Annotated in this window: 47 protein-coding genes and 1 pseudogene (2 of these 48 only partly in view); 30 read left to right on the plus strand and 18 right to left on the minus strand. The window is 73.6% G+C overall.

All coding sequences use genetic code 11. From position 1 onward, the window contains the following. The 8 genes from JJJ15_RS13560 to JJJ15_RS11645 form a co-directional block, all read left to right on the plus strand. Positions 1-2,134, plus strand: the final stretch of a protein-coding gene (locus tag JJJ15_RS13560) for an FtsK/SpoIIIE domain-containing protein (protein WP_200510843.1). Its footprint begins 2,555 nt before the window's first position; the window shows 2,134 of its 4,689 coding nt (coding positions 2,556-4,689); its start codon lies off the left edge, out of view; the stop codon is at positions 2,132-2,134. 78 nt (positions 2,135-2,212) lie between these two features. Beyond that, a complete protein-coding gene (gene sucC / locus JJJ15_RS11615) occupies positions 2,213-3,415 on the plus strand; it encodes an ADP-forming succinate--CoA ligase subunit beta (protein ID WP_200510844.1) in 1,203 nt (400 codons plus the stop codon). A 4-nt stretch (positions 3,416-3,419) separates the two neighbouring features. Beyond that, the gene (gene sucD / locus JJJ15_RS11620) at positions 3,420-4,388 is read left to right on the plus strand and encodes a succinate--CoA ligase subunit alpha (RefSeq protein WP_200510845.1); all 969 of its coding nucleotides are present in this window, start codon (positions 3,420-3,422) and stop codon (positions 4,386-4,388) included. Continuing rightward, positions 4,385-5,887 carry a DUF6350 family protein gene (locus JJJ15_RS11625; protein WP_200510846.1) on the plus strand — a complete coding sequence of 501 codons (1,503 nt, stop codon included), beginning with the start codon at positions 4,385-4,387 and terminating at the stop codon, positions 5,885-5,887. The genes sucD and JJJ15_RS11625 overlap by 4 nt, the downstream gene beginning before the upstream one ends. A gap of 350 nt (positions 5,888-6,237) precedes the next feature. Beyond that, the gene (gene purH / locus JJJ15_RS11630) at positions 6,238-8,010 is read left to right on the plus strand and encodes a bifunctional phosphoribosylaminoimidazolecarboxamide formyltransferase/IMP cyclohydrolase (RefSeq protein ID WP_200510847.1); all 1,773 of its coding nucleotides are present in this window, start codon (positions 6,238-6,240) and stop codon (positions 8,008-8,010) included. A gap of 212 nt (positions 8,011-8,222) precedes the next feature. Continuing rightward, positions 8,223-9,029, plus strand: a complete 807-nt coding sequence (locus tag JJJ15_RS11635) for a hypothetical protein (RefSeq protein ID WP_200510848.1) — start codon at positions 8,223-8,225, stop codon at positions 9,027-9,029. Positions 9,030-9,233: 204 nt separating this feature from the next. Next, positions 9,234-10,238 (plus strand): MauE/DoxX family redox-associated membrane protein, encoded by a 1,005-nt coding sequence (locus tag JJJ15_RS11640; RefSeq protein WP_200510849.1) that lies wholly within the window; start codon positions 9,234-9,236, stop codon positions 10,236-10,238. A 148-nt stretch (positions 10,239-10,386) separates the two neighbouring features. Then, a complete protein-coding gene (locus tag JJJ15_RS11645; protein WP_246742058.1) occupies positions 10,387-10,692 on the plus strand; it encodes a DUF3017 domain-containing protein in 306 nt (101 codons plus the stop codon). A gap of 37 nt (positions 10,693-10,729) precedes the next feature. On the opposite strand, the gene JJJ15_RS11650 is transcribed toward JJJ15_RS11645, so the two are convergent. After that, complete coding sequence (locus tag JJJ15_RS11650; protein WP_200510851.1) at positions 10,730-11,707, minus strand: alpha/beta hydrolase; 978 nt, start codon at positions 11,705-11,707, stop codon at positions 10,730-10,732. Between the two features lie 332 nt (positions 11,708-12,039). Between JJJ15_RS11650 and JJJ15_RS11655 the strand changes: the two are divergent. After that, a pseudogene (locus JJJ15_RS11655) lies at positions 12,040-13,359 on the plus strand (dicarboxylate/amino acid:cation symporter). A 623-nt stretch (positions 13,360-13,982) separates the two neighbouring features. On the opposite strand, the gene cydC reads toward JJJ15_RS11655, so the two are convergent. Together cydC and JJJ15_RS11665 are read right to left on the minus strand one after the other, a co-directional pair. After that, entirely contained in the window at positions 13,983-15,815 is a 1,833-nt protein-coding gene (cydC, locus tag JJJ15_RS11660; protein WP_200510852.1) for a thiol reductant ABC exporter subunit CydC, read from the minus strand. Position 15,816: 1 nt separating this feature from the next. After that, positions 15,817-17,856, minus strand: a complete 2,040-nt coding sequence (locus JJJ15_RS11665) for an ABC transporter ATP-binding protein (RefSeq protein WP_200510853.1) — start codon at positions 17,854-17,856, stop codon at positions 15,817-15,819. A 233-nt stretch (positions 17,857-18,089) separates the two neighbouring features. On the opposite strand from JJJ15_RS11665, the gene JJJ15_RS11670 reads away from it, so the two are divergent. The 3 genes from JJJ15_RS11670 (at position 18,090) to JJJ15_RS11680 (ending at position 19,994) form a co-directional block, all read left to right on the plus strand. Next, positions 18,090-19,076, plus strand: a complete 987-nt coding sequence (locus tag JJJ15_RS11670; protein WP_200510854.1) for a malate dehydrogenase — start codon at positions 18,090-18,092, stop codon at positions 19,074-19,076. Positions 19,077-19,196: 120 nt separating this feature from the next. Next, positions 19,197-19,487 (plus strand): hypothetical protein, encoded by a 291-nt coding sequence (locus tag JJJ15_RS11675; RefSeq protein ID WP_246742059.1) that lies wholly within the window; start codon positions 19,197-19,199, stop codon positions 19,485-19,487. 141 nt (positions 19,488-19,628) lie between these two features. Further along, on the plus strand, positions 19,629-19,994 hold the full coding sequence (locus JJJ15_RS11680) for a GntR family transcriptional regulator (RefSeq protein ID WP_200510855.1): 366 nt from the start codon (positions 19,629-19,631) through the stop codon (positions 19,992-19,994). 69 nt (positions 19,995-20,063) lie between these two features. Here the strand turns inward: JJJ15_RS11680 and JJJ15_RS11685 are convergent, their stop codons facing one another. Continuing rightward, the gene (locus tag JJJ15_RS11685) at positions 20,064-21,533 is read right to left on the minus strand and encodes a DivIVA domain-containing protein (RefSeq protein ID WP_200510856.1); all 1,470 of its coding nucleotides are present in this window, start codon (positions 21,531-21,533) and stop codon (positions 20,064-20,066) included. Between the two features lie 252 nt (positions 21,534-21,785). Between JJJ15_RS11685 and JJJ15_RS11690 the strand changes: the two genes are divergently transcribed. The 3 genes from JJJ15_RS11690 (at position 21,786) to JJJ15_RS11700 (ending at position 25,493) form a co-directional block, all read left to right on the plus strand. Beyond that, positions 21,786-23,441 carry a hypothetical protein gene (locus JJJ15_RS11690; protein WP_200510857.1) on the plus strand — a complete coding sequence of 552 codons (1,656 nt, stop codon included), beginning with the start codon at positions 21,786-21,788 and terminating at the stop codon, positions 23,439-23,441. Then, entirely contained in the window at positions 23,438-24,445 is a 1,008-nt protein-coding gene (locus tag JJJ15_RS11695) for a twin-arginine translocation signal domain-containing protein (protein ID WP_200510858.1), read from the plus strand. Before JJJ15_RS11690 ends, JJJ15_RS11695 begins: the two co-directional genes overlap by 4 nt. 112 nt (positions 24,446-24,557) lie before the next feature. Continuing rightward, on the plus strand, positions 24,558-25,493 hold the full coding sequence (locus JJJ15_RS11700) for a tetratricopeptide repeat protein (RefSeq protein WP_200510859.1): 936 nt from the start codon (positions 24,558-24,560) through the stop codon (positions 25,491-25,493). Positions 25,494-25,722: 229 nt separating this feature from the next. Here JJJ15_RS11700 and JJJ15_RS11705 read toward each other — a convergent pair whose 3' ends face one another. After that, positions 25,723-28,089: a glycogen/starch/alpha-glucan phosphorylase gene (locus tag JJJ15_RS11705; protein ID WP_200510860.1), complete on the minus strand. Its 2,367-nt coding sequence runs from the start codon at positions 28,087-28,089 to the stop codon at positions 25,723-25,725. Positions 28,090-28,332: 243 nt separating this feature from the next. Here JJJ15_RS11705 and JJJ15_RS11710 point away from each other — a divergent pair, with 243 nt between their 5' ends. From JJJ15_RS11710 to JJJ15_RS11730, 5 genes are all read left to right on the plus strand, one after another. Then, the gene (locus JJJ15_RS11710) at positions 28,333-28,893 is read left to right on the plus strand and encodes a hypothetical protein (protein WP_200510861.1); all 561 of its coding nucleotides are present in this window, start codon (positions 28,333-28,335) and stop codon (positions 28,891-28,893) included. A 17-nt stretch (positions 28,894-28,910) separates the two neighbouring features. After that, positions 28,911-30,089 (plus strand): flavodoxin-dependent (E)-4-hydroxy-3-methylbut-2-enyl-diphosphate synthase, encoded by a 1,179-nt coding sequence (gene ispG / locus JJJ15_RS11715; protein WP_106108802.1) that lies wholly within the window; start codon positions 28,911-28,913, stop codon positions 30,087-30,089. Between the two features lie 62 nt (positions 30,090-30,151). After that, entirely contained in the window at positions 30,152-31,108 is a 957-nt protein-coding gene (locus tag JJJ15_RS11720; protein WP_246742060.1) for a GNAT family N-acetyltransferase, read from the plus strand. Positions 31,109-31,355: 247 nt separating this feature from the next. Then, positions 31,356-31,664: a hypothetical protein gene (locus JJJ15_RS11725; RefSeq protein ID WP_106108803.1), complete on the plus strand. Its 309-nt coding sequence runs from the start codon at positions 31,356-31,358 to the stop codon at positions 31,662-31,664. Next, a complete protein-coding gene (locus JJJ15_RS11730) occupies positions 31,661-33,031 on the plus strand; it encodes a tripartite tricarboxylate transporter permease (protein WP_200510862.1) in 1,371 nt (456 codons plus the stop codon). Before JJJ15_RS11725 ends, JJJ15_RS11730 begins: the two co-directional genes overlap by 4 nt. 98 nt (positions 33,032-33,129) lie before the next feature. Here JJJ15_RS11730 and fni read toward each other — a convergent pair whose 3' ends face one another. From fni to mvk, 4 genes are read right to left on the minus strand one after another with little or no spacing between them, the layout of a single operon-like run. Then, a complete protein-coding gene (fni, locus tag JJJ15_RS11735) occupies positions 33,130-34,209 on the minus strand; it encodes a type 2 isopentenyl-diphosphate Delta-isomerase (RefSeq protein WP_200510863.1) in 1,080 nt (359 codons plus the stop codon). Next, positions 34,206-35,288 (minus strand): phosphomevalonate kinase, encoded by a 1,083-nt coding sequence (locus JJJ15_RS11740; protein ID WP_200510864.1) that lies wholly within the window; start codon positions 35,286-35,288, stop codon positions 34,206-34,208. The genes fni and JJJ15_RS11740 overlap by 4 nt, the downstream gene beginning before the upstream one ends. Continuing rightward, complete coding sequence (mvaD, locus tag JJJ15_RS11745; RefSeq protein WP_106108807.1) at positions 35,285-36,268, minus strand: diphosphomevalonate decarboxylase; 984 nt, start codon at positions 36,266-36,268, stop codon at positions 35,285-35,287. The genes JJJ15_RS11740 and mvaD overlap by 4 nt, the downstream gene beginning before the upstream one ends. Next, positions 36,265-37,224, minus strand: a complete 960-nt coding sequence (gene mvk, locus JJJ15_RS11750) for a mevalonate kinase (protein WP_200510865.1) — start codon at positions 37,222-37,224, stop codon at positions 36,265-36,267. Before mvk ends, mvaD begins: the two co-directional genes overlap by 4 nt. 448 nt (positions 37,225-37,672) lie before the next feature. Here mvk and JJJ15_RS11755 point away from each other — a divergent pair, with 448 nt between their 5' ends. After that, positions 37,673-37,930: a GlsB/YeaQ/YmgE family stress response membrane protein gene (locus JJJ15_RS11755; protein WP_106108809.1), complete on the plus strand. Its 258-nt coding sequence runs from the start codon at positions 37,673-37,675 to the stop codon at positions 37,928-37,930. A gap of 84 nt (positions 37,931-38,014) precedes the next feature. On the opposite strand, the gene JJJ15_RS11760 is transcribed toward JJJ15_RS11755, so the two are convergent. From JJJ15_RS11760 to JJJ15_RS11775, 4 genes are all read right to left on the minus strand, one after another. Then, complete coding sequence (locus JJJ15_RS11760) at positions 38,015-38,239, minus strand: hypothetical protein (protein ID WP_200510866.1); 225 nt, start codon at positions 38,237-38,239, stop codon at positions 38,015-38,017. Positions 38,240-38,270: 31 nt separating this feature from the next. Then, positions 38,271-38,666 (minus strand): hypothetical protein, encoded by a 396-nt coding sequence (locus tag JJJ15_RS11765; RefSeq protein WP_200510867.1) that lies wholly within the window; start codon positions 38,664-38,666, stop codon positions 38,271-38,273. A 149-nt stretch (positions 38,667-38,815) separates the two neighbouring features. Further along, positions 38,816-39,541 carry a response regulator transcription factor gene (locus JJJ15_RS11770; protein WP_281433025.1) on the minus strand — a complete coding sequence of 242 codons (726 nt, stop codon included), beginning with the start codon at positions 39,539-39,541 and terminating at the stop codon, positions 38,816-38,818. Continuing rightward, positions 39,538-40,488 carry a histidine kinase gene (locus tag JJJ15_RS11775; RefSeq protein WP_246742061.1) on the minus strand — a complete coding sequence of 317 codons (951 nt, stop codon included), beginning with the start codon at positions 40,486-40,488 and terminating at the stop codon, positions 39,538-39,540. The genes JJJ15_RS11770 and JJJ15_RS11775 overlap by 4 nt, the downstream gene beginning before the upstream one ends. Positions 40,489-40,620: 132 nt before the next feature. Between JJJ15_RS11775 and JJJ15_RS11780 the strand changes: the two genes are divergently transcribed. Genes JJJ15_RS11780 through JJJ15_RS11790 form a run of 3 tightly spaced genes read left to right on the plus strand, consistent with a single transcriptional unit; the run spans position 40,621 to position 42,835 of the window. Then, entirely contained in the window at positions 40,621-41,361 is a 741-nt protein-coding gene (locus JJJ15_RS11780; protein ID WP_200510868.1) for an ATP-binding cassette domain-containing protein, read from the plus strand. Next, a complete protein-coding gene (locus JJJ15_RS11785; protein WP_200510869.1) occupies positions 41,358-42,143 on the plus strand; it encodes an ABC transporter in 786 nt (261 codons plus the stop codon). The genes JJJ15_RS11780 and JJJ15_RS11785 overlap by 4 nt, the downstream gene beginning before the upstream one ends. Beyond that, positions 42,140-42,835, plus strand: coding sequence for a hypothetical protein (locus JJJ15_RS11790; protein ID WP_200510870.1), 696 nt, complete (start codon positions 42,140-42,142; stop codon positions 42,833-42,835). Before JJJ15_RS11785 ends, JJJ15_RS11790 begins: the two co-directional genes overlap by 4 nt. 38 nt (positions 42,836-42,873) lie before the next feature. Here the strand turns inward: JJJ15_RS11790 and JJJ15_RS11795 are convergent, their stop codons facing one another. The 3 genes from JJJ15_RS11795 to JJJ15_RS11805 form a co-directional block, all read right to left on the minus strand. Further along, positions 42,874-43,533, minus strand: coding sequence for a hypothetical protein (locus JJJ15_RS11795; protein WP_200510871.1), 660 nt, complete (start codon positions 43,531-43,533; stop codon positions 42,874-42,876). A gap of 121 nt (positions 43,534-43,654) precedes the next feature. Then, positions 43,655-43,909: a toxin-antitoxin system, antitoxin component gene (locus tag JJJ15_RS11800; RefSeq protein ID WP_200510872.1), complete on the minus strand. Its 255-nt coding sequence runs from the start codon at positions 43,907-43,909 to the stop codon at positions 43,655-43,657. 207 nt (positions 43,910-44,116) lie between these two features. Continuing rightward, positions 44,117-44,908 carry a hypothetical protein gene (locus JJJ15_RS11805; protein ID WP_200510873.1) on the minus strand — a complete coding sequence of 264 codons (792 nt, stop codon included), beginning with the start codon at positions 44,906-44,908 and terminating at the stop codon, positions 44,117-44,119. A gap of 312 nt (positions 44,909-45,220) precedes the next feature. Between JJJ15_RS11805 and JJJ15_RS11810 the strand changes: the two genes are divergently transcribed. Continuing rightward, the gene (locus tag JJJ15_RS11810) at positions 45,221-47,059 is read left to right on the plus strand and encodes a proline--tRNA ligase (RefSeq protein WP_200510874.1); all 1,839 of its coding nucleotides are present in this window, start codon (positions 45,221-45,223) and stop codon (positions 47,057-47,059) included. A gap of 186 nt (positions 47,060-47,245) precedes the next feature. Continuing rightward, complete coding sequence (locus JJJ15_RS13310) at positions 47,246-50,485, plus strand: DEAD/DEAH box helicase family protein (protein WP_246742062.1); 3,240 nt, start codon at positions 47,246-47,248, stop codon at positions 50,483-50,485. Positions 50,486-50,642: 157 nt separating this feature from the next. On the opposite strand, the gene JJJ15_RS11820 is transcribed toward JJJ15_RS13310, so the two are convergent. Continuing rightward, complete coding sequence (locus tag JJJ15_RS11820) at positions 50,643-51,650, minus strand: DUF4439 domain-containing protein (protein ID WP_200510875.1); 1,008 nt, start codon at positions 51,648-51,650, stop codon at positions 50,643-50,645. 74 nt (positions 51,651-51,724) lie between these two features. Here JJJ15_RS11820 and rimP point away from each other — a divergent pair, with 74 nt between their 5' ends. From rimP to infB, 4 genes are all read left to right on the plus strand, one after another. Then, a complete protein-coding gene (gene rimP / locus JJJ15_RS11825) occupies positions 51,725-52,177 on the plus strand; it encodes a ribosome maturation factor RimP (RefSeq protein ID WP_106108818.1) in 453 nt (150 codons plus the stop codon). 65 nt (positions 52,178-52,242) lie between these two features. Continuing rightward, a complete protein-coding gene (nusA, locus tag JJJ15_RS11830; RefSeq protein ID WP_106108819.1) occupies positions 52,243-53,283 on the plus strand; it encodes a transcription termination factor NusA in 1,041 nt (346 codons plus the stop codon). Positions 53,284-53,409: 126 nt separating this feature from the next. Beyond that, entirely contained in the window at positions 53,410-53,760 is a 351-nt protein-coding gene (locus tag JJJ15_RS11835; RefSeq protein ID WP_106108820.1) for a YlxR family protein, read from the plus strand. 71 nt (positions 53,761-53,831) lie between these two features. Next, entirely contained in the window at positions 53,832-56,933 is a 3,102-nt protein-coding gene (gene infB / locus JJJ15_RS11840) for a translation initiation factor IF-2 (RefSeq protein WP_200510876.1), read from the plus strand. 129 nt (positions 56,934-57,062) lie between these two features. Here infB and JJJ15_RS11845 read toward each other — a convergent pair whose 3' ends face one another. After that, positions 57,063-57,219: the final stretch of a restriction endonuclease gene (locus JJJ15_RS11845; RefSeq protein WP_200510877.1), read on the minus strand. It continues 758 nt past the right edge of the window; 157 of the gene's 915 nt are visible here — the last part of the coding sequence; the start codon falls outside the window, past its right edge; the stop codon is at positions 57,063-57,065.

Here is a 57,219-nt window from a genome sequence, read left to right on the forward strand (position 1 = left end):
CTTCGTCACCGGCCTGGTGGACATCGCCCGGCGCGGCCGCTCGCTGGGGGTCCACCTGGTGCTGGCCACCCAGCGCCCGGCGGGCGTGGTCTCCGCGGAGATCAAGTCCAACACCAACCTGCGGATCGCCCTGCGCGTGACCGACGAGAACGACTCCCAGGACGTCATCGAGTCCTCCGCCTCCGCCCACATCCCTCCCGCGCTGCCCGGACGCGCCTACGCCCGGCTGGGGCACGCCAGCCTGCACCCCTTCCAGGCCTCGCGCGTGGGAGGCAGGCCCCCGGGCAGCGGGCCGAGGGCGCCCCTGCGGTCCCGGTCCCTGAGCCTGTCCGGCCTCGCCCACCGGGAGGTGGCCCCGCCGCAGGCCGAGGAGGACGCCACCGTCCCCACCGACCTGTCCCGCCTCGTGGGGTCCATGGGGCGGGCTCGCGAGGAGCTGGGGATCGCCCTGCCGCACCGGCCCTGGCTGCCGCCCCTGCCCGCGGTGGTGACCATGGACGGGCTCCACGACCTCCTGGCCGCCCAGGCGGGGCCCGGTGGCGGGCAGGAGCCGGGGGACGGGGCCCGGGGGGCGGAGGGCGCAGGCCCCGCCGGGGCGGTGGACCCACGTGCCCGCGGGCTGCTGCCCCCGCTCGTCCTGGGCCTGGAGGACTGCCCGGGTGAGCAGGCCCAGAAGGTCATGACCTGGGACTACACGTGTGCGGGGCACCTGGGGGTGGCCGGGTCCGCCGGCTCGGGGCGCTCGACCCTGCTGCGGGGGATCGCCGCGGAGGTGGCCCGTACCACGTCCCCGGAGGAGGTGCACGTCTACGGGATCGACGCCGGAACGGGCGCCCTCCTGCCGTGCACCAGGCTGCCGCACGTGGGCGCCGTGGTGACGCGGGACCAGCCTGAGCGGCTTCGGCGGCTCCTGGACCTCCTGGGGCGTGAGGTCACCCGGCGCCAGCAGCTCCTGGCCCTGGACGGCCTGGCGTCCGTGGCCGAGCAGCGCCTGGCCGCCGGCCCGCAGGAGCGCCTGCCCTACCTCCTGCTGCTCATTGACCGGTGGGACTCCTACGTGGCCAGCTTCGAGTCCGTGGACGGGGGCGCCCTGGTGGAGCGCGTGGAGCTCCTGCTGCGTGAGGGCGGTGCCGTGGGCCTGCACGTGGTGATGGCCGGGGACCAGACGGTGTGCCGGGGGCGTATGGGCATGATGCTGGAGGACCGTCTGGCGCTGCGCCTGCCCGCGGCGGAGAACTACGACATGGTGGGGATGCGCCCCCGGGACGTGCCCGTGTCCATGCCCTCGGGCCGGGCCTTCCGCGCGGGCGCCCGGCCCCGGGAGGTCCAGGTGGGGCTGCTGGACGCCTCCCCGGCGGGGACGGCCCAGGTGGCTGCCGTCCACGCCCTGGCGCGCCAGGCCGGCCAGCAGTGGTCGCAGGTACCGCGCTCCCGGTGCCCCAGGCACGTTGACGAGCTCCCCGTGGCGATCTCCCTGACCCAGGCGCTCGCCCTGAGCCCGCCCCCGGGGCGGGGATCCTTCTGCCTGGCCGTGGGCGGGGACGACCTGGGGCTGCTGCCCCTGCGGATGGAGGAGGTCGGCAACGGCGTCCTGGTGACGGGGCCACGTCGCTCAGGGCGCTCGACGGCCCTGTACGTGGGGGCCCTCACGGCCCTGGACGCCGGGGCGCAGGTGGTGGCGGTGGCCCCCGGGCGCTCCCCGCTGCGCTGCCTGCAGGGGCGGCCGGGGGTCCTGGGCGTCCTGGGGGAGGACGCCGTGGCCGCCGACCTGCTCGGGCTGATCCGGCACGCCCCCTCCGAGGTCCTTCTCGTCGTGGACGACTTCGAGTTCCTGGGCCCCGACCACAAGCTCGCCCCGGTGCTGGAGAAGCACCTCAAGACCTGCCGCGACGCCCCCGGGGGCGTGCTGGTCTCCTGCGGTGTCGACGAGATCCAGGGGCTGTACCGTGGCCTGGTGGGGCAGGTCCGCAAGAACCGCACCGGCCTGCTCCTGGCACCCCGGTCCGCCGACGACGGCAGCTACCTCTCCGCCAGGCTGCCGCGCTCGGTGGGGGCCCCGGTCCCCATGGGGCGCGGGATCCTGGTCACCGCGCACCGGTGGACCTGGGTCCAGGTCCCCGACGCGCGGCCGTAAGGGCCCTCACTACGCGATACCCTCGTGCCCGGGCACCCGCACGTGCCCGCAGCCCGACGTCTGGAGGTAGGACGAGCCATGGACCTGTACGAGTACCAGGCCAGGGACCTGTTCGCCGCGCACGGGGTGCCCGTGCTCGACGGGCGCCTGGCCACCAGCCCGCAGGAGGCCCAGGCCGCCGCCGCCGCGCTCCTGGCCCAGGGAGCCCCCCTGGTGGTGGTCAAGGCGCAGGTCAAGACCGGGGGGCGGGGCAAGGCCGGGGGCGTGCGGCTCGCCCGCACCGCCGCCGGGGCCCGGCAGGAGGCCGAGGCCGTCCTGGGCATGGACATCAAGGGGCACACCGTCCGCTCCGTCCTGGTCGCCGAGGGCGCCGACATCGCCTCCGAGTTCTACCTCTCGGTGCTCCTGGACCGTGCTGGGCGCAGGTACCTGGCCATGTGCTCGCGCGAGGGCGGCGTGGACATCGAGGCCCTCGCCGCCGAGCGCCCCCAGGCCCTGGCCCGCGTCGGCGTCGACCCGCTGACCGGTATGACCCCCGCGCTGGCGGCCCGTCTCGTGGCCGAGGCCGGGTTCGAGCCCGGGGAGGTGGCCGAAGCCGTCACCGACGTGGTCCTGCGCCTGTGGGAGGTCCTCACCGGTGAGGACGCCACCCTGGTGGAGGTCAACCCCCTGGTGCTGACCACCGGTGGGCGCGTCCTGGCCCTGGACGGCAAGGTCACCCTGGACGACAACGCCAGCTTCCGCCACCCCGGCCACGCCGACCTGGTGGACCGCGCCGAGACCGACCCCCTGGAGGCCAGGGCCCGGGCCGCGGGCCTGAACTACGTCAAGCTCTCCGGCCAGGTCGGTGTCATGGGCAACGGGGCGGGCCTGGTCATGTCCACCCTCGACGTGGTGGCCTACGCCGGTGAGCGCCACGGGGAGATGCGCCCGGCCAACTTCCTGGACCTGGGCGGCGGCTCCAGCGCCGAGGTCATGGCCACCGGCCTGGAGGTGGTGGCCTCCGACCCCCAGGTACGCGCCATCCTGGTCAACGTCTTCGGCGGCATCACCTCCTGCGACACGGTGGCCGACGGGCTCGTCGCCGCCGTGGACCGCCTGGGGGGCCTGCCCAAGCCCGTGGTGCTCCGCCTGGACGGCAACAACGCCGACCTGGGGCGGGCGATCCTGACCGAGGCCGCCGTTGACGGCGTCGAGCTCGTGGACACCATGGACGCGGCGGCCGACCGCGTCACCGCCATCGCCGAGCAGATCACCAGCACGTCCAGCACGGAGGCCTGAGCCAATGAGCATCTTCCTCACCCAGACCGACCGCGTCATCGTCCAGGGCATGACCGGGTCAGAGGGCCGCAAGCATACCCGCCGCATGATCAGCGCGGGCACCCAGGTGGTGGCCGGGGTCAACCCCCGCAAGGCCGGCACCGTCGTGGACTTCACGGTGGAGCCGGTGGGCCCGGGTGCCGCGGGGGTGCCCGCCGGGACCGTGACGGTGCCCGTCTACGGCACCGTCGCCCAGGCCGTGCAGGAGACCGGTGCGGGTGTCAGCGTCGTGTTCGTGCCCCCCGCCTTCGCCAGGGGCGCCGTGGTGGAGGCCGTCGACGCCGGGGTGCGCCTGGTGGTGGTCATTACCGAGGGCATCCCCGTGGCGGACGCCGTCGCCGCCGTCGCCTACGCCGCGGCGCACGGTGTGCGGGTCATCGGCCCCAACTGCCCCGGCATCATCTCCCCGGGGCGCTCCAACGTGGGCATCACCCCCCCGGACATCACCGGTCCCGGGCCCATCGGCCTGGTCTCCAAGTCCGGGACCCTGACCTACCAGCTCATGTACGAGCTGCGCGACCTGGGCTTCACCACCTGCATCGGCATAGGCGGGGACCCGGTGGTGGGCACCACCCACATTGACGCCCTGGCCGCCTTCGAGGCCGACCCCGACACCGAGCTGGTGGTCATGATCGGGGAGATCGGGGGAGACGCCGAGGAGCGGGCAGCCACCTACATCAGCGAGCACATGACCACCCCCGTGGTCGCCTACGTCGCGGGCTTCACGGCGCCCGAGGGCAGGACCATGGGTCACGCCGGGGCCATTGTCTCCGGCTCCTCAGGCACCGCCGAGGCCAAGAAGGAGGCCCTGGAGGCGGTCGGCGTGCGCGTGGGCCGCACCCCCAGCCAGACGGCCGCCATCGTCCGGGAGATCTACCGCTCCCTCCACCCGGGGACCGCCGCCCCGGCCGGGCGCCACCAGGACGCGGTGTGAGCGCCCTGAGCTCCCTGGGCGAGGCCTGGCGGCGCGGTACCTGGCGTCCCGCGGACTGGTTCCTGGCCGCCCGCTGCGGGATGGAGGCCGTCGTCCTGGGCTGGCTCCTCGTGGTCCTGCCCGCGGTGGCCTTCTACCTGGCCTCCTCCTCCCGTGACGCCGCCGCCGCCCTGAGCACCGGCTCGGTGGTGCGCGCCGCCACGGGCCTGTGGAGCCTGGCCCTGGGCGGGTCCTGGGGTACCTCCACCAGCCGGGAGGGCGCCCTGAGCCTGCCGCTGACGGGCCTGACCCTGCTCCTGCTCCTGCTGACCCGCGCCTCGGTGCGCCGGGCCCACCCCAGCTCCCCGGCCTCCGGGGGCTGGGTCGTGGGCGCCGCCACCACCACGGCCCTGGTCCTGGTGCTCGTCGCCAGTCCGGCCGCGTCGCGCACCTGGACCGTCGTCCCGGCTACCTGGGCGCTAACCTCCCTGGTGGTGGCCGTAGAGCTGCAACGCTCCGGGTCCGGCTGGCCGGCCCTGGGCCCGTGGTGGCAGGACCGCCCGGCCTGGCTCCACCTGGCCCTGCGCCAGGTCCGCCAGCTCGCCCTGGTCCTGACCGCCCTGGCGGTGGTCGCCGCCGGTGTCGCCCTGGTCCTGGCGGGGGGGCGGGTCTCCCGCCTCCACGACGCCCTGACCGACGGCAGGTTCGCCGACACCCTCGGTATCACCCTCCTCCAGCTGGGGTGGGTCCCGACGGGGCTGGTGTGGGCGCTGTCCTGGGTGGTGGGGCCGGGGTTCGCGGTGGGCTCCGGGTCGGTCTTCTCACCCACCCGTGTGGTGGCCGGGGCGGTGCCCTCCCTGCCGGTCCTGGGTGCCCTGCCCACCACGGCCGTGGGCTCGTGGGGGACGGCCCTGCCCTTCGTCGTGCTGGTCGCGGCCGTGGTGGTGGCCTGGCGTGACCGCTCCAGCCTGCGTCAGATGCGGCTGCGCCAGGCCGGGGCCGCGGCCGCGACGGCCTCGGTGGTGCTGGGCGGAGGCACCGCCCTGGTCTGCCTGGCCGCCTCCGGGCAGGCGGGCCCTGGACGGATGGCCGAGGTGGGGCCGCGGGAGGGCTTCACGGCGCTCATTGTGGGCCTGCTGACGCTGGCGGGCCTGGGGGTTGTGGCGCTGATCACCCACCCCTGGGGCCAGGTCGTGACCCGACGCGGGGCGGGCGCCACCGTGGACGACACCGAGGACGCCGCGCAGGAGGCGCGTGAGCACGTCGGGACGGGGGCCGGAGACGCTCGCCGCCCTGGGCGCCCGGAGCGCGGTGGGTCCCGGGGGCGTGAGGCTCGCGGGGCGCGTGAGGGGCAGGGGCGTGAGGCTCGTGAGGGGCGCCGCCCGGAGGCCGGTACCCCTCAGTGGTACCCGGTGGGGGAGGACGACGTCGGCCCGCGTGACCGGGGTGCCGCGCAGGGGGGTACCCGGAGGGCAGGACACCCACCAGCACGTCGAGGCGAGGACGGACTGGCGCCGTAGCGCTCGTGAGCGGGAGGCTGCACATTCATTTTACAATCGGCGATCAGTAGACGGCAGGATTACGCGGATTCGCGATGCGCCACGGGGACCCGGGAGCAGGATGAATGTGCAACGACGTCCGCGTTGCACATTCATCCTGCTCCCGACTCCTCCTCGGGCGGGTAAAACGTTGGAATCACGCCAACGCCCTGCTCCCGACCCCAAGATGAATGTGCAACGGGAAAGGCGGGGGCTGTAGGCTGGTCCCGGCCGTGACTGGCGAGGGTGGGGCACCACCGGGGAGCGGCAGCCTGACCGGAGGGGACGTCGCCCGCCTGGGCGTCCCCGCAACTGAGAGCACCAGGAGCACTATGTCTACCGCTGGCACCACCGCCCACGCCCCCGTCCCCACCGAGGGGCTGACCAGTCCCGACCGCGTCCCCGTGCGCCGCGCCCTGGTCTCCGTCTACGACAAGACCGGCCTGGTCGAGCTCGCCACCGCCCTGGACGGCGCCGGCGTCGAGATCCTCTCCACCGGCTCCACCGCCGCCGTCATCGCCGGCGCGGGCCTGCCGGTCACCCCCGTGGAGGAGGTCACCGGCTTCCCCGAGTGCCTCCAGGGCCGCGTCAAGACCCTCCACCCGGCCGTCCACGCCGGCATCCTCGCCGACCGCCGCAAGCCCGACCACATGGACCAGCTCGCCGCGCTGGGCGTGGCCCCCATTGACCTGGTGGTGGTCAACCTCTACCCCTTCACCGACACCGTGGCCTCGCACGCCCCCTTTGACGCCTGCGTGGAGCAGATCGACATCGGCGGGCCGGCCATGGTGCGCGCCGCGGCCAAGAACCACCCCGCCGTCGCCGTGGTCACCGACCCCGACCGCTATACCCAGGTGGCCCGGGCCGTGGAGGACGGCGGCTTCACCCTGGCACAGCGCCGTGAGCTCGCCGCCGCCGCCTTCGCCCACACCGCCGCCTACGACGCCGCCGTGGCCACCTGGCTCGCCCAGCAGGTCGAGGCCGGTGGGGCCGCCGAGGCGGCTGGCGCGGTCGAGGCGGCTAATGGCGCCCCGGCCGCCCCGGCTGGCATGCCGCGCTACGTCGGTGCCGCCTACCACCGCCTGGCCACCCTGCGCTACGGGGAGAACCCGCACCAGCGTGCCGCCGTCTACACCACCGCGCCCGCTGGCCCGACCGGCGTGGCCGGTGCCAGGCAGCTGAGCGGCAAGGCCATGAGCTTCAACAACTACACCGACACCGACGCCGCCGTGCGCGCCGCCTACGACCACGGCGAGACCACCTGCGTGGCCGTGGTCAAGCACGCCAACCCCTGCGGCATCGCCGTCTCGCCCACCGGGGACGTGGCCGAGGCCCACCGCAAGGCCCACGCCTGCGACCCCGTCTCCGCCTACGGCGGCGTCATCGCCACCAACGCCACTGTCACCGCCGCCATGGCCCGCCAGGTCAAGCCCGTCTTCACCGAGGTCGTGGCGGCTCCCGCCTACGAGCCCGAGGCGGTGGAGATCCTCGCTACCAAGAGGAACCTGCGGGTCCTGGTCGTCGAGCCCCCCGCCCCCGGCGGCTACGACGTCAAGCAGATCTCCGGCGGCGCCGTCATCCAGGAGCGTGACCTCGTTGACGCCCCTGGTGACCTGCCCTCCGGCTGGAGGCTCGTGGCCGGTGAGCCCGCCAGCCCCGACGTCGTCGCCGACCTGGTCTTCGCCTGGCGGGCCGTGCGCGCGGTGCGCTCCAACGCGATCCTTCTGGCCAGGGACGGTGCCACCGTCGGGGTGGGCATGGGCCAGGTCAACCGCGTGGACTCCTGCCGGCTCGCCGTCGAGCGCGCCAACACCCTGGGCTCACGCTCCACCGGCGACGCCGCCGCTGCCCCCGCCAAGGGCGCCGTCGGCGGGGCCCAGGCCAGTGAGGTCCTCACCGGGGCGCCCGAGGAACGGGCCCGGGGAGCGGTCGCCGCCTCCGACGCTTTCTTCCCGTTTGCCGACGGTCTCCAGGTGCTGCTGGATGCCGGGGTGCGCGCCGTCGTCCAGCCCGGTGGCTCCATCCGCGACAGCGAGGTCATTGCCGCCGCCAGGGCCGCGGGCGTGACCATGTACCTCACCGGCACCCGCCACTTCTCCCACTAGGTCCATCCACCATCCGCGAGAACGGTACTTATTGCTCGTGAGAACGGTACTTGTTCGTCGCGAGAACGGTACTTGTTTGCCGTGAGAACGGGGGGTAGTACCGAAGCCGCCTCGGACGACCTTATCCAAGGTGAACGAGCCCAGGCGCTTACTACTGACACAAAAACGGCTCCAGTGTTATCAAAAATCTGCAAACACTATCAAGGAATCTTATGGGTACTGCTGCCGCGATCCTTGCCGCCGTCCTCTACGGACTGGCCTCCACCTGCCAGGCGTGGGCCGCCAACCGGGCCCAGGGGCCAGCCGTGGTCATGCACCCCGCCTACCTCACTGGCGTCGTGCTCGACACCGCGGCCTGGGGCGTCTCCCTGGTCGCCCTGGAGTCCCTGCCCCTGTTCGTGGTGCAGTCCCTCCTGGCCTCCTCCCTGGCACTGACCGCCCTGCTGGTCTCCCTGCTGCTCAAGGTGCGCCTGCGACGCAGGGACATCGGTGCCATCGTGGTCCTCGTGCCGGCACTGGGCCTCCTGGCCTCCCTGGCCACCGAGGGCGCTGCCACCGTCCACGCGGGCTTCACCGCGCTCCTGTGGGGTGGCACCGCCCTGACCGCCCTCCTGGGGCTGGTGCTGTACCGCACCCGCTGTTCCTGGGGGCAGGCCGCGATCGGGGGACTGGGCTTCTCCGGGGTGGCGCTGGGTGCCCGTGCCCTGGAGTCCCAGGGCGGGGGCGGGGACCTCGTGAGCTGGGACACCCTGACCTGGGTGGTGGGCAACCCGCTGACCTGGGCGGTGGTCGTCATGGGGCTGGTGGCGGTGCTCCTGTACGCCCGGGCCATGGAGACGGGCAGCGCCGTGGCCGCCACCGCGATCCTGTGGGGTACGGAGGTGGTCGTGCCCGCAGGGGTGGGTGTGGCCGTCCTGGGGGACACGGTACGTGCCGGGACCGGCTGGGAGGCGGCTGCCTGCCTGGTCCTGTGCCTGGCCGCCCTCGGCGTGGTCGCAACCAGTCCGGCCCAGGCCTGAGGCCCGTGAGGCGGCCCCGGGTGGAGGGGCGGGTCGGAACCGACGGCGCAGGCCCCTCGTGTGGGAGCGGGCTGCCGCGGGGGCCCGTGCCAGAGGGCGGGCAATAAGTACCGTTCTCACGAGGAACAAGTACCGTTCTCGCGACGAACAAGTACCGTTCTCGCGACGAACAAGTACCGTTCTCGCGAAGGGAAGGAGGAGAGCGTGCCTGACGCACTTGCCGCCGCGCCTCTGGTCCTCGCCGTCGTCCTGGCCCTGGCGGGGGTCCTCAAGCTCCGTGACGTCGACGAGTCCGTACGCCACCAGTGGGAGGTCATGGAGGTCCCCCGCCTCCTGAACCGTACCTGGGTCCGCCGCCTCCACCCGCCGGCGGAGGTGGTCCTGGCCCTGGCGCTCCTGGTGGCGCCCGGGACCTGGGGGAGCCTGGCGGCGCTCGCGGCCCTGGGCCTGACCCTGGCCTACACGTTCCTGGTGGTGCGGGCGCTGAGGCGGGGCACCGTCTCCTGCGCCTGCCTGGGGGCCGGCCACCCCACCCCCGTCACCCGGCGCACGCTGGGTCGTAACCTCCTCCTGACAGGCCTGGCCCTGGCCAGCCTGGTCGTCATGGTCCCCCACGCACCCAACCCCGTGACCCGGGCGGTGGCCCGCGGGGAGGCCGGCTGGCTCGTCATGGTCCTGACCGCCATGCTCACCGCCTGGCTCCTGACCTCCCCGGACACCTCGCCGTCCCGTACCCCGGCGGCGTCCCCCGAGGCGGCGGGTCAGACGGACCAGCCCCAGGACGCCCCCTACCTGCGTACCCTCACCCCACGGGCCACCCTCCGGGACGCCGACGGATCCGTCCTGGACATTGTCTCCGCCTCCGCCCGCCGGGCCCACCTCCTGCTCTTCCTGTCCCCGGGCTGCGGGGCGTGCACGGACCTGGCGGCCCAGGTGCCCCGGTGGGCTGAGGAGATGCCCGCGCTACGGGTGGCGGCCGTGGTCCACATGAGCCCGCAGGCCCTGCGCGACGCCGCCCCCCACTGGACGGCGTGGACCCTGTACGACCAGGACGGTACGGCAGCCCGGATGCTCCGCACCCAGGCGACGCCCTCGGCCGTGCTCCTGGGCACCGACGGTATGCTCGCGGGCGGCCCGGTCGCCGGGGCCCAGGAGGTCCGGGACCTGGTGGAGGACGTGCGCGCCCAGCTCGGCGTGGGCGGCCGGTAGGCGTCCTCGGTGGGTAGGTATCCCTGGGAGGTGTCCCGCAGCCGGTAGACGTGCAGGACAGGCGTCCCCGGCTGGTAGGTGCCCTTGCCGGATAGGCGTCCCCGGGTGGGTAGGTGTCCCCGTCGGATCCTGGCCTACGATGGACGTCGTGAGCCAGGCCCCCACCCCGCGCGTGCCACGACGTCCGCGATACCAGCCCTACCGTACCGTGGCGGTGGTCGCCGTGGCCCTGGGGCTGGCCGCCGTCCCCCTGCTCGCTATTGTCGGGCACCGCCAGCTCGCGGTCCTGTGGCTCGTGGTGGGTCTGCTCACCCTGGCGCTGGTGCGGGTCTTCCGCCCCCACGGGACGTGGATCGCCGCCCGCTCCCGGCTCTTCGACGTCGTCTTCAACATTGTCCTGGCCCTGGCCCTGGCCGCCCTGGTGTGGTACGTCAACCTTCCCAACGTGCTGTAAGGCCCTTGTTCCGGAGCCCGCGGTTGCCGCTCCTGGCTCAGGGGCACGGACAGGCCTCGTGCTCGCCCGCCCGCTGCCACACCCAGCGCACCGCCATGACCACGGCCCCGGGGTCACGCAGCGGCACCATGTGGGAGCGGGTCCTCGCGGTCCGGAACAGTCCCTGGGGCAGGGAGGCCACGTAGTCCCGGTAGTAGCCCGCCCAGGCCGACCCGGCCGGGTGCCGGGCGGCCAGCAGCACCACCGGGACCTGGGGCGTGGGCAGCGGGCGCGCCCCCAGGTCGGCGATCGTGTCCGGGTAGGCCTCCAGCTCCTGGCCGCGGGCCGTCTGGGAGGCCTCGGTGGCGTCCTCGTGCAGGACCTTGGCGTGCAGGCGCCGCGGCAGGAGGTGGTAGCCCTGGAGGAGGGAGATCAGGGGGGCGGCGCCCAGGCCGTACAGCCCGGTCAGGACCTGCTGGCCCACCGAGTTCAGGTACCGGGCGCCGCTGGAGGCCTCCGCGGTGGAGCCCTCGCTGGAGGGATCCACCAGGACCAGGCCGGTGACCTGGTCGGGGTGCTCCGAGGCGAGCATCCGCACCAGCAGCCCGCCGTAGGAGTGCCCCACGAGGATCGCCCCGCGCGGCGCCAGGTGGGTCAGGACGGTGTACAGGTCCGCCACGTGGTCCCGGGCGGTGCGCCGTCCACGTGCCAGGGGCGACTGCCCCAGGCCCGCCCGGTCGTAGACGATGACGGTAAAGCCCGCTGCCGTCAGGGGGGCGGTCACCCGGCTCCACAGGACCCGGGACAGGCCCAGCCCCGACTCCAGCAGGACGGTACGCCCAGGGTCCGGCAGCGTACCGTCAGCCGACGAGGACGGCAGGTGGACGACGGCGTGGAGCCAGCGCCGTCGTGCGCTACCCCGGCGGGTGCCAGCAGGCCCGGGCCCACCGTCGGTGCGAGGCGCGGCGGGCAGGCCGACCGGGACCCGGACGTGGTGGTGCTGCGAGGTAGTACGTGGCAGACGGAACGGACTCATAAGGACAGCGTATCTAGACCACCTGGGCGGGGGCTGGGCCTCAGGGCCGCGCAGGCGCCGCCCGGGGCGGCGATCTAGACCACCTGGGTCAGGGGCGGGCTGGTTCCCGGGGGCGGTCGCACGGCGTCGGCCAGATACTCCCCAGCAACCAGCGAGACGGCCCCGGCAATCGACCAGTGAATCCCCCGGGTCCGGCGTCTCAGAGGCCGCCTCCGGCGCGGTGCGCAGGGTGTTCCAGTATCCGATACCCTGCCTCCCGCCCGCGGCAGGGTGTGGAATGCTCTGCCGGTGAGGCAGACGACCTTGACCTCATGAACACACGAAAGGCTCCCATGTCGCGCGTCCGTCAAGTCCTGAGCAGGGGAGGGGTACTCCTGTGGGTGCTCGTAGCTATTGTCCTGGCCCTGGCCCTGGGATCCGTGCGGGTAGGAGGCCACCACCTTGTCCCCGTTGCGGTCGGCCGTGTCTTCGCCACCTTCTCCGACGTCTTCAGCCAGTTCCTCTCCTTCGCGATCCCCCTGATTATCGTCGGCCTGGTGACCCCCGCCATTGCCGACCTGGGCCGCGGTGCCGGCAGGTAGCTCGGTATTACCACCGCCATTGCCTACGGCTCGACCCTCTTCTCCGGGTTCCTCACCTACGCGGTGTGCGCCGCGGTCCTCCCCGGGCTCCTGGCGGGGACCGCGCTGTCCGACGTCACCGAGCCCGGCAGCGCCCTGAAGACCTACTTCACGGTCGAGATGCCCGCCGTCATGCCCGTCATGACCGCCCTGCTGCTGTCATTCGTGTTGGGCGTCGGGCTGTCCATGGTGCCCCGCGGGGTCCTGCGCAAAGGCCTTATCGAGTTCCGTGCCATTATCACCCGCCTGATCGAGCGCATTATCATCCCCCTGCTTCCCGTGCACATCTTCGGCACCTTCCTCAACCTCACCTACACCGGTGAGGCCTGGAGCGTCATGCGGGCCCTGCTGCGCGTCGTCCTGGTGGTCCTGGCCCTGGAGGTGGTCATCCTCCTGACCCAGTACTGCGTCGCGGGGCTGGTCGGCAGGCGCAACCCGTTCACGGCCCTGGGGACCATGGCCCCGGCCTACCTCACCGCCCTGGGGACCTCCTCCTCGGCCGCCACCATCCCGGTCACCCTGGCCCAGACCAGGAAGAACGGCGTCTCCGAGGCCGTCGCCTCCTTCACCATCCCCCTGTGCGCCACCATCCACCTGGCCGGCTCCACCTCGAAGATCTTCGCCTTCGCCTTCGCGATCGCCCTGACCCAGGGCCTGAGCGTCTCCGCCACCCAGTGGGTCGGCTTCGTCTTTATGCTCGGTATCACCATGGTGGCGGCCCCCGGCGTGCCCGGAGGCGCGATTATGGCCTCCACCGGCCTGCTCGCCAGCATGCTCGGTTTCAACAACGACCAGGTGACCCTCATGATCGCCACCTACGTCGCCATGGACTCCTTCGGCACGGCCACCAATGTCACCGGCGACGGCGCCATCGCGATCGTCGTGGACCGCCTGGCGCACGGCAGGATCGGGGACGACGGCGACCCGCAGAACGTCCGTGAGCTCTCCTTTGACGCCATGGCCTACCTTGACCGCGTCTCGGTGGAGGGCGTCGTCAGCCCCGAGGAGCTACAGGCCTCGGCCTCCGGCTGAGCGCTGAGCGGGGTCGGCGGCGGGCCAGTCTGACGCAGGTGACCGGGTGCGCCGGGTCCCGGGAGCCGGCACATCCCGTTTCCCTGGGTCACTAGCTCGCCGACAGCCTCTCTGGGTCACCGACCCGCCGACAGCTTTGGGCAGGCCCCCCTGGGCTCTGGGATCCTCTGACGCCCGCCGGCGGCCCGCCCCCGGGCGACGCAGGTCCCCCCTGGGCTCTGGGATCCTGCACATTCTTTTTACAATCGACGATCATAAAACGGCGGAATCACGAGGATTCCGTAGCTGGTACAGGGGCCGGTAACCAGGATGAATGTGCAACGGGGCCTGCGTTGCACATTCATCCTGGTCCTGTTCCTCGCCTGGAGGCACAAAACGTTGGGATCACGCCAGCGCCCGGCCGCCACCCCCAGGATGAATGTGCAACACCTCCCGGGGCGACCCGCGGGTACGAGCTCCCGGCCAGGCCCCCGGGGTACAGCCCCCGGCGGAGGTGTCCACGCGGGGCGGAGCGCGGGTGTCTCCGCAGGAGCGTGACCACCCCCGTTCTCACGAGCAATAAGTACCGTTCTCACGGCGAACAAGTACCGTTCTCGCGGTGGGGGTGGGTGGGGGAGGGGCTGCTAGGCGCTCACCCGCTCCCGGCGGCGCAGCCGGGAGAAGGCGCCGTCGTGGCTGGCGAGCTCCTCCGCCGTCCCGGCCTCCAGGACCCGGCCGTCGTCCATGACCACCACGTGGTCGGCGAGCTCGGTCCCCGACAGGCGGTGGGTGATCTCAATGACGGTGGACCCGCGGGTCCACTCCCGTACGCTGGCGCGTACCTGCGCGTCCAGGGCGGGGTCCAGGTGGGAGGTGAACTCGTCCAGGACCAGCACGCTGGGACGGGCCAGGAGGGCGCGGGCCAGGGCCAGGCGCTGGCGCTGGCCGCCGGAGACGGAGGCCCCCCGCTCCCCGACGAGGGTGTCGTAGCCCTGCGGCATGGCCAGGACGTCAGCCTCGATGCCAGCGGCCCGGCAGGCCTGACGGACCTCCTCGTCGCTGGCCTGCGGGGCCGCCAGGCGCACGTTGTCGGCCACGGAGGCGCGGAAGAGGTGGGCCCGCTGGGTGACCAGCACCACCTCCCGGCGCAAGGAGTCCCCGGTCAGCTCGCGCACGTCCTGACCGTCCACCTCCACCCGCCCGGCGGTGGGGTCGTCAAAGCGCAGGAGCAGCTGGGCCAGGGTGGACTTGCCCGAGCCCGAGGCCCCCACCAGGCAGGTCCAGGCCCCGGCCCGGGCGGTGGCGCTGACCGCCGTGACCGCCTGGGTGGCGGCCCCGGGGTAGCTGTAGGAGACGTCCTCCCAGGTCACCTCGTGGGCGACGGCGTGGGGCAGCTCCACCGTGCCGTCGGGGACCTCCACGGGGGCGTGGACGACGGCGTGGACCCGCTCGGCGGCCGCGAAGGAGGCGTTGAGGGATCCGGTGAGCTCCTCGATGCCGCGCACGGTCTCGGTCAGGCGCAGCAGCGCGGCCACTGTGGCCGCCAGGGCCGGGGCGGACACGCTCCCGGTGCGCACCAGGCCCGTGCCTGACGCCGCCACCGCGACCGGCCCGCCCAGGGTGAGCAGCTGGGTCAGCCCCCGACGCAGGCTCATCCACCGGCGCCCCGGCGCCCCGGTGCGGACAATGCCCCGGTCGATCCGCCCCATCTCCTCCAGGCGCTCGTAGCGGCGGCCGTACCCCACCACCTCGGCCATGCCCTGGACGGAGTCCGTCACGTGCTGGGTCAGCAGGGCACGGCACGCCGTGACGTCCCGTGAGGAGGACAGTGAGGTGCGCCACCCGGCCAGGGGCGCCAGGAGCAGGGATCCCAGGAGGAACAGGGCGGCCAGGCCCGCCAGGGTCCAGGACACCGCGGCCCCCACGACCCCCACCACGACCAGGGGCACAATGACCGCGCTGACCACGGGGGCGAAGGTGTGGGCGAAGAAGACCTCGATCCGGTCCACGTCCTTGGTGGCGCGGGCCAGGAGGTCCCCGGAGCGGGAGGTCGCCATGACGCGCGGGGCCCGGGGTACCAGGGCGCGGAAGATCTCGGCGCGCAGGAGCTCCAGGGACTTGAAGGCCACCAGGTGCCCCAGGAACTGCTCGCCGTAGCGCAGGACCGCCTTGGCCAGGGCCAGCAGCGCCATGACCAGCAGGGTGCCCCACGGCATGGGGGCGGGGCGTCCTGCCGCCAGGTCCCCACCCAGACGCATAATGGTGGCGGCGCCGAGGCTGAACAGCCCCACCCCCGCCAGGAGGTCGGCGACCCGGCAGGCGGCTGAGGCCGCCAGCGGGCGCAGGACGGGGCGGGTGACGTCGAGGATCCAGGCGATGAGGACGCGCCGTCGGGGCGGGGCGGGGCTGGCGGGCGCCGTGGTCGCGGGACCCTCCGGGACCGGGCGGGACACGGGGGCGGCTGGGCTACGGGTCATCTCAGGCCTCCTGGGAGGGGTCGGGGACCGGGTTCGCGAAAGGCGCCGGGCCCGGGGCGGAGGAGCCAGAGGAGCTGGCCGAGAGGGAGCCGGAGGGCCCAGCCGGGGCGGTGCCGGAGGAAGCAGAGGAGCCAGCCGGGGTGGGGGCAGGACCAGCCAGGGCGGCGCCAGGGGAGCTGGCCGGAGCAGGGCCGGGTGGAGTAGGCCCGGCCGAAGTGGTGCCAGGGGAGCCGGAGGGCCCAGCCGAGGTGGGGGTAGGACCGGCCGGGCCCGGGCTGGAGGAGCCAGGGGAGCCAGTGGGCCCGACGGGCGCGGGAGCGGGGGAGTCGGTACGCTCCAGGATCCGCCCGTCCCGGACCTCGATAAGGCGGTCGGCGGACACCAGGGCTCCGTCGCGGTGGGAGACGGTCACCACGGTCCGCCCCGCCGCAGCCCGGGGGATCGCGGCGACAATGGCGGCCTCGCTGGCCAGGTCCACCTGGCTGGTGGGCTCGTCCAGGAGCAGCAGGGGGCGGTCGGCCAGGATCGCCCGGGCCAGGGACAGGCGCTGGGCCTGCCCCCCGGACAGCCCCAGGCCCTGCTCGCCGAGCACGGTGTCCAGGCCCTGGGGCATGCGCCGTACCTCCGCGTCCAGGCCCACGGTGTCCAGGGCCGCCCACATCTGCTCCCTGGTGGCGTCCGGGGCCGCCAGACGCAGGTTGTGGGCGATCGTGCCCGTGAAGAGCCAGGTGGTCTGGGCCACCAGGGCGCTGGCGGCACGTACCTGGTCCTGGGTGCGCGCACTGGAGGCGGTGCCCGCCACGCGCACCGTCCCGCCGCTGGGCAGGAGGTCCCCTGACAGCAGGGCCATGAGGGTGGACTTGCCCGACCCGGAGGGGCCGATGACGGCCAGGTGCTGCCCCGTGGGGACCCTGAGGTCGACCCCGTGGAGCACGTCGGGACCCTCAGGCCCCCAGGAGGCCCGCACACTGTCCAGGCGGACGGCGGCCCCGGGGTCCGCGGGGGCCCTCGGGGCGTCGGGCGCGCCGCGGGGCCTGTCGGTGGCCAGGATCTGACGGACGGCCCGCTGGTTGGCCAGTCCGCCCATACCCACGTAGAAGAAGGCGCCCACGTGGTCAAGCGGCTCCAGGAGCACGTAGGAGACCAGGACGACGGCCAGGGCGTCCCCGACCCCGACGGCCCCCGAGGTCAGCCGCCAGGCGGCGAGCCCGGCGGCGGCGGTAATGAGGAAGAGGGAGAACAGGGAGTCGGTGATGAGGATGACGAGCTGGTTGCCGGCCAGGACGCCCATGACAGCCCGACGGTTCTCCTCCCCGCGGGCGCGCAGCTCCTCCTGGGTGCGGCGGGCCGCCCGGGCCAGGGTCAGGGTGGTCAGCCCCTGGATGGCGTCGAGGTACTCCGCGGCCAGGCGCATACGGGCGCGTCGGGAGTCGGAGGAGGAGGCCCGCAGGCGGCTGTGGGCCAGGCCAATGAGCAGCGGGGTCAGGACGACGGCGGCCCCCAGGACCGCTGCCGGTACGGGGTCGACCGCGGCCCCCAGCAGGACCAGGCACAGGGCAGGGGCCAGGGCGGCCGCGACGGTGGGGGCCAGGAAGGTCTGCCGGTACAGGGCCACCCGCTCGGCGCCGTCGGTGAGCAGGCTGACCGTGGACCCGGTGCGCTGACTGGTGGTGTGGGCCGGTCCCAGGTCGAGGAGGTGGTCCAGGACGCGGCGACGCAGGGCCGCCTCCTGCGTGGCCGCCGAGCCCCAGGCGGTGGCCTGGACGGCGGCCTGCAGGAGGGCGCAGGCGGTAGCGGCCGCCCCGGCCTGGGCCAGCAGGCCCGCGAGGTGGGTGGAGGAGGGGGTGAGGAGGTCGCCCACGGCACGCCCCAGGCACACCAGCGCCCAGGTCTCGGCCAGGGCGGCCAGGGCGGTCATGGTGAAGGCCGCCACACCCGCGTGCCTCCCCGCCGGGGTGGCGACGGAGGGCGGGCGCGTCCCCCGGCGTCGGGGGAGGGGGGTGTGCGTGGCGTCGTCCCGGGGGTCGCTAGAGGCTGTCATGTGCGTCCTTTGCCGGTTGAGGGGGGCGTGGTCACGATACTGGTCGGTCGGTGGACGAAGGAGCGGCAAGGACTTAGGAGTACCTTCCTTTGGGATCATAGTGAACTGACCGCTCGTCAGCAAACGGTGTGCGCCCAGGTGGGCTGGTAGAGGTGGCGTTGCCGGCGGCATAGGCTTGCCCCGTAGGGCTGCGCCCAGCGCGGCCACACCGAACGTCCTGTAAGGAGTCCTTGATGGCTAACGCCCCCGTCAATGTCGCTGTCACCGGTGCCGCTGGCAATATCGGCTATGCGCTGCTGTTCCGTATCGCCTCCGGCGCCCTGCTCGGAGCGGACCAGCGTGTCAACCTGCGCCTGCTGGAGATCCCCCCGGCCGTCAAGGCCGCCGAGGGCACCGCCATGGAGCTCTTCGACGCCGCCTTCCCGACCCTGGGCAGCGTGGACATCTTCGACGACCCCAAGGCCGCGTTCGAGGGCGCCAACATCGCCTTCCTCGTGGGCTCCATGCCCCGTAAGGCCGGCATGGAGCGCAGCGACCTGCTGGCGGCCAACGGCGGCATCTTCGGCCCCCAGGGCGAGGCCCTGGCCGCCGGCGCCGCCGACGACATCAAGGTCCTGGTGGTGGGCAACCCCGCCAACACCAACGCCCTTATCGCCGCCTCCCACGCCCCCGGCATCCCGGCATCCCGCTTCACCGCCATGACCCGCCTGGACCACAACCGCGCCCTCGCCCAGCTGGCCGCCCGGGCCGGGGTCCACGTCAGCGACGTGGACAGGGTCACCATCTGGGGCAACCACTCCTCCACCCAGTACCCCGACCTGACCCAGGCCACCGTCAAGGGCGAGCCCATTACCGAGATCCTCGCCGACCGCGCCTGGGTGGAGGACGACTTCATCCCCACGGTGGCCAAGCGCGGTGCCGCCATTATCGCCGCCCGCGGGGCGTCCTCGGCCGCCTCGGCCGCCTCGGCCGCCATTGACCACGTCCACGACTGGGTCCTGGGCACCTCCGGGGCCTGGACCTCGGCCGCGGTCATGTCCGACGGCTCCTACGGCGTCCCCGAGGGCGTCATCTCCTCCTTCCCCTGCACCTCGGACAACGGCGAGTGGAAGATCGTCCAGGGCCTGGAGGTCGACGCCTTCTCCCGCGCCCGCATTGACGCCTCCGCCGCCGAGCTCCTGGAGGAGAAGCGCGCCGTGGCCGGTCTGGGCCTCATCTGACCCGGCGCCCGGGCGCCGATGAGACGACGCCCTGGTATACGCCGTCGTGCACCTGGGCGCCTCCCGCCCCGCCCCGTGAGGTGGCTGGGCAGGAGGCGCCCGGTGTGCTGAGATCAGCCCATGGCACGTCGCAGCTCCAAGCGTCCCTACGGTCGGGGCCACGTCCCCCTGGACATGGGGCGCCTGGCCTCCATGCCCCGCACCCAGACCGGCCCGGGCGGGGCCGACTTCACCGTGCGCCGCCTGCGTGGCGGGGACAAGGACTACACCTGTCCCGGCTGCCACCGCACCATCCCGGCCGGTACGCCGCACCTGGTGGCCTGGTCCAACGAGTCCCTCTTCGGGGCCGACCGGGGCCTGGAGGAGCGTCGGCACTGGCACACCTCCTGCTGGGAGCGCCGTCTGTGGTGAGCTCCGCGCGGGTCCGGGTGCCGCCGACCCCGGCGGACCAGGGGTCCGGGCCCTCCCGGTGCGGGGCCGGGGGCCGGAGAAGGTCACCCGGATTCGTTTCTGGCCGTGACGACGGCGCCCGGATGCGACAGACTGGGGGCCATGCCCATCCCCACCCGCCCTCGTGTGGTACTCGACTCCTCCTCCCCTGAGCCCGTCTTCGCCCAGATCTGCGCCGCGATCCGCCGCGAGGTGGAGGTGGGCAGGCTCCTGCCCGGGCAGCGGCTGCCCACGACCCGGGCCCTGGCCGCCGACCTCGACGTCGCCGTCAACACGGTGGCCAAGGCCTACCGCGAGCTCGAGACCGAGGGGATCGTCGAGGGCCGGGGACGCCAGGGGACCTTTGTGGTGGACACCTCCGGCACGGTGCGCCAGCGTGAGGTGCTGCGGTTCGTGACCACGATGAGGAACCTGGGCGTGAGCAAGGAAGAGGCCCAGGCCCTCGTGGAGAGGACCTGGGCCGGGTAGCTCGTGGGGTTGCCCGCAGGCGCGGGGATACGGGAACTAGGGAGCTAGGGAGGCGGGGCGCCAGGACGCTCAGCGGCCCCTGGCTCCAGCTGGCTTCTTGCTGCCCGCAGGCTTCCGGGGGCTGGTGGACTTCCTGGGCCCTGAGGCGGTGGTGGTGGTGGGGACGACCTCGATCTCGGTCGTGGCGGTCTCGCTGTCACCCGCCGGGGCGGGGGACGGTGCGGAGGCGGGGGACGCCGGCTCCTCCGCCTCGCTCTGCTGCTGGCTGCGGGACGCGGGCGCCTGCGGCAGGACGCCGCCGAGCACCCCGCGCATCTCCTCCAGGTAGGTGGTCACGGAGTCGCGCTGGCGCTCCAGCTCAGCCACCTGGCGGGTGGCGGCACCGACCTGCGCCGCGGCGTCGCTGCGGGCGTCCTCCACGATCTCGGCGGCCTCGGCCCGGGCCTGGCTCAGGAGCTGCTCCGCCTGGGCGGTGGCCTCCTCCTGGCGCCCCCGGATCTCGTCGTCGGTGCGGCTGCGTACCCGCTCGGCCCGGGCCAGCGCCTCCTCCAGGCGCGCCTCGGCCTCGGCGGCCTGGGCGTGGGCCTGCTCGGTCATCTCGGCGATACGGGCCCGGGCGGCCTCGTGGGCCTCGGCGTCCTCACGGGCGGCGGCCTCGTGGGCGGCCGCGACCTCCAGGGTCGTCTGCTGGCGCAGCTCGGCGGCCTCGGCCCGGGCGGCGGCGGCCTCCTGGGAGGCCGAGCGTCGCAGGGTCTCCGCCTCACGACGCGCCTCCGACAGGAGGGTCTCCGCCTCCGTACGGGCCCGCTCCAGGGTGGTGTCGGCCTCCTGCTGGGCGGTGGAGCGGACGGACTCGGCCTGGGAGGTGCTGGAGCGGCGCAGCTCCTCGGCCTCGGTCACGGCCGCGTCCCGCGTGGCCGCGGCCTCCTGCTCGGCGGAGACCACCAGCTCGGCGGCCTGCTTCTTGGCCTGGGTCAGCACCAGGGCGGCCTCGCGCTCGGCGGTGGAACGCATCTCGGTGGCGGCCGCGTCGGCGTCGCCGGTGACCTCGGCGGCCTTGCGCTCGGCCGTGGAGACCATCTCCTTGCTGCGCGCCTCGGCGTTGGCCAGGGTGGTCGAGGCCTCGGCCTGGGTGCGGGCGGTCAGCTCGGCGGCCTCGCGACGGGCGTCGGCCACGAGGGTCGCCGCCTCCGATCCCGAGCGCTCGCTCAGTCGCTGGGCGTTGGTGCGCGTCCGGGTCAGGATCGCGTCGGCCTCAGCGTTCGCCTTGGACACGATCGAGGCGCTCTGCTCCTCGGCGCTGCGCAGGAGCTGCTCAATGCGGGAGCCCAGGCCCGCGTAGGAGGGCTTGTCGGCCTCCCGCAGACGCTTCTGGGCCTCAGCCAGCTCCCCGGCGAGCATCATGGCCCGCTGGTCCAGGCTCGCTACCTCACGACGTGCGTCGTTGAGTTGGCGGTTTAGTTTCTCCAGCTTCTGGTCCACCTGCGTACGGTCGTAGCCGCGCATCGCGATGGCGAACTCCGTGTGATCCTCAACCACTCTGGTCTCCTCCCGGTCAGGCTCGTCCGTCCTGTTCGCTCCAAGGGTATCGGTGTCCGCTGCCCGGGGGTAGCCACGATCGGGGACACGCCGGGTCGGGGGCGTCCGCTGAGGGCGCAGGCAGGTGTGATCTTGCCCGAGGTGGCTGCACCGCCGGGGAACGGCGTGGGATCCTGGGGCGCGGTACCCGCGGCAGGAGGCGATCGCCCCGTCCGGTGCCGTCGATGCCCGCAACGCTAGGAGATCCACGTCGTGAACCGACGTCTCATGACCGCGCTGACCGCCGTTCTCGGACTGCTGGTGGTGGCGCTGGCCGTCTGCTCTGCCACAGTGTGGCGTCCGAGCTCCACGGCGCAGGCCACCCTGCCAGGTACGACCGAGCTCCACTACGTCGTCACCCAGCCCGGGGTCCTGGGCCTGGTGGACTCCGACGTGACCATCACCGCCACCGCGGTCAACCCCGACGAGAAGGCCAGCATCGTCATCGGCCACTCGGCCGACGTGCAGGCCTGGCTCGCCCAGGACCCCTACCTGTCGGTGACCGGCCTGAGCGACTGGACCGCCCTGACCTCCACGGAGGTCACCCAGCGCTGCGAGACCCCTGAGACCAGTGCCACACCCGCTCCTGAGGCCACCGAGGGGGCCACCGCCGGGCAGACGGCAGCCCCGTCCGCCACCCCCAGCCCCTCCGCCACGCCAGGGGCGGACGCCACGGCGTCGGGTACCGCCACCGCCCAGCCACCGGCCGTTGACGAGAACGGCTGTACGACGCTGCGCAACTCCGGCGCCGACCCCACCGGCTCGGACCTGTGGGTGACCAGTGCCTCCGACACCGGCCAGACCACCCTGAGCCTGGACGCCACCGACTCCGACCTCGTGGCGCTGGTGTCCACCGACGGCTCCTCCGCCGCCCCGAAGGTGGCCCTGTCCTGGCCGCGCAACGTCTCGACCCCGTGGCTCATCCCGGGCCTGGTGGTGGGCGCCCTGCTCATCCTCCTGGGTGTCTTCGGGTTCCTCGTCGACGTCCAGACCCGTCACGCCGAGGCCCGGCGGCGGGCCCGGGCCGCCGAGCGGGCCGCCCGCATTGCCGCCGCCGACGGGGTGAGCACGGCCGCCCTGCCCCGGGTGGACGACCCCAACCGCGCCCTGACCCGCCGGGAGCTCAGGGAGAAGGCGCGTGCGGAGGCCGCGGGCGAGGAGTGGATGGATCCGCGCACCAGGAAGGTCTACGTCGGCGGCCAGGAGGTGCCGACCATCCCGCAGGCCGACGAGGCGGTCGCCTCCGACGCCGCTGCCGACACCGCGGCCTACGGTGACTACGAGCCCCAGGAGGGCTACGGGGCCCAGCCTCCCGCCCAGGACGCGGGCCAGGAGACGGCTACCTTCCACCCCGTGGACGACGCCGTCACCTACGGCGGCTACGAGCCCCAGGAGGGCTACGGGGCCCAGCCCCCTGCCCAGGACGCGGGCCAGGAGACGGCTACCTTCCACCCCGTGGACGACGCCGTCACCTACGGCGGCTACGAGCCCCAGGAGGGCTACGGGGCCCAGCCCCCTGCCCAGGACGTGGGCCAGGAGACGGCTACCTTCCACCCCGTGGACGACGCCGTCACCTACGGCGGCTACGAGCCCCAGGAGGGCTACGGGGCCCAGCCCCCTGCCCAGGACGTGGGCCAGGAGACGGCTACCTTCCACCCCGTGGACGACGCCGTCACCTACGGCGGCTACGAGCCCCAGGAGGGCTACGGGGCCCAGGAGTACGGGGCCCAGCCTCCCGCCCAGGACGTGGGCCAGGAGACGGCTACCTTCCACCCCGTGGCGGACTCGCCGTCCGGTAACGGGGAGGCCAGCACCAGGCCCTGGGACACCCAGCCGCGGGGCCGTCGTCACGACGAGGAGAACGCATGATGACGTCCCGCCGGTCCTTCCTCGCAGGCGCGGGAGCGGCAGCGCTGGCCACCACGCTGGCCGCCTGCTCCCAGGACGTCCCTAGCGTGCCCACCGCCACCGGCACCTCCACGCCCCTGCCGGTGCTGGACTCCGACCGCCTCACCGAGGCCCTGACCCGGATCCACCAGGGCATTAAGCAGGCCGACGCCTCCAAGGACGCCAACGCCCTGGCCAGCTACCTCACCGGCCCGGCCGAGCGGGTCCGCCAGAAGGAGTACGCGGTCGCCACCGCGGTGGGCGACGACTCCCTGGTCCACGTCCTGCCCGACACCACCCAGGCCGGTGCGGTGGGCCTGACCAAGGACTTCCCCCGCACCGCCATGACGATCACGGAGAAGGACCCCTCCATCGGGGTGCCCTACCTCTACGTCCTCGACCAGGGCACAGCCCGCGACAATATGAGGATGTGGGCCTGGATCCGCCTGTTCGCCGGGGCCAAGGTGCCCGCGACCGCCACGGCCCTCAAGGGGAGCGAGCAGATCGACGCCGACTCCACCGGGCTGGTCGCCACCCCCGCTGAGGTCCTGGCCTCCTACGTGGACGCGCTCAACGACCCCAACGGCGCCAACGGCAAGGCCTTCACCGACGACCCCGTGCGCCAGCGCGTGGCGGCCGACCGGGCCGTGGACGTCACCGCGGCAGGCAGCATCACGGTCACCGCGAGCGCGGGCACCGACGGCTTCCGGGGCGTGCGCACCACTGACGGCGGGGCGATCGTGGTGACCACGCTCAGCTTCAACACCGTCTACAGCCGGACGGTGGCGGGCGGGACGCTCAATGTGGCCGGCTCCGCCGCCAGCCTCCTGGGCGACCCCGCTGTACGCGGCTCGGTCACCATCACCACCGACGTCATGATCGCCTTCTCGGTCCCGGCCCAGGGCTCCGGCAAGACGGCGTCGGCCCTGGGCGGCGACCTGGTCCTGGCCTCAGCGACCCGCGACGACTCCACCTCGCCGGGCTGAGCGCGCCCGGCCACCCGGCCACCCGGCTGTCCGGCCATTCGGCGTGCCCGCCCACCCGGTGCGGCCGGGCGGCGTGCGCAACCCCTGACAAACCACCGCAGAGAGAAGACCTATGAGCATGTTCGGTGCCGTTGACCTGTCCACCCTCGCTCCCAAGGCAGGTGCGTCCGGGGCCCCGGACGCACCCTCCGCGGCACCTGCCGCCTCCCACCGGCCCCCGGACGGGGGCGTCCCCGCGCCCCTGGTCGTGGACGTCACGGCGGGGAACCTGCGGGACGTGGCCGAGGTCTCTACCCAGGTCCCGGTCGTCCTGGTGCTCTACACCCGGCGCTCGGAGCCCTCCACGAAGGTGGCCGCGCTCGCGGAGCGTCTGGTCCAGGACTACGCGGGCCGCTTTGAGCTGGGGCTGGTGGACGTGGACGCCGCACCGGAGGTGGCCCAGGCCCTCCAGGCCACCGCCGTGCCCTGCGCCCTGGCCCTCGTGTCGGGCCAGCCCCTGCCTGTCTTCCAGGGGACGGTTGAGGAGACCCAGCTGCGCGGGCTGCTCGACCGGGTCCTCCAGGTCGCGGCCTCCCACGGCGTCAACGGCCACCTGGCCCTGGACGGGGACGCCGAGGCGGCCCGGGAGCCGGAGGAGACCGAGGTGGAGCGTCAGGCGCGTGAGGCCGTGGAGCGGGGTGACTACGCCGCCGCCGAGGAGGTCTACAAGCACGCCATCGCCCAGGACCCCACCAACGAGTCCCTGCAGGTCGCCCGCGACCAGGTACGACTCATGGCCCGCCTGGACGGCCAGGACCCCCACGCCCTCCTGGCGGCTGCCGACGCCGACCCCGCCGACGTGGAGGCGGCCCTGGCCGGGGCCGACGCCGCCCTGGCCCTGGGGGACGTTGACGCGGCCCTGGGACGTGCCCTGGAGGCGGTGCGCTCCCACCAGGGTGACGAGCGTGAGCGGGCCCGCCTGCGGCTGCTGGAGATCTTCGCCCTGGTCGGCACCACCAGCCCCCGGGTGGCCCGGGCCCGGCGCCAGCTCGCCACCATGCTGTACTGAGGCTCTCGGGCCTCACGGGTGCCGGGCCCGTTCTCACGAGGAACAAGTACCGTTCTCACGACGAACAAGTACCGTTCTCGCGAGGAATAAGTACCGTTCTCACGGCAGGGGCTCACGGGTGCACGGGTGTGGGGCCCGGCACCTCACTAGGGCCCGGCGCCCCCGCCACGCTGGCAGGGGCGCCGGGCCCCTGCCAGGGGCGCCGACGGCAGGGTGTCCGGTAGTCGGCTCAGGCGATCGGCTCGGGGTCGATCCTCCAGACCTCGCGGGCGTAGTCGCTAATGGTGCGGTCCGAGGAGAAGCGTCCCGAGCGGGTGATGTTCACCCAGACCCGGCGCTGCCAGGCGCGGGTGTCGGCGTAGTCGGCGGCCATGGCGTCCTTAGTCTCGCGGTAGGCGCTGAAGTCGCCCAGGACGTAGTAGACGTCGGCGGGCTCGTAGGAGGGCTCCAGGAGGCTGCGACGCAGGTCGGCGAACCAGCCCGAGCCGTTGTCGTCCAGGGTGCCGTCGGTGAGGGCGTCCAGGGCCCGCTTGAGGCCGGGCACGTTCTCGTAGTGCCACACCGGGTTGTAGCTCGCCCGCAGGGCGGGCAGCTCCTCCTCGGTGGCGCCGAAGATGTAGGCGTTGTCCGCCCCGACGGCGTCGAGGATCTCCACGTTGGCGCCGTCGAGCGTGCCCAGGGTCAGGGCGCCGTTCATCATGAACTTCATATTGGAGGTGCCCGACGCCTCCTTGCCGGCCGTGGAGATCTGCTCGGAGACGTCGGCGGCCGGGATAATGTGCTCGGCAGACGAGACATTGTAGTTGTGAACGAAGACGACCTTGAGGGTGCGGGAGACCACCGGGTCGTTGTTGACCAGCTTGGCAATAGTGTTAATGAGCTTAATGATGCCCTTGGCGCGGATGTACCCGGAGGCGGCCTTGGCGCCGAAGATGAAGACCCGCGGCGGGACCACCAGGGAGGGGTCCTGCTTCATGCGGAAGTAGAGGTCCAGGATGTAGATCGCGTTGAGCAGCTGGCGCTTGTACTCGTGGAGGCGCTTGATCTGGACGTCGAAGATGGCGTCGGGGTCGATCTCGACCCCCTCGCGCGTTCTGACCCAGGCGGCGAAGTCCACCTTGTTGGCGTGCTTGACCTCGGCCAGGCGGTCCAGGACGGCGTCGGTGGCGGCGTCGGTGTAGTCGCCCAGGACGGACAGGTCCTTGACCCAGGCGTCCGAGCCGGTGACCTCGTCCAGCAGGGCGGACAGGCGCGGGTTGCACTGGCGCAGCCAGCGGCGCGGGGTGACGCCGTTGGTCTTGTTGTTGAAGCGCTCGGGCCAGATGGCGTGCCAGGGGGCCAGGGTCTCGCGCTTGAGGATCTCGGTGTGGAGGGCGGCCACGCCGTTGATGGAGTAGGAGGCGTAGCAGGCGATCCACGCCATGTGGACCTTGCCGCCGGAGACCGGGGCGATGTAGTCGATGGTGCCCTGGTCCACGCCGCGTCCGGCGAGCTCGGCGCGGAAGCGGCGGTCGATCTCGTAGACGATCTCCAGGATGCGCGGGAAGAGGCGCTCGAAGATGGAGATCTCCCAGGTCTCCAGGGCCTCGGCCAGCACCGTGTGGTTGGTGTAGGCGAAGGTGTGGCTCACCACGTCCCAGGCGGCGTCCCAGCCCAGGTGGTGCTCGTCGATGAGCAGGCGCATGAGCTCGGGGATGGCCAGGACCGGGTGGGTGTCGTTGAGCTGGACGGAGTTGAAGTCGGCGAACCCGCTCAGGTCGTCCCCGTGGTGGGTCACGTAGTTCTCCACGATCTCCTGCAGGGAGGCGGAGCAGAAGAAGTACTGCTGGCGCACCCGCAGGACCTTGCCCTCGTAGGTGGTGTCGTTGGGGTACAGGACGCGGGAGATGTCGGCGGTGCGCTCACGCTCCACAATGGCGTCGGTGAAGCGCTGGGAGTTGAAGGCGTCGTAGTCGAACTCCTCCATCGGCTCCGCCCGCCACAGGCGCAGCGTGTTCACGTTCCTGGTGCCGTAGCCGGTAATGGGCATGTCGTAGGGGATGGCGCGCACGGTCAGGTCGTTGTAGGTGACAATGCGCTGGGCCTCCTCACGACGGATGACAAAGGGGTAGCCCTCCTCCATCCAGGGGTCGGGGTGCTCGGTCTGGAAGCCGTCGGAGAAGAGCTGCTTGAACAGCCCGTAGCGGTACAGGATGCCGTAGCCGGCCACCGGCAGGTCCAGGGTGGCGCAGGAGTCCAGGAAACAGGCGGCCAGGCGTCCCAGGCCCCCGTTGCCCAGGGCGGCGTCGGGCTCCTGCTCCAGGATCTCGGAGAGGTTCTGGCCGAAGGCGCCCACGGCCTCCTGGGCCTGCCGGACCAGGCCCAGGTTGGTGAGGTTGTTGAGCAGGGCACGTCCCATGAGGAACTCGGCGGAGAAGTAGTGCTCCATGCGGCCGGCGCGGTAGCGCTGGTCGGTGGTGTACCAGTTGTCCGCGATGGCGTCCACGACGGCGGCGGACAGGCCCTGCCAGACCTCCATCTGGGTCGAGGCCTCGGCGGGGTGACCAGAGACGGACCGCACCGCGGAGGGGACGGTCGTCACCAGGTTCTGCGTCATACTTGCTTCCTTTGTCGGTTATGCGGTGGCCGGTTGCCAAGGAACTGAGCAACGGCTGAAACAACGTGCGTCACCAGGAGGGCACAGGCATGGGCTGCGGGGCCCAGACGCGCACCCCTGCGAGTCGTTCCTCAGCGTACCGGCTGTTCTCGGGGCCCGCATGCCGACAGCGGCCAGCTGGCTCCTGGTGGGGGCGGGTGCGCCGGCCCCTGTCCTAAAGGCGCCCGCCTGTAGAGTGGGGTCATGAGTCAGGTGCCTGTATCCGCCCGCCCGGATCCGGCCGGGCCTGCCCTGGCCTCCCGGCCCGTGCCTGGCTGGCTCCGGGACTGCTACCGCTGCCAGATCCCGCTGCTGGTTATCTGGCCGCTCATGCCTTCCTTTGGGCGCATGCTCCTGGGCTCCGGGGGGTGGATGACCCTGTTCGCGCTGTTCTATATGCTCCCCTTCCTGCTGTGCGCCCACGGGCTCATCCTCGTCCTGACCCGGGCCCGGGCCCGCCGGGTGGGCTGCGACGCCATGGGGGCGGTCACCGGCGCCTTCTACCTGGTCTACGTCGTCTCCTTCTTCGTCCTGTGCCTGGCCATGCCCGACGCCTCCGACGCCGGTGCGACCCCCTCGGTCCTGGGCTGGGCCGGGCTGAGCGCCTCCGTGAGCGACGGCATCGCCTTTGCCGCCCTCATCCTCAGCGCCGTCTGCCTGGCGGGGTGCCTGGTGGCGGCCGTCACCGGGCTGGTCCTGGCGGTCCGCCACGGGAGCCACACCACAGCCCCCGGGCGTCTCCCGCCGCGAGACGCCCGGGGGTAGGTGCCATACTGGGCGGCGTGACTGACACGATCTCCCTTGGTATCCCTGCCGTCCGTGAAGTCCGCCCCGTCCTCGGAGAACGCCGGCCCACCCGCCGCATCCAGGTCGGTGACGTGGCCGTAGGGGGCGGGGCCCCCGTCTCCGTTCAGTCCATGACCACCACCAAGACCCACGACATCGGCTCCACCCTCCAGCAGATCGCCGAGCTCACCGCCGCCGGCTGCGACATCGTGCGCGTGGCCTGCCCCACGGACAAGGACGCCGCCGCCCTGCCGGTCATTGCCAAGCAGTCGCGCATCCCGGTGATCGCCGACATCCACTTCAACCCCAAGTACGTCTTCGCCGCCATTAAGGCCGGCTGCGGGGCGGTGCGCGTCAACCCCGGCAATATCCGCAAGTTCGACGACCAGGTCGCCGCCATCTGCAAGGCCGCCTCCGACCACGGGGTCTCCCTGCGCATCGGCGTCAACGCCGGCTCCCTGGACCGGCGCCTGCTCAAGAAGTACGGCAAGGCCACTCCCGAGGCCCTGGTGGAGTCCGCCACCTGGGAGGCCGGCCTGTTCGAGGAGAACGACTTCCACGACTTCAAGATCTCCGTCAAGCACCACGACGTGGTCACCATGGTCCAGGCCTACCGGCTCCTGAGCGAGAAGGGCGACTGGCCCCTGCACCTGGGGGTCACCGAGGCCGGCCCCGCCTTCCAGGGCACCATCAAGTCCGCGGCGGCCTTCGGCACCCTCCTGGCCGAGGGGATCGGCGACACCATCCGCGTGTCCCTGTCCGCCCCACCGGTGGAGGAGGTCAAGGTCGGCACCAAGCTCCTGGAGTTCATGGGCCTGCGCGAGCGCAAGCTGGAGATCGTCTCCTGCCCCTCGTGCGGGCGCGCCCAGGTGGACGTGTGGACCCTGGCGGAGTCCGTCGAGGACGGGCTCAAGGACATTACCGCCCCCCTGCGCGTGGCCGTCATGGGGTGCGTCGTCAACGGCCCCGGTGAGGCCCGGGAGGCCGACCTGGGCTGCGCCTCGGGCAACGGCAAGGGCCAGATCTTCGTGGCGGGCAAGGTGGTGGAGACCGTCCCGGAGAGCCAGGTGGTCGAGACCCTCCTGCGGCACGCCCGGGAGATGGCCGACCAGATGAGGGACGAGCTCGGCGAGGAGGCCCTGGAGGGCACCCGTCCGCAGGTCGTGCCCGTCTGAGGCAGACGGTGGCCGACGGGGGCGGGAGCCCACGTCCCCTCCCGGCGCCTAGGACCGCCCCCGTGCTCCGACGCAACCGCCGCATTACCGCCGTCCCGCCCGACCGGCGTGAGGGCCTGGTGCGTCTGTGCGCCCTCGACCCCGTCGAGGGGGTCTCCCTGGCCCACCAGCTCACCCGCTGGGAGAGGTGGGGCCGGGGGGACGTCGTGGTGACCGGCACCCTGGACGCCCCCACCGCCGGGGCGTGGGCCACCGGCTCCCTCATGGTCTACGGCCTGGCCCCCCGCCCCGGCCTCGGGCACGCCGGCGCCGACCCGCAGGACGTACGGGCCCTGGCTGACCACGCCCGGGGCCGCATGGTGCGGCGGGGTGCGGTCTCCGGCCCGCGGAGGGACGTCGAGGCCGTCTGGGGGCCGCTGTCCGAGGCGGGCCTGACGGCCCGTGAGGCCCGCTGGAACCAGCCGCTCCTCCTGGCGCCCCGTGCCGCCGAGGGGCTCCTGGCCGCCCAGCTGCGGCGTCGGCCCCACCTGGGGTGGGTCGGGGCGGGGACCCGGGCCGCGGTCCCGGCTGAGGACGCCCTGGTCCAGCCCGCCGCCGCCGCCATGTTCCGCGAGGAGGTCGGCTACGACCCGGCCTGCTCGGGCCGTGCCTTCGCCCGGCACATCTCCTGGCTCGTGGGCAGCGGACGCGGCTACGTCCTGCTTGACGACGGCCAGGGCGGCCCCGCGGTCCCGGGGGACCCTGCCGCGGTGGCCTTCAAGGCCGACGTGGGCAGCCTGTGGCGCTCGCCCTCCGGGGCCGTGGCCCAGCTCACCGGGGTGTGGACCCGGCCGGACCTGCGTGGGCGGGGTATTGGGACGGTGGCCCTGGCGGCGGTGGTGGACGCGGTGCGCGCCGACCACGTGGGGCCTGACGGGGTGGTGAGCCTGTACGCCAACGACTTCAACGCCCCGGCCCTGGGGCTGTACCGGTCCCTGGGGTTCACCCGGCACGGCACCTTCGCCACGATCCTGCTGTAAGGCCCCCACGCGCCCTCCGGGGTCTGGCCCGGGGGTGGAGACGGCGTCCAGGCCGCAGGCCCTCCGGGGCCCTGGCCTAGGCGCGCCCGTGCTCCACCGGGCCCACCACCGTCATCGACCTCACCCCTGGCCCGGGCGCGCCTATAAGGCCCCGCACGCCCTGGCCCGGGCACCGGACGGGCCCCTTACCCGCCAGTGGCGCACAGCACATGGCACCCTCGGGGGAACTCGCATAGCATCACCCGACGTGCGCGATATCCCTGAATCCGCCTCCAATGACACGGGGCGTCATAATATTGAGGTCTGGAACGACCTCGTCTCACCCAGAGACCTTGTCATCTGCCTGCTGGTCGCGGCCGCCTGTACCGTCGCCGCGGTGCTCATCTCCTCCAGGGTCGGCGGGCAGCCACTTTTCTGGGGGCTGGGGGCCTCGGTCGTCGGATTCACCGTGAACTGCTTCCTCGTGGCCCCCAAGCGTGAGGTCACTATTGTCGACGAGGTGCCCGATACCGGTGACGACGCCGGTCAGGGCGCGGGCGAGGACGGTGCCAGGTGACCGTCGACCTCGTCCTCCTCATGCTGGCGGCCGTTCTCGGCGCCGTCGCCCTGTACACCTTTATCGGCTTTATCCCCGGTACCGACGAGACCAGCGTCCTCGCCCCCGTCACCCTGGCCCTGGTGCTCTCCGGGGCCCCGCCGCAGGTGGTGCTCTCCTTCTTTGTCTCGGCGGTCGTCACGCTCAACCTCATGAACGGCATACCCACGGCTCTGGTGGGGCTGCCCGGTGGCGTGATGTCGGCGCCGCTGATGGAGCACTCCGTGCTCCTGCGCAACCGGGGACTGGCCTCGGACACCATTAGGAAGATGGCGGTCGGCTCCGCCATCGGGACCCTGGTCTCCATCCCCCTGAGCTTCGCCCTGGCGGGCCTGATCGCACGCTTCGCCGAGCCCATTAAGTCCCAGGCCCCTCTTATCCTCGCGGCCTGCGCGGTGCTCCTGGCGCTGCTCGGGAGGAACCGGATCCTGGCGCTGGTGGCGATCGTCCCCATGGCGCTCATGTTCGAGGCCCTGCCCGCCCTCTACCACGCGACCCACATTATCCCCGCTGACAAGAAGGTGAGTATCTCCTTCTTCCTGGGGATCACGGTGGGCCCCATGCTCGTCACCCTGCTCGAGCTGCTCAACCCCAGGCGCCGTGAGGCCCTTCCGCACGGGGACCGCACCAGGACGGCGCTCCTGCGCTCCGGCTTCCGCTCCCAGGCGCTCATGCCCGGCAACCTGGTCACCCGCTCCGAGGGCTGGTGGAGCACCGCCATGGCGGCGCTCTCCACACCCCTGTTCATGCTCAGTCCCGTGGGCCTGACCTTCCTGCTGGGGGAGGCCTCGGTGGCACGCATGAAGGACGACCCGGTGCGCCGCTCCCAGCGCGCCGTGACCGTCATGAGCGCCCTGACGCACTCGACCTACCTGGCCGGTGTCATTATCCCGCTGGTCGCGCTGGGCTTCCCCGTCTCGGGCGTGTCCGCCGGGCCCGCGATGCCGCTGTTCGAGGCGCCGCCCGTATACGACCTGGAGGGGCACAACAACCTGCACTACCAGCTGCACATGCCCGGCTTTGTCGGGGCGGTGGCCCTGGGCGCGCTCGTCGCCGTGGTCATCACCTACGTCATCGCGGTGCGCTGGTCCTCCCAGATCACCTACTTCGTGACCCGGCGCGTCCCGCACGAGGCGGTGCTCGCCCTGTTCACGGCGTTCATTATGCTGCTGGCCTACATTGACGCGGGCATCCCCAACGTCTTCGGGGTGCTGATCATCGGCGTGGCGTGCGGGGCGCTCAACCGCCTGGGGGTCAACTACGGCGTGCAGTTCATGACGCTCTACGCCGCCCCCGGCATAGTCAAGGCGCTGGCCTCCCTGGCCTGATCCCCGACCACTTCCGGCGACGTACCTTGAGCGTCGGGGACGTACCTTAAAGGTACGTCCCCGACGCTCAAGGTACGTCCCCGTTGTCTGTGCGGCCCCTAGCCCGAGCGGCGGGCGAGGCGGTCCAGGTCCGCCCCCAGCAGGCGCGCCTGCTCGGCGGTGCGGCCCGTGACCAGCACGTCCGTGCGGCGCAGGGCCCTGACGTCGGGCGCCCCCAGCAGGGTCATGAGGGTGCGCACGTGCTCGGTCCACGTCCTCAGCTCCTGCTCCAGCCCGTGGGCGCCGCGGCCGGACAGGGTGCGCAGGAAGTGCCCTGAGACGCCCACGGCGTGAGCGCCCAGGGCCAGGCAGCGCACCACGTCCAGGGGGTTGCGCACGCCCCCCGAGGCCAGCACCGGCAGCCTCGGATCCTCGCCACCGAGCACCTCCAGGAGGCACAGCGCCGTCGGCTGCCCCCAGCCGCTCAGGTAGGAGTAGTCCTGGTCGGGACGCCGGGCGTTCTCAATGGCGATGAAATCCGTGCCCCCGGCGCCGGCCACGTCCACCGCGTCCACGCCGCACCCCGCCAGGGTCTCCACGGTGCGCCGGGAGAGCCCGAACCCCACCTCCTTGACCACCACCGGCACGTCCACGGCCGCGGCGATGTCGGCCACGCCCCGGGACCAGTGGCGCAGGTCCCGGTCGCCCTCGGGCATGACCAGCTCCTGGGCCGCGTTGAGGTGGACCTGCAGGGCGTCGGCCCCGATCATCTCCACGGCGCGCACCGCCTGCTCCGGGCTGACCGTGGGGCCCACGTTGGCCAGGACGAAGGCGTGCGGGGCCTCGCGCCGGATGACCTCGAAGCCGTCGGCGCACCCCGGATCCCTTAAGGCCACGTGCTGGGAGCCGCAGGCGATCGCCACGCCGGCCGCGGCGGCCCCCCGGGCCAGGTCGGCGTTGACCCGGGCCGTGGCCGGGGTGCCCCCGGTCATGGCGTTGACGTAGAAGGGGACCGGCCAGGGGGAGCCGCACACGCTCGTGCTGACGTCGACCTCCCGGGTGCTGGCCGCGGGCAGGGCGTGGTGGACGAAGGACACATCGTCAAAGGCGTTGGGGCGGTCCGTCCGGTGCAGGCGCAGGGCCAGCTCCAAGTGCTCGTCCTTGCGGCTGGCGTGCTCCCGCCTGGTGGGCCGGCTCACGGTGCGTCCTCGGGGCGTGAGTAGACCGACAGGTCCAGGGGCCGGATGCCGGCCGCCTCCCAGGCCGAGCACATGCCGGGCACGTCCGTACCCGGCAGGCACAGGGCGATACCGCAGTCCCCGCCCCCGGCGCCGGAGCCCTTGGCCGCGGCCCCGTGCTCCTGGGCGACCTCCACCAGACGCCGCAGCCGGGGGGTCTCAATGGCGATCCCGCTGGTGGCGCCCAGTCGGGTCAGGAGGTGGCGGCTGCGCCCGATCTGCTGCCTGACCTGCCGGGAGTCGTCCTCCTCCAGGGCCCTCACCAGGGCGTCCAGGCAGCTCTCGGAGTCACGCAGGAACGCGCTGTAGGCGGCGTCGTCGGCCCCGCCGCGGGCACGGGCCCGGACGCCGGCCACCAGCTGGGGGGTGGAGGCGGGGGTGCCGGTCCAGCCCACGCGCAGGGAGGGTCTTGGCGGGTCCAGGCGGCGGATGAGCAGGTGCGGCCAGGGGGAGCGCACCAGGTCGCCCACGCTGGTGCGCTCACGTACCTCGTGCAGCCACCGGCGGTCGGGGGAGGTGTAGCTGACCCACCCGGTGAAGGCGCTGGCCGCGATGTCGCCCCCCGAGCCGACGGGCTGCACGGCCTCGCTGGCCAGCACGGCCAGCTTGTAGACGGCCAGGTCGTCCAGGGGCAGGTCGTAGAACCCGGCCACGGCACGCACCGTGGCCACGGTCACCGCCGCGGAGGACCCCAGGCCGAGCTTGCGCCCGTCGGGCTCGGCCAGCTCGCTGTGCACGTCCAGGTCGAAGAAGCGCAGCTCCCCGCCGCCCTCGCGCACCAACTGCTCCACGTGGCGGATCGCCGAGACCACGTAGTCGTTGGACTGCCGCTCGACCACCACCGTGCCGTCGGGGCTGCGGTACCAGGTCAGGTAGCGGGTCTCGTACAGGGCGGAGGTAATGCGCCCGGTGTGCTCGGCGGGGGTGACGCGCACCGTGATGAAACGGTCCACCGCCACCAGCAGCGCCTGGTGCCCGGGCTCGACGACGGCGTACTCCCCGGCGATGTAGAGCTTGCCGGGCGCGCTCCGGCGGATCACGGGCGGGCCCCCTCCACGCGCACGCCCCCTCCTGGGTACCTGACCCACACGTCCGCGTCGGTCAGGCGCTCCCTCAGGGCCGCGGCCACCTGCTCGGCGCTGCTCCCCCGGGTGAGGACCTTCACGTTGGGGCCGGCGTCAATGGTGGCCCAGGCGGGCAGGCCGGCCTCACGCAGGTCGCGGACGGCCTGGAGCGCCTGGAGGGTGCGCGGCAGCCAGTACACGACGGCGGGGCGCGCGGCGATCATGGTGGCGTGCATGCCCAGGGCGTTGGCCTCGACCACCTGGCCCAGGCCCTCCAGGTCGCCGTCGCGCACCGCCTCCAGCGCGGCGCCCAGGTCCCGGCCACTGGCCTCCACCCAGGCGGGGTAGAGTGGTGAGGTGTCCACGGTGCGGCGCATGGCCACCGTGCTGGGGACGGGCTTGTGCCCCGCGCAGAGCACGAGCACGACCATGGCCAGGTCCGTCCGGCAGGTGACGGGCTCGGCGTAGGAGGTGGCGTCGTCGGTGCCCGCGTTCCACAGCACCAGGGGGCCGAAGACCGAGCGCGCCGCCGAGCCGGAGCCGCGTCGGGCCAGCCGGGACAGGGCGCGGTCGTCAAGGTCCATGCCCGCCGCCCGGGAGGCGGCCGCGGCCAGGGCGGCGAACCCCGCCGCGGAGCTGGCCAGGCCGGCCGCCAGCGGCACCGTGCTGGTGGAGGTCACGGTGGCGGGCGCCGTGACGCCCGAGCGGGCCCGCACCAGGTCCAGGAAGCGGGTCACCCGCCCCAGCGCCGTCCCGGCCAGGCGGGCGCCGTCCACGCTCACCGCGTCCGCCCCGTCCGCCCCGCCGTCAAAGGAGACCGTGGTGGTGGTCCGGGTGGCGTCCAGGGTCAGGGACAGGCTGGAGGTGGTGGGGATCCGCAGCGACTCGTCCGCCTTGCCCCAGTACTTGATCAGGGCGATATTGGCGTTCGCGCTGGCGGTGGCGGTGGGCGTCACGCGGCCACCTCGCTGGTGCGCATCCGGTAGGCCCAGGTGGCGGGCGCACCGGCGTGCCCCAGGGCGGAGCGGACGCGCTCGGCGTCCTGGTCGCCGGCCAGGGCGATGACGCAGCCGCCCAGGCCCCCTCCGGTGAGCTTGGCGCCCAGCGCCCCGGCGGCGCGGGCGGCACCGGTGAGGTGGTCCAGGACCGGCAGGCTCAGGCCGAGCTCGGCGAGCACGTCGTGCGCCTGGTCCATGGCCGCCCCCAGGGCGGGGGCGTCACCCCGGTCCATGGCCGTGATCCCCGTGTGCGCCAGCGCGCCCAGGCTGGCGATGAGAGGGCCGATGCCCTGGGGGTCCTGCTCGTAGCGCCAGCGCAGGCCGCCCACGGCCTGGCGGGTGGAGCCGTGGACGCCGGAGTCGGCGATGAGCAGGTAGGCGTGGTCGATGTGCTGGCTGAGCTGGTGCATCTGCCCGCCCTGGAAGCGTATGGGGGCGGGGGAGCAGGTGGCCGCCGCGTCCAGCCCCGAGGGCCGGCCGTGGGCGACCTTCTCGGCCGTCTGCGTGAGCGCGAACAGCTCCTCGCGGGAGGCCTGACGCCCGCAGGCGTCCAGGACCGCGCGGATGACGGCGCCCGCGGCGGCCGCCGAGGACCCCAGCCCGCGCTCGTGGGGGAAGTCGCTGTGGGTGGTGACCTCAAAGGACTGCCCCAGGCACCCGGAGAACTCGCGGGCCGCCTCGAAGGCGCGCACGACACAGGCGAACCGGGGGCCGCTGGCGTCCATGGGCCCGTGGTAGCCCAGGCTGTGCAGCTGTGAGGGGCCGGGCACGGGGGTGGCCGTGGCCCGCATCCGCAGGTCGTGCAGGGGCACGGCGACGGCGGGGTGGCCGTAGACCACGGAGTGCTCGCCCAGGAGGATGGCCTTGGCCCAGGTCCGGCCATGTCCCTCACGGGCGGGGGAGTGGGGTTCCATGTCTTTATTCCTTGCCTGTGGCCCAGGGGTGCGGGGAGGCCGGGCCGGGTAGGGACGCGTGCTGCACCGCGGGCCGGGTGGCGCTGGTGCCGTGGCCCCGTCGTGTCCTCAAGGCGCCCTTATCGGAGCGGAGCTCCTGAGGCCCTTACGGTTCCACGCCAGAGCGGGGCCGAGCGTATCAGTCCCGTTTGCCCGCCCACAAGTAGTGGGCGTCACCTGCCCGGGGTGCCCCGGTGCGGGTGCCCTGAGGCTGGCGCCGTCGCGCGGCTGGCGAGTGGCGCGCCGCTGGCGGGAGCGGCGCGACGTCTCGGTGCGGCGGTTGCAGGGGGCGCCGGTTGCCGGGAGGCCGTCGGGCTGCGGGTATGGTGGCGGGCGAGACCAGCCGTCGGCGCCCCGCGCGGATCCGCCGTGCGGACGCCGTATCCGTGTTCCGGAGGAAGAGGACAGCATGGGTGAGCTCATTGGGATGATCGTCTTCGGGGGCCTCATTGGCGCCCTGGCCCGCCTGTTCATGAGGGGCAAGCAGGACATCTCGGTCGTGTGGACCATTGCACTGGGGTGCGTGGGGGCCTTCGTCGGCGGCTGGGTGTCAGGGCTGCTCGGTGTCGCCTCGACCCCCGGCATTGACTGGATCCGCTGGATCCTGTCCGTCCTCGCGGCCATGGCCGCGATCTCCGTCTACCTCGGCGCCACCGGCCGCAGGTAGCAGAGGCGCCTGCAACGGGCGCGGGCGCAGGTGGGCCCGCGGCGAGGCCGAGCCCGCGCTCCAGGACGACGCCGGCCCTGCTCGTCACGGTTCTGTTGGCATTGGCGCCGGCTTCGCCGAACGCATTCGGTCCTCGGTCCAGTACGACGGGTCCTCGCTGGGAACCGTGTGGTAGGCGATCTCCGTCTCCTCCGAGGGCGATACCACCGGGATATCGTGCCAACGGAGTACGAGGAGGGCGACGACCAGGGCCGCCACCATGACCAGCAGCGTCGTGACCGCCAGGGGCAGCCGTGAGCCGTCCTGCATTTCTATTCCTACTCTGAGGTGTCCGTGGTGCTCAGAGGCCCTGGATGACCTGGCGACCGGCCAGGGGCTCGTTGAGGGTGATGGTTGTGATCGTGCTCAGGGCGACCGCCATGCAGTCGCCGGATCCCGGCAAGGCGCCGGTGCTCAGGGTGATGGTGACAGCCTGGGGTGTCTGCTCCACCAGGGCGTGCACGCCCTGGCAGGAGGCGGGCCCGGCAAAGTAGGTGATCTCGATGGTGGTGTCGTCCACGGCGCGCCAGGACTTCCAGCGTACGGGCACCATGGGGGAGACCAGGTCGTCACGGGGGACCATGACCTGGGGCCCGTACGTCTCGTTCCCGGTCTGCGCCGCGGGGTCTCGGGCAGGGGCGCAGCCGGTCAGGAGGAGGGCCACGATGCCCAGGACGGCGGCCTGTTTTCCTGACATCTTTCGTCTCCTGCGGTGGCGTCCTAAAGTGCTACGCACTTGGTGCCGAGCTGGCTGTAAGGAAGATCCTCAGCTTGAATTATAGCACAGGTTATGAGTTCTGTCACTCGCGTTCAGCTCCGCAGGCGCGTCCCCAGCGCCCGGGCCCCTCAGGACGAGGCCGTCACCAGCCCGGACTCGTAGGCGGCGATGACGAGCTGGGCCCGGTCGCGCGCCCCCAGCCGGGCCAGGAGGGCGGTGATGTGGCTGCGGCACGTGGCCCGGGTGATCGACAGCTCCGCCTCGATCTGGGTGTTGGACAGGCCCCGTGCGATCAGCACCAGGACCTCGCGCTGGCGCGGCGTCAGCGCCCCCACCCCGCCAGCGGCCCCGGCGTCGCCCCACCTGCGCGGGACGGCGGCCGGGACGCCCTGGGCCACCAGGCGCTCCAGGGCGCGCGGGCTGAGTAGGGACTGCCCGGCGTGCACCGTGCGGATGGCGTCCACCAGCACCTGGGGGTCGGTGTCCTTCAGGAGGAACCCGCTGGCCCCCGCCCGCAGGGCGCCCAGGACGTAGTCGTCGACGTCGAACATGGTCAGCACCAGGATCCTGGTGGTGACCAGGTCCGGGTCGGCCACCAGGCTGGCCGTGGCCTGGATGCCGTCCGTGCCGGGCATCTGGATGTCCATGACCACTACGTCGGGGCGGTGCTCACGGGCCAGGGCCAGGGCCGCCTGGCCGTCGGCGGCGGTGGCCACCACGCTCAGGTCCGCCTCGGCCTGGATGAGCGCGGCCAGGGAGCTGCGCATGAGCGCCTGGTCCTCGGCGACCAGGACCCGTACCGGCCTCCCCGGGCCCACCCTCCCCGTCTCCGCGGCCTGCGCGGCCCCGCTCACGACCCCGCCTCCCCGCCGGGCCGGGGCGCACCGGCCCCGGTCCGCCCGCCCGCGTCGGCCCGCTCCCGGCCGGGCCGGGAGCCCCGGGCCGGTCCCGCGTCCTCCCCGCCCGCGTCCTCCCGGGCGGGCGCGCCCGGTCGCCGAAGGCCTGGGGCGGGGCCGCAGACGTCCTCAGCCCGGGCGGGCAGCTCCAGGACCACGGTGAAACCGTCCCCGACGGGCCCCGCCGTGAGGCTTCCACCCAGGGCCTGCGCCTGCTCCCGCAGGCCCGTCAGCCCGTAGCCGCTGCCGGGCTGGGGGACCCAGTCCGGGCCGGGGCCGGCGTCGGACACGCGCAGGCTCAGTCGCCCGGGACCGGTGTCCGCCTCCACACGCACCGGGCTGGGCCCCGCGTGACGGGCCGTGTTGACCAGGGCCTCACGCACCACCCGCAGCGCCAGGTCCTCGGCGGGGGCGGCGCCACAGGGTGCCGGTGGCGGCGCAGCCCGCCGGGCCTCGGCGTCCCCACCCCGCAGGACCGCCAGCATGCGCCGCAGGTCGGCGGTGGCCTCGTGCCCGGCCTGCTCGATCTGGGCCAGGGCCTGGCGCAGGCCCTCAGGATCCCGGTGCAGACGCTGGGCCACGGCCGCGTGCACCGTGATCGCCCCCAGCCCGCCCGAGACCAGGTCGTGCAGCTCACGGGACAGCGCCAGGCGGTCCTCGGCCACCGCCCGCGCCGCCGCCAGGTCGGCCAGGCGGGTCTCGTAGGCGCGCCTCTCACGCCGTCGCAGCCACACGGTCAGGGCGAAGGCCGTCACCAGGGCCGCCACGGTGGTCGCCCGTACCAGCGGACTGGGGGCCTGCTCGGAGCCTACGAGGGACAGGGCCGCCATGAAGGTGACCAGCACCGGCACGGGCCAGTGCCGGGACGACACCTTCTCTCCCACCGGGTAGGACCTGCTGCTCACGCCCCCACTCTAGGCAGGCCCCGCCGGCAGCGGCATCAGACCACGGTCTGAGGGACCGGGCTCCGACCCGGGACGCCCCGGACCCTCCCCGGAGCCGACGCCGCCCGGCCCGGGAGCACCCACACTGGCGCCATGATCGTTATCGACTCCCTGAGCAAGAGCTACCGGGGCCGCGAGATCCTCCACCAGGTGTCCTTCCGGGCACGCCCCGGCCGGGTCACCGGCTTCGTGGGACGCAACGGCGCGGGCAAGTCCACCACCCTGCGCTGCCTGCTGGGCCTGGACCACCTCGACGGCGGCCGCGCCCTGGTCCTGGACCGGCCCTACGCCCGCCTGCGCCACCCGCTACGCCACGTCGGCGCCGTGCTCGACGGCGCCGGGGCCGCCCCCTCCCGCACCGGGTACGCCCACCTGCGCTGGGTGGCCGCGGGCGCGGGCCTGCCACGACGTCGGGTCAACGAGGTCCTGGAGGCCGTCGGCCTGACCCAGGCCGCCCGGCGCCCGGTGTCCACCTACTCCCTGGGGATGGGCCAGCGCCTCGGCCTGGCCACGGCGCTCCTGGGCGACCCGCAGGTGCTCGTCCTGGACGAGCCGGTCAACGGCCTGGACCCCGAGGGCATCCGGTGGATCCGGGACCTGCTCAGGGCGCGCGCCGCGGCCGGGGGGACGGTCCTGCTCTCCAGCCACCTGCTGGGCGAGCTCGCCGAGGTGGCCGACGACGTCGTCGTCATCGCCGACGGGCAGGTACGGTTCTCCGGGACCCTGGAGTCGGCCCGGGCCGGGTACGCCACCTTCGAGGACGCCTTCTTCCACCTTGCCGACCAGGGCCCGGACGGGGCCCCGCCAGCCCGCCAGGCAGGGGCCGCCTCGTGAGCGGGGCCGTGCGGGTCCTGCACGCCGAGGTGCTCAAGGCCCTGAGCCTTAAGCCCGTGTGGTTGGGGTCGGCCCTGACCCTGGTCCTGCCGCTGCTCGTCACCTGGGTCGCCAGCTCCGGCCTGGTAGCCGACCTGAGGGCGGGTGACCCCTACGCCCTGGAGCAGCTCACCGACATGCCCTTTATGGAGCTGAGCATGGCGGGCGTGCCCGGCCTGGTCATTACGGCGACCGCGGTGTTCGCCAGCGAGTTCCAGCGCGGCAGCCAGGAGACCGGGGGCACCCGCCAGCTGGCCACCACCCTGCTGGTGGATCCCGGCCGCCGCTCCACGCTGGTAGCCAAGATCCTGGTGGTCCTCCTGGCAGGCATCCTCCTGCTGGCCGGGGCGCTGGCCCTGGAGCTGTCCCTGCTCCACCACCTCCTGGGTGAGTGGGCCTCCACGCGCAGTGACCTCACGCCCGGACGCCTGGCGGCCCTGGCCGCCTGGTGGGGGATCAACGCCCTGCTGGCGGCGGCGCTGGCCACCCTGAGCCGGGGGGCGACGGTGCCCCTGGTCACCCTGGTCACGGCCTCGAGCCTGGTCTCCCCCTCCGTGCTGCTGAGCAAGGTGACCGACCTGGCCGTCTACCTGCCCGACGCGGCCGCCTACAGCCTCTTCATCCGCCAGACCCGGTTCGGCATCACCCCCACCCCCACCGCGGCGGTGGTCGCCTGCGGCGTGTGGGCGCTGGCGGCGCTGGTGACCACGGCGGTGGCCTGGATAAGGCAGGACGCCTCATGAGGTGGCGGGACTCGCAGACGGCCTGCGCCTGCCGGGCCGAGGCGCTCAAGATGGTGACCTTCCCGGCCGTGCGGTGGGCGGGCGCCGCGACGGCGGCCCTGGCCCTCCTCCAGCTGTGGTCGGCGGCCAGGGGCCGGGCGCGGGGCGGGGCGGGCGGCCTGGAGCAGGTGGCCTGGTCGTGGACCGTTCCCGTCCAGGTGGGGTTCCTGGTCACGGGAGCGCTGGCGTGCGCGGCAGGGACCACCTGCCTGCGTACCACCCTGCTTGTCCAGCCGGTGCGCGCCCGGGTGGCCGGCGTCCGGACCGGCGTGGTCGGCCTCGGTGCGCTCGCGGCCGCGGGGCTGCTCCTGGCCCCCGTGGCCGTGCTCCTGCCGGGCCGGGGGACGGCTGGTGCCACCGGGCGCGTCCTGCTGTGGCTGGTGGCGGCCGCGCTGATCGGCTCGGGGGCGGCGGGACTCCTGCGGCGGGCCTCGACCGCGGTCACGGGGGCCCTGCTGCTCGTCGTCGTCCCGCAGGCGCTGTCAGGCTACCTGGGGGCTGCCGGGCGGCTCCTGCCGGGGGTGGCCGCCCAGGAGCTCCTGGGCGGCGCCCGGGGGCCGGGGTCCCGCACAGCGGCGCTGCTCACCGTCCTGGCGTGGGTGTGCGTGTGCCAGCTGGCCGGGGCCTGGCGCACGATCCGCTCGGATGCCTGAGGGCGCCGGAGCGTGCCGTGCAACGGGGCGTGCCGTGCTCAGAAGGTGTGGGCGGACTCGGGGATCGGCCCGGTGGTGCCGGTCATCCAGCCGGCGGGGGAGAAGGCGAAGGAGGCTCCGCTGGTGGTGCTCCAGCACGTGAGCGCCGTCTCGGAGGTGGCGGTGCAGGCGAAGTCCCCCTTGGCGGCGCTCTGCCCGACCGTCAGGGTGTCCGAGGGCGCCCCCAGGTCCCCGGAGAAGCAGAACAGGCCGGACTTGTCGGGCGTGGCCACCAGGTAGACCGCCCCGGTGTCGCAGGCGTTCCCCCTGATGTCGGTGGTGCCGGCGGGCGGGGACCAGGTCCGCGCGTTCACCTGGCACACGACGCCGGGGGAGCCGAGCGGGTTGTTGGAGTCCTCCAGGAAGCTGCACTGGTTCTTCTCGTCAGGGTCCCAGAAGCCGGTCAGGCTGGCGGCGTCCTGCGGGGCGTCGTAGGAGGTGGGAGCCGCGGTGGGGGACCCGTCGCCTCCGGGGGCCGGGGCGCCCGACTCCGTGGTGGCGGCCGTGGACGACGCGGGTGCGCCAGCCGTGGACGTCGTCCCGTCGTCGCAGCCCGCGACCAGGGCCGCTGACACCAGGGCCAGGGCCAGCAGACGCCGTCGGCTGCGTGACGCGGACGCTGCCGGAGCGGGATCCCGCCTCAGGAGGGTGGTACTCATCAGGGTGCCTTTCGCCGTGGGTGTGCCCGGGGACGCCCAGGACGGCCGGTGGTGCCAGCGCCCCGGACGGGACCCGCCTGACCACCTGCCGCGCTGGTTGGTACCAGGGTAGAGCCTTGCGTCACACGCGGCTATGTGACGTCTGGTCTTCCTCGGTGAGGAAGGCGGCGACGTCCTGCGAGCTCACCGGGTGTCCCAGGGGGAGCTGCGGGAGGCCGGTCACCGTACTGGTCCCCGTCTCGGCCTGCGGGTACTCCTTGTTGAAGGCAGAGGTGGCCAGCTCGCTAATGAGCGTGGGCAGGCAGATCCCGCGAGCGGCGGCGACTTGTCTCATGCGGTAGTGGACAGCTGGTGGCAGGTCAACGGTGGTGGGCATATGCGCATTTTAAACTAATGCAGCCTGCGTAATGAGCGGTCTTGTGTCGACGGTGTGGGTGGCGTCTGTGCGTAGTGGTTCCGGCCATACGCGCTGCAGGTACTCATACAGGAGCCAGTGGTGCCCGTGCGCGCAGCGGCCCCGAGCCCGTTCTCACGACGAATAAGTACCGTTCTCGCGGTGGCTGGCTGGTGGTGGCGGCCTGGCTCACCAGGTGTGGGCGGACTCGGGGATCGGCCCGGTGGTACCGGTCATCCAGCCGTCGCGGGAGAAGGCGAAGGAGACCCCGCTGGTGGTGCTCCAGCACGTGATCGTCGCCTCGGAGGTGACGGTGCAGGCGAACTCCCCGTTGGTGGCGGTCTGCCCGACATCCAGGGTGTCCTGCGCCATTCCAATGTCCCCCTCAAGGCACAGCAGGCCGGAGCTGGTGGAGGTGACTACCAGGTGAAGGGCGTAGCTGTTGCAGGGGCGCCCCCTCATATCGGTGCTGTACCTGGGCAGCGACCAGGACTGTGCGGGTACGGGGCATATGACGCCGGCCTCACCGATCGCGGAGCGTGCGGACTGGAATGCGCACGTGCCCTGTCGGGCAGAGCCCCGGAAGGAGCCCAGGTGCCGGGCACCCGGTGGTGCGGCGTAGGAGGCGGGCGCCGCCTGCCCGGGGCCGCCGGTCGGTGACAGGGGGACCTCGCCGGCGGGCGGCAGGGGCGCCCCGTCGGGGCCTGCTGGCAGGGGGAGCCCGTCAGGGTCCGCGCCGGTGGGGCCGGTCTCCTGCGGGCCGGTCTCCTGCGGCTCCGAGGCGGTCACCGACGGTGCCGGGGAGGCAGCCGGGCCGCCCGCCTGCTGGCTGCCGGGCAGGTCGCAGCCCGCGACCAGGCACGCCGCCACCAGGACCGGCAGCACGCGCCGGGCCCGGGCGCGTAGGGCGGGGCGGGGGGTGCCGCGCAGGGAGGCCCCGGTGGGCCGGGCGCGTAGGGCGGGGCGGAGAACGGCCGGCATACTGGTGCTGGTACCGGTCCTGGTGCTGTCGGTGGCCGATGGTCCGGCGTCGATCCCGGTCATAGTAGAGGCTCTCCCGTAACTCAGGTACTCTGACAGACGCTTCCTAAAGCGTACCGGGGGTGATCAGGGTCTGTCATGCACGACCGGGCCCGGGGCGGCGCCCCTGCCCGGTGCCCTACCGCGGGGTGGTGGAGACCCCGGGCGGGGTCCTGGCGGCCGACGCCCCTGCCCGGTGCCCTACCGCGGGCAAAGGCGCAGGCAGCGCCCGGGGCAGGAGTGCGAGGCCGGTTCACGCCGTACCATGTGCCCGTGATCCAGCGACTCTCCACCGCCTTCATCCGCACCCTGCGCGAGGACCCGGCCGACGCCGAGGTCGCCAGCCACCGGCTCCTGGTGCGGGCCTGCTACATCCGCCGCGCCGCCCCCGGCGTCTACACCTGGCTGCCCCTGGGTCTGCGGACCCTGCGCAAGATCGAGGCGGTGGTGCGCCAGGAGATGGACGCCATGGGCGCCCAGGAGGTCCACTTCCCGGCCCTGCTGCCCGCCGAGCCCTACCAGGCCACCGGCCGGTGGGAGGACTACGGGCCCACCCTGTTCAAGCTGCGCGACCGCAAGGAGGCCGACTACCTCCTGGCCCCCACCCACGAGGAGATGTTCACCCTCCTGGTCAAGGACCTGTGCTCCTCCTACAAGGACCTGCCCCTGTCGATCTACCAGATCCAGACCAAGTACCGTGACGAGGCCCGTCCGAGGGCCGGCATTATCCGGGGCCGGGAGTTCGTCATGAAGGACTCCTACTCATTCGACCTGGACGAGGCCGGGCTGGAGGCCTCCTACCAGGCGCACCGGGCTGCCTACCAGCGTATCTTCACCCGCCTGGGCCTGGACTACGTCATTGTCTCAGCGGTCTCCGGGGCCATGGGCGGCTCCCGCTCCGAGGAGTTCCTCCACCCCTCGCCCATTGGCGAGGACACCTTCGTGCGCTCCGACGGCGGCTACGCGGCCAACGCCGAGGCCGTGACCACTACGGCCCCCGGGCCGGTCGACGCCTCCGGGGTGGGGCCCGCGCGGGTGGTGGACACCCCCGACACCCCCACCATCGAGTCCCTGGTGGACCTGTTCAACAAGTCCTACCCGCGCTCCGACGGCCGGGCCTGGAGCGCCGCCGACACCCTCAAGAACGTCGTGGTGGCCCTCACCCACCCCCACGGCGAGCGCGAGCTGCTGGTGGTCGGCGTCCCCGGCGACCGCGACGTGGACCTCAAGCGCCTGGAGGCCTCCCTGGCCCCCGCCGAGGTCGACATGGCCACCGACGCCGACTTCGAGGCCCACCCCGAGCTGGTGCGCGGCTACATCGGCCCGGCCGCTATTGGCCCCAACTCCCCGGCCCGCCGGGTGGAGAGGCGCGAGGACGGCACCGAGGTCCTCACCGGGTCCGTGCGCTACCTGGTGGACCCCCGCGTCGTAGCGGGGACCAGCTGGGTCACCGGCGCCGACACGGACAGGCAGCACGTGATGGACCTGGTCATGGGCCGCGACTTCACCGCCGACGGCGTCATTGAGGCCGCCGAGGTCCGCGAGGGCGACCCCGCCCCCGACGGCTCCGGCCCCCTGCACCTGGCCCGCGGCATCGAGATCGGACACATCTTCGCCCTGGGCCGCAAGTACGCCGACGCCCTGGGACTGAGGGTCCTGGACGAGAACGGCAGGGCCCGGGTGGTCACCATGGGCTCCTACGGCATCGGGGTCAGCCGGGTCATGGCCGCCCTGGCCGAGGCCAACCACGACGAGGCTGGCCTGGCCTGGCCCATCCAGGTGGCCCCCTACCACCTCCAGGTACTGGCCACCGGCAAGGAGGAGACGGTCTTCGACACCGCCCAGGCCCTGGCCCAGGCCCTGGACGAGGCCGGCTTCGAGATCCTCTACGACGACCGCCGCAGGGTCAGCGCCGGGGTGAAGTTCAAGGACTCCGAGCTCCTGGGCGTGCCCTACACCCTGGTGGTGGGCCGCGACCTGGGCCGTCAGGGCACCGTGGAGCTGCGCAACCGCCGCAGCGGGGAGCGGGTGAGCCTGCCCGTGGCCGACGCCGTCGCCCGGGTGTCCGCCGCACTCACCGCCGCCCTGGCCCAGGTCCCCGGGCGCGCCTGAGCCGTGCCGCTCCCACAGGACGTCCCCGCGCGGGTGGTCCCCGGTGGGGGCGTCCCGCCCGGGGGCGCCGGGACGCCGTCGGACCCCACGACCCCGGTCGCGCCCAGTCCGGGTGGCCAGGACTGTCCGGGTGGCCAGGACTGTCCGGGTGGCCAGGACTGTCCGGGTGGCCAGGACGGCCCGGTCGTGGGCCCGAGTCCCACGGGGGGTGCCGTTCCCGGCCCTGCCGCGCCCCGGCCTCTGGCCTCCTGGCGGCTGGCGGCGCCCCTGCGCACCTACCAGGAGGAGGCCGCCCGCGCCGTCGACCTCGCCGACGGCGCCCGCCTGCACCTGGTGGCCCCACCCGGGTCGGGCAAGACCCTCCTGGGCCTGGCCCTGGCCGCCCGCAACGGGCGCCGGGCCGTGGTGCTCACCCCCACCACCGTCATCCAGGAGCAGTGGGCCGCCCAGGCCCGCCAGGCCTTCCGGGTAGCCGGTGGGAGCGCGCCCGCGGTGTCCACCACAGGGGAGGCGCCGGCCGACCTGACTGTCCTGACCTACCAGAGCCTCGCCGTGGTGGACGGCTCCGCCGACTGGGACGGGGCCGCCCGGGGACGCTGGCTGGCCGAGCTCACCGGCCCGCGGACGGCCGCCCAGGCCCGTGACTGGCTCGCCGGGCTGGAGGCCACCAACCCCCGCGCCTACCGCTCCGGGCTGTCGCGCCGGGCCGCCGCCGCCCGGCGCCACCTGGCCGACCTGGACGAGGAGGCCCTGGCCACGATCCTCCACCCCTCCTCCCGGCGGCGTCTGGACGCCCTGGCCGCAGGCGGTGTGGGCACCGTGGTGGTGGACGAGTGCCACCACCTGCGGGCCCACTGGGCGGTGGTGGTCCACTACCTGCTGCGCCGCCTGCGGGGTGGTGGGGTGGACCCCACGCTCATCGGGCTCACCGCCACCCTGCCCTGCCGGGAGGACCCCGCCTGGAGCCGCTACCACGACCTGCTGGGGGAGGTGGACCACGAGGTGCCCGTGCCCGCCGTCATCCAGGAGGGCCACCTGGCCCCCTACCGCAGCCTGCTCCACCTGACCCTGCCCGCCGAGGAGGAGACCCGCTTCCTGGCCACGGCCGGGGCCGAGCTGAGGACCCGCCTGCGCCTGCACCTGCTGTCCGCCGACGGCGTCGCCTACCTCACCAGGGTCGTGGCCCCCGAGGTGCCTGCTACGACGGGGGGAGCCCCTGACGTCCCCGGCCCCCGGGCCCCCGCGGGGGAGAGGTCCCCCGAGGCGCTCCCACTCACGGGCTCCTCCCCGGTACTCCCAGCCGCCCGGGTACCCGCCGCGGGGGCGTTGCCAGCAGCCTGCTCCTCCCCGGCCGGGGAAGGATCCCGGCAGCCCGGGGCGCTCCCGGGGCCGCCCGCCCCGGTGGGGGAGGACCTGGTGGCCCGCCTGGCCGCCGGGATCCGCATGCACCCGGCCCTGGCCCTGGCCGCCGCCGCCCTGCTGGAGCAGGTGGGGGACTACCAGCAGACCCCGCTGACCACGGCCCTCCTGCCCCTTCTGCCGCCCCTGGCACCCCTGGGCGTCCAGGACGAGCTCGACCTCCTGGGCGACTACGCCCTGAACGTCCTGCTGCCCGACCCCTCCCGCCGCGCCCAGTGGCAGGACCTCCGGGAGCTCCTGCGAGGGTTCGGCTACCGCCTGACCGACAGCGGCCTGCGCCGCGGCCGCACCCCCGTGGACGCCCTCGTGGCCGCCTCACGCGCCAAGGACGTGGCCGCCGTCGACATCCTGCGCCGGGAGCACGCGGCCCTCGGGGAGCGCCTGAGGGCCGTCGTCGTCACCGACACCGCCCAGCGCTCCGCCACCCACCGGGCCCTGGACGTCCTGGAGGGGGCGCCCGGTGACCACGCGGCCGGGGCGCGCAGGACGCGCGGGGGTGCCCTGCGCGTGTACGAGACCCTGCTCTCCGACGCCGTCCTGCGCACCCTGCACCCGGTCCTCCTGACCGCCGACCACCTCTGGCTGGCCCACGGCGACCAGGGGCTGCTGGAGCTGCTGCGCACCATGACCGGGACCAGCCTGCCCGCCCAGGACGACGGCTGGACCCTGCGCGTGCGGGGCGGCACCGGCGCCGCCCTCGTACGGGCCGTGGGCGACCTCGTGGCCCAGGGCCGGGTCCGCCTCGTCGTGGGCACCCGGGGCCTGCTGGGGGAGGGCTGGGACTGCCCGGCCGTCAACACCCTCATTGACCTCACCGAGGCCACCACCGCCACCGCCGCCCAGCAGCTCCTGGGCCGCACGCTGCGGCTCGACCCCGCCTGGCCGGGCAAGGTGGCCCACAACTGGACGGTGGCCTGCCTGCCCCAGGACGGGGTGGGAGTGTCCTGCACCACGGACCTGGAGCGGGTCGAGCGCAAGCTGGAGCACCAGTGGACCGCCGCCGCCCTCGCTGGGACCCCGGTCGTCCGCACCGGGCTGTGGGCCGGTCTCACCGACACCCAGCAGGCGGTCCTGGGCCAGGCGGCCCGCCAGGGCAGCACCCACCTCCAGGCGGTGGAGGCCTTCAACGCGGACACCCGTGTGGAGCCGCGGGACGCCGAGGCCACCCTGTGGCTGGAGGGCCCTGCCCCCACCACCAGCCGCCCGGCCCGACGGCGCGGGGAGTGCGAGGTGGTCACCGTCACCTCCGCCCCGGACCTGCTGGCGACCGGGGCCCCGGCCCCCTTCCTGCGCGGGGCCGCGCTCGCGGTCCTGGCGGGGCTGAGGCAGAACGGCCAGGTGGACGCGACCGGACGGATCCAGGTGGTGGTACGCCGCGACGGCCCTGTCAGCCTGCCCGGGCCCTCCGGGGCGCCCGCCCAGGCCGTCCCACCTGGTCAGCCCGCCCAGGCTGTCCCACCTGGTCGGGCCGGGCGGGCGGGCGCGGTCGTCCCGACCAGGTGGGGCAGCCACTCATCCCTGCCTGCCCCACCCGCCCCGGGGCGGGGCGGGCCGGGGCCCTGGGACGGGGCGCAGGTGGACGTCTGGCTGGAGGGACTGGGCGGGCGGCAGGCCGCGCTCCTGGCCGACGCCCTGTCCGAGCTCCTCACCGCGCCCCGACGCCCCCCGCGCTTTGTGGTCGAGGTGGCGCCGCTGGCGGTGGAGCCACGGGGTTGGCGCTCCTGGCCGCCCCTGCGCCGCCTGGCCCTGCTCCTGGCGCGGCACCGGGCCGACAGGCGCGGGCACCGGGCCCTCTACCTGGCGCTGCCCACCGCGGTAGGGCGCTCCCAGGCGGGGGCGGCGGCCTTTACGGGCACCTGGGAGCAGGAGGTGGGGCCCTGCCGGCTGCACCTGGTGCGTGAGGAGGGCGACCTGGCGGCCCTGGTCAGTGCCCGCGGCCCCCTGGGGGTCACCGGGCGCCTGACCGTACGCCGTTGCAGGCTGTGGTGCCCGACCGGGCCCCGCTAGCCTACCTCCCTGGTAGGCGGGCAGGGCTATCTTCCCGCGCCAGCACGCGGGCCTACGGCCTACCTCACCTGGTAGGCGGGCAGGCGGCCTGAGGGGCCTGGGGCCTCGCTGTGGGAGCTCCGGGACCCTGCTGTAGGGACCCCGGGCCCCGCTGTGGCTAGCCTTGGTAGGCGGGCAGGGCGGGCAGGGTGGCCCCCCACGCCTTGGCCCTGCCAGCGGCGTCCACCGCGGCGTCCACCGCCGACGTCCGGGCCGCGCCGCTGGCCGACCCGACGGTGCTGATCTCCGCCGTCATCACTCCCAGCTCCACCTGGAGCGCCCAGGTGGCGTCCAGGCCCTGCGCGTCAGAGGACGCCGTGGGGGCGGCGTAGGCCGCCAGCCGGGAGTCGGTGCCACCCAGCGCCACCGAGGCGCGGACCACCTGGTCGGCCACCGCGCCGTCGGCCTGGGCGCGCTCGCGGTCCGCACCGGCGGAGCGGGCCGCCACCTCCTCCATGGCGTAGCGTGCCGAGTCGTAGGCCAGGAGCAGGTCGGCGCCCAGGGGCTCGGTCATGGTCGCGGCGTCGCGGGGGGCCGGGGCCACCGACCCCGGTGAGAGCTCCTCTAGGCGCGTGGACCAGGACACCACCAGTGAGGCCGCCAGCTGCGCCTGGGCGGGCTCGGCCGTCTCCAGGACGCCCCGTGCCGTCGCCACGCCCGAGCTCAGCGCCGTCACCAGGTCGCCGACGGTCGCATCAGGGGCGGCCGTGGCCACCGGGGTGGCTGTGGGGTAGGTGGTGGGGACCGGCGTCGCCCAGGGCTCCCACACCCCACCCAGGGCCTCCACCTGCTGGCGGGCCTCCTCCTGGATCGAGGCCGACGTCGGGACCACCGCCTGGTCCGTGGAGGTGGTGGCCACCACCTGGGCGGTGGAGCCAATGAGGGTCGCGGCCCGGGCCATGGCGTCACGGGAGGCCTCCGCGGCCGAGGCCTGGGGCAGGACCACCGACGAGCCCTCCCCCACCTTCAGGGCGCAGGCCCCCACCGAGGCCGTCAGGGCGCCCACCAGCAGCAGGGCCCCCACGCGGCGCAGCCTCACCCGGGCGGAGGAGGGCAGCCGGGCGTCCCCGACGGGGGCCGGTCGGCTTCGTAGGGCGGGGCGCGGGCGGGGCGGCGGGATCTTCACGCTACGATCCTCCCACGCCGGGTACCATGGCCCCGCACGGCCACGCCCGCACCGGGCACGCAGGAGGAGGACCCATGGCAGACGCTCTCGCCCACAGGCTCACCGAGCTCCTGACGCCCGTGGTGGAGGGCAAGGGGCTTCACCTGGAGGGCGTCCGGACCACCCGTGCCGGCAGGTACTCCGTGGTACGGGTCCTGGTGGACCTGCCCGACGGCCCCGGCGACCTGGACCTGGACGCCCTGGGCCCCGTCACCGCCGCCGTCTCCGCCGCCCTGGACCAGGCCGACCCCGTGCGCGGGCGGTACACGCTGGAGGTCTCCACGCCCGGTGCCGAGCGGCCCCTGACCACGCCCCGCCACTTCCGCCGCGCCGTGGGGCACCGTGCCACGCTCACCACCGCCGCCCAGACCCTGACGGGTACCGTCACGTCCGCAGACGAGACGAGCGTCACCCTTGACGTGGACGGTACGACGCACACCATCGCCTACCCGGACGTCACCGGCGCCCAGATGGTGGTCACCTTCTGAACCGGCTCCCGCACCGTCACCCCACGCCCCGGCCCGACACCACCGACACGAGCAAAAGAGGAACCATGGACATCAACATGCCGGAGCTGCGAGGCGCGGCGGGCGAGCTGGGCATCGACCTGGACAACCTCCTGCCCGCCATCGAGGACGCCATCCTGGGCGCCTACTCCAAGGTCCCCGGCGCCATCCGCGGCGCCCACGTGGAGATCGACCGCAGGACCGGGCACATGAGCGTCCTGGCCCCCGAGGTCGACGAGAACGACGAGCCCACCGGCGAGTACTTCGACGACACCCCCGACGACTTCGGCCGCATCGCCCAGGCCACCGCCCGCAGCGTCATCGTCCAGCGCATCCAGGACCGCCGTGACTTCGAGGTCCTGGGCACCTTCAAGGACAAGACCGGCGAGCTCATCTCCGGGACTGTCCAGCAGGGCCGCGACCCCCGCCTGGTCTACGTGGCCCTGGACGAGGAGCACGAGGGGATCATCCCCCCTCACGAGCAGGTCCCCGGTGAGCGCTACCGTCACGGTGACCGCCTGCGCGCCTACGTCACCGAGATCTCCCGGGGTCCCAAGGGCGCCCAGATCATCCTCTCACGCACCCACCCCGGCCTGGTGCGCAAGCTCTTCGAGCGCGAGGTCCCCGAGATCTCCCGGGGTGACGTGGAGATCATGGCCGTGGCCCGGGAGTCCGGGCACCGGACCAAGATGGCGGTGCGCTCACGTACCCGCGGGGTCAACGCCAAGGGCGCCTGCATCGGCCCCATGGGCCAGCGGGTGCGGGCCGTCATGGCCGAGCTGGGCGGGGAGAAGATCGACATCGTGGACTTCTCCGGGGACCCGGCGCGCTTCGTGGCCAACGCCCTGAGCCCGGCGCGCGTCTCCTCGGTGTCCGTGGTGGACGCCAAGGAGCACACCGCCCGGGTGATCGTCCCGGACTTCCAGCTCTCCCTGGCGATCGGCAAGGAGGGGCAGAACGCCCGTCTCGCCGCCCGCCTGACGGGCTGGAAGATCGACATCCACGCCGACACCGAGTCCGGCCAGGTGGCTCCCGGCACCGTGTCCCGGGCCGATGACGTGAGCGGTCCCTCAGCCCTGGCCGAGTAGAGCACGCCGCCGACGCCGGTAGACTGACCCCCGACGCCGCACCGTCCGTGCGCCCGCGTGCCCGTGAGAGGGCCGGGCCGCAGCAGGACGAGGTAGCCCGACGAGCGAGAGGACTAAGGGGACTTGGTGGCTGCCACCACGCACGAGCCCACTCGCACCTGCGTCGGCTGCCGTACCGCGGCCCCACGTGCGCAGCTCCTGCGCGTTGTAGCGTCCACCGACGGCGACCTGGTGGTGGACTCCCGGGCACGTATGCCCGGGCGGGGCGCCTGGATCCATCCCGATCCGGCCTGCGTCAGCCTCGCCGAGCGGCGGCGTGCCTTCGGGCGTGCGCTGCGCCTCAGCGGGTCACCCGATGTGGCCCCCGTCCGGGAGCACCTGGCTGCGCAGGCGGCCTCGGCCCCGGACGCACCCCCGGCCCCCACGGCCGGACCATCGAGCACGAAGGCGGGTAGGAAGCCGATGGGCACCCGATGAGTACCCAGCGATGAGCTGCCTCTAGAAGCACCCACCCCTGTCCGGGGGTGGGTCAACCGGACAGGAGAAAAGTGGCAAAACCACGTGTTCATGAGCTCGCCAAGGAGCTCGACCCCACTGGCAAGAAGGTCACCTCCAAGGTGATCCTCACCTGGCTCAAGGACCAGGGCGAGTTCGTCAAGGCGGCCTCCTCCGCCGTCGAGCCGCCCGTCGCCAGGCGTGTCCGCGAGCACTTCGGTGCCCAGGCCCGGACCGACGCCGCCCCCAAGCCGACCCCGCGGCCCTCCAGGCCCGCCGCCCGGCCCGGCCCCAAGCCCTCAGCGCCGACGGCGCACCCGACCCCGGCGCCCCCGGCCGCCCACAAGGCTCCTGCGGCCCCCAGGCCCTCTGCGCCCGCCCGGCCCACCCCCGGGCCCCGGCCCGCGGCCCCCAAGCCCTCCGGCCCGGCCTTCTCAGCCGCCCCCGAGCCTCCCAGGACCCGTCGGGAGGCTCCTGCCACGCCGTCGGCCCCCAAGCCGCACGCCGCCCCGGTCCCGGGGCCCCGGCCCGCGGCCCCCAAGCCCTCCGGCCCGCGTCCCGGCGGCCGTTCCGGCGCCCCGAGGCCCGGCAACAACCCCTTCGCCCCCTCCCAGGGCATGCCCCGCTCGGGCGAGCGCGGCCGTGGGCGTGGTGAGGGCGGACGCCAGGGCGGTCACGAGCGCTCCGCCGCTCCCCGTCCGGGCGGCTCTGGGGCACCGCGCCCCGGCGCCCCCCGCCCCACCGCACCGCGTCCTGGTGGCCGCTCCGGTGCCCCGAGGCCCGGCAACAACCCCTTCGCCTCCTCCCAGGGCATGCCCCGTCCGGGCGGCTCTGGGGCACCGCGCCCCGGCGCCCCTCGCCCCACCGCACCGCGTCCCGGCGGCTCGGGGGCACCGCGTCCCGGTGGCTCCGGCGGTCCCCGTCCGGGTGGCTCAGGGGCACCGCGCCCGGGTGGTCCCCGCCCCGGCGCCCCCCGTCCCGCGGGCGCGGGCGGACCTCGTCCTGCGGGCGGCCCGCGTCCCGGGCCCCGTCCCGGCGGGCCTCGCCCCAACCCGGGGATGATGCCCGGGCAGTCCTCCATCGGTCGTCCGGGGGCGCCCGCCCGGAGCGCCCCCGGGGGTCGCGGCGGCGGTCGCGGCGGCCGCCCGGGCACCGGCGGCCAGGGTGCCGGCACCGGCCGTCCCGGCGGCTTCGGCGGCGGTCGCGGCCGCGGTGGGCGCGGCTCCACCCAGGGCGCCTTCGGTCGCGGCGGCGGCGCCCCGCGGGGACGCAAGTCCAAGCGGACCAAGCGCCAGGAGTTCGAGCAGCAGAGCGCGCCGTCGATCGGCGGCGTCATCGTCCCGCGCGGTGACGGCTCCACGCCGGTGCGCGTGCGCCAGGGCGCCACGCTGACCGACCTGGCGGAGAAGATCAACGCCAACCCCGCCGCCCTGGTCACCGTCCTGTTCCACCTGGGGGAGATGGCCACGGCCACCCAGTCCCTGGACGAGGACACCTTCGCCCTCCTGGGCGCCGAGTTGGGCTACGACGTCCAGATCGTCTCCCCTGAGGACGAGGACCGCGAGCTGCTGGAGTCCTTCGACATCGACCTGGAGGCCGAGGAGGCCGAGGAGGACGACTCCGAGCTGCGTCCGCGCCCGCCCGTGGTCACCGTCATGGGCCACGTGGACCACGGCAAGACCAAGCTGCTGGACGCCATCCGCTCCACCGACGTCGTGGCCGGCGAGGCCGGGGGCATTACCCAGTCCATCGGCGCCTACCAGGTGCGCGTGCACCTGAACGACGAGGAGCGGCCGATCACCTTTATCGACACCCCCGGCCACGAGGCCTTCACGGCCATGCGTGCTCGTGGTGCCGAGGTCACCGACATCGCCATCCTCGTGGTGGCCGCCGACGACGGCGTCATGCCCCAGACGGTGGAGGCCCTCAACCACGCCCAGGCGGCCGGGGTGCCGATCGTGGTGGCGGTCAACAAGATCGACAAGGAGGGCGCCAACCCGGAGAAGATCCGCGGCCAGCTCACCGAGTACGGCCTGGTGCCCGAGGAGTACGGCGGCGACACCATGTTCGTGGACATCTCCGCCAAGCAGCGCACCAATATCGACGGGCTGCTGGAGGCCGTCCTGCTGACCGCGGACGCCGCCCTGGACCTGCGGGCCAACCCCGACACCGACGCCCGCGGCGTGACCATCGAGGCCAAGCTCGACCGGGGCCGAGGCGCCGTGACCACCGTCCTGGTCCAGCGCGGCACCCTGCACGTGGGCGACCCGATCGTGGCCGGCAGCGCCTACGGGCGCGTGCGCGCCATGTTCGACGAGCACGGCGAGACCCTCACCGAGGCGGGCCCGGCCCGGCCCGCCCTGGTCCTGGGCCTGACCAGCGTGCCCAGCGCCGGGGACTCCCTGATCGTGGCCCCCGACGACCGCACGGCCCGCCAGATCGCCGACAGGCGTGAGGCCGCCGAGCGTGCCGCCCTGCTGGCCAGGCGCCGCAAGCGCGTGAGCCTGGAGAACCTCAGCGACGTCCTCAAGGCGGGCAAGGTCGACACCCTCAACCTCATCCTCAAGGGGGACTCCTCCGGTGCGGTCGAGGCCCTGGAGGACTCCCTGCTCAAGATCGACGTGGGCGAGGAGGTGGCGCTGCGCGTCATCCACCGCGGGGTGGGTGCGATCACGCAGAACGACGTCAACCTGGCCACGGTGGACTCCGCCGTCATTATCGGCTTCAACGTCCGGCCCGCCGAGCGCGTCTCGGAGATCGCCGACCGCGAGGGCGTGGACATGAAGTTCTACTCGGTGATCTACCAGGCCATCGAGGACGTCGAGTCCGCCATGAAGGGCATGCTCAAGCCCGTCTACGAGGAGGTCGAGCTCGGCAGCGCCGAGATCCGCCAGATCTTCCGCTCCTCGAAGTACGGGGCGATCGCGGGCTCCATCGTGCGCTCCGGCACGATCCGGCGCGGCGCCAAGGCGCGCCTGGTGCGCGACGGCGTCGTGCTGTCCGGGGACCTCACCATTGAGACCCTGCGCCGTGAGAAGGACGACGTCACCGAGGTCCGCGAGGGCTACGAGTGCGGTATCAACCTGGGCTTCAAGGACATTGCCGAGGGCGACGTCATTGAGACCTGGGAGATGCGCGAGAAGCCGCGCGAGTAGCACCCGACGGGCAGGGGCCCGGCCCCTGCCCGTCGTCCTGGCGCCGGGGCCCTGAGGGGTCCTGGCGCCAGGCCTCCTCGCCGGACATCCTCGCCGGGCCCCCGGCACGGTGCGGCCGGACCGGCGGGCTCAGACGAGGTAGCGCGCTGGCATGTCCCGGGGGAAGCCGGTGAGGATCTCCTCACGGGTCAGCGCGACGTCGGGTGCCGCCGGCAGGCTCGTGCCCCAGGCCTCGTGGCACAGCCGGACCAGGTGCTCGCCGTCCACGAGCTGCACGCCTGCCTGC

The organism is Actinomyces sp. HMT897, assembly GCF_016626125.1.
Classification (GTDB): domain Bacteria; phylum Actinomycetota; class Actinomycetes; order Actinomycetales; family Actinomycetaceae; genus Actinomyces.

Excerpts from the sequence above, each read along its gene's own strand:
- sucC (WP_200510844.1), top strand. The coding sequence starts at position 2,213 with ATGGACCTGTACGAGTACCAGGCCAGGGACCTGTTCGCCGCGCACGGG.
- sucD (WP_200510845.1), top strand. The coding sequence starts at position 3,420 with ATGAGCATCTTCCTCACCCAGACCGACCGCGTCATCGTCCAGGGCATG.
- purH (WP_200510847.1), top strand. The coding sequence starts at position 6,238 with ATGTCTACCGCTGGCACCACCGCCCACGCCCCCGTCCCCACCGAGGGG.
- JJJ15_RS11635 (WP_200510848.1), top strand. The coding sequence starts at position 8,223 with ATGGGTACTGCTGCCGCGATCCTTGCCGCCGTCCTCTACGGACTGGCC.
- JJJ15_RS11650 (WP_200510851.1), bottom strand. The coding sequence starts at position 11,707 with ATGAGTCCGTTCCGTCTGCCACGTACTACCTCGCAGCACCACCACGTC.
- cydC (WP_200510852.1), bottom strand. The coding sequence starts at position 15,815 with ATGACCCGTAGCCCAGCCGCCCCCGTGTCCCGCCCGGTCCCGGAGGGT.
- JJJ15_RS11665 (WP_200510853.1), bottom strand. The coding sequence starts at position 17,856 with ATGACAGCCTCTAGCGACCCCCGGGACGACGCCACGCACACCCCCCTC.
- JJJ15_RS11670 (WP_200510854.1), top strand. The coding sequence starts at position 18,090 with ATGGCTAACGCCCCCGTCAATGTCGCTGTCACCGGTGCCGCTGGCAAT.
- JJJ15_RS11675 (WP_246742059.1), top strand. The coding sequence starts at position 19,197 with ATGGCACGTCGCAGCTCCAAGCGTCCCTACGGTCGGGGCCACGTCCCC.
- JJJ15_RS11680 (WP_200510855.1), top strand. The coding sequence starts at position 19,629 with ATGCCCATCCCCACCCGCCCTCGTGTGGTACTCGACTCCTCCTCCCCT.
- JJJ15_RS11695 (WP_200510858.1), top strand. The coding sequence starts at position 23,438 with ATGATGACGTCCCGCCGGTCCTTCCTCGCAGGCGCGGGAGCGGCAGCG.
- JJJ15_RS11700 (WP_200510859.1), top strand. The coding sequence starts at position 24,558 with ATGAGCATGTTCGGTGCCGTTGACCTGTCCACCCTCGCTCCCAAGGCA.
- JJJ15_RS11705 (WP_200510860.1), bottom strand. The coding sequence starts at position 28,089 with ATGACGCAGAACCTGGTGACGACCGTCCCCTCCGCGGTGCGGTCCGTC.
- JJJ15_RS11710 (WP_200510861.1), top strand. The coding sequence starts at position 28,333 with ATGAGTCAGGTGCCTGTATCCGCCCGCCCGGATCCGGCCGGGCCTGCC.
- mvk (WP_200510865.1), bottom strand. The coding sequence starts at position 37,224 with ATGGAACCCCACTCCCCCGCCCGTGAGGGACATGGCCGGACCTGGGCC.
- JJJ15_RS11755 (WP_106108809.1), top strand. The coding sequence starts at position 37,673 with ATGGGTGAGCTCATTGGGATGATCGTCTTCGGGGGCCTCATTGGCGCC.
- JJJ15_RS11760 (WP_200510866.1), bottom strand. The coding sequence starts at position 38,239 with ATGCAGGACGGCTCACGGCTGCCCCTGGCGGTCACGACGCTGCTGGTC.
- JJJ15_RS11765 (WP_200510867.1), bottom strand. The coding sequence starts at position 38,666 with ATGTCAGGAAAACAGGCCGCCGTCCTGGGCATCGTGGCCCTCCTCCTG.
- JJJ15_RS11780 (WP_200510868.1), top strand. The coding sequence starts at position 40,621 with ATGATCGTTATCGACTCCCTGAGCAAGAGCTACCGGGGCCGCGAGATC.
- JJJ15_RS11790 (WP_200510870.1), top strand. The coding sequence starts at position 42,140 with ATGAGGTGGCGGGACTCGCAGACGGCCTGCGCCTGCCGGGCCGAGGCG.
- JJJ15_RS11795 (WP_200510871.1), bottom strand. The coding sequence starts at position 43,533 with ATGAGTACCACCCTCCTGAGGCGGGATCCCGCTCCGGCAGCGTCCGCG.
- JJJ15_RS11800 (WP_200510872.1), bottom strand. The coding sequence starts at position 43,909 with ATGCCCACCACCGTTGACCTGCCACCAGCTGTCCACTACCGCATGAGA.
- JJJ15_RS11805 (WP_200510873.1), bottom strand. The coding sequence starts at position 44,908 with ATGCCGGCCGTTCTCCGCCCCGCCCTACGCGCCCGGCCCACCGGGGCC.
- rimP (WP_106108818.1), top strand. The coding sequence starts at position 51,725 with ATGGCAGACGCTCTCGCCCACAGGCTCACCGAGCTCCTGACGCCCGTG.
- nusA (WP_106108819.1), top strand. The coding sequence starts at position 52,243 with ATGGACATCAACATGCCGGAGCTGCGAGGCGCGGCGGGCGAGCTGGGC.